53 protein-coding genes (2 of these 53 cut by a window edge) are annotated in these 56,611 nt (G+C 66.3%); 32 read left to right on the top strand and 21 right to left on the bottom strand.

Annotation, left to right across the window (positions count from 1 at the left end):
• Together AC1DH3_RS10605 and AC1DH3_RS10600 are read right to left on the bottom strand one after the other, a co-directional pair.
• A protein-coding gene (locus AC1DH3_RS10605) for an RNA polymerase sigma factor (RefSeq protein ID WP_476909275.1) crosses the window boundary here: on the bottom strand, positions 1–624 show its start. It extends 624 nt beyond the left edge of the window; the window shows 624 of its 1,248 coding nt (coding positions 1–624); the start codon lies at positions 622–624; the stop codon falls past the left edge of the window.
• A complete protein-coding gene (locus AC1DH3_RS10600; protein WP_476909274.1) occupies positions 621–944 on the bottom strand; it encodes a YciI family protein in 324 nt (107 codons plus the stop codon). Before AC1DH3_RS10600 ends, AC1DH3_RS10605 begins: the two co-directional genes overlap by 4 nt.
• Positions 945–1,138: 194 nt before the next feature.
• Between AC1DH3_RS10600 and AC1DH3_RS10595 the strand changes: the two genes are divergently transcribed.
• Positions 1,139–2,032, top strand: a complete 894-nt coding sequence (locus AC1DH3_RS10595; protein WP_476909273.1) for an alpha/beta fold hydrolase — start codon at positions 1,139–1,141, stop codon at positions 2,030–2,032.
• Here AC1DH3_RS10595 and AC1DH3_RS10590 read toward each other — a convergent pair.
• The 3 genes from AC1DH3_RS10590 to AC1DH3_RS10580 all read right to left on the bottom strand — a co-directional run bounded on the left by AC1DH3_RS10590 (position 2,029) and on the right by AC1DH3_RS10580 (position 6,091).
• Positions 2,029–2,556: a hypothetical protein gene (locus AC1DH3_RS10590; protein WP_476909272.1), complete on the bottom strand. Its 528-nt coding sequence runs from the start codon at positions 2,554–2,556 to the stop codon at positions 2,029–2,031. The two genes, AC1DH3_RS10595 and AC1DH3_RS10590, sit on opposite strands and share 4 nt — an antisense overlap.
• Positions 2,557–2,680: 124 nt before the next feature.
• Positions 2,681–4,684, bottom strand: a complete 2,004-nt coding sequence (locus AC1DH3_RS10585; RefSeq protein ID WP_476909271.1) for a vWA domain-containing protein — start codon at positions 4,682–4,684, stop codon at positions 2,681–2,683.
• Positions 4,685–4,702: 18 nt separating this feature from the next.
• The gene (locus tag AC1DH3_RS10580) at positions 4,703–6,091 is read right to left on the bottom strand and encodes a sigma 54-interacting transcriptional regulator (protein ID WP_476909270.1); all 1,389 of its coding nucleotides are present in this window, start codon (positions 6,089–6,091) and stop codon (positions 4,703–4,705) included.
• 92 nt (positions 6,092–6,183) lie between these two features.
• Between AC1DH3_RS10580 and AC1DH3_RS10575 the strand changes: the two genes are divergently transcribed.
• Together AC1DH3_RS10575 and AC1DH3_RS10570 are read left to right on the top strand one after the other, a co-directional pair.
• Complete coding sequence (locus AC1DH3_RS10575) at positions 6,184–6,849, top strand: MSMEG_4193 family putative phosphomutase (protein ID WP_476909269.1); 666 nt, start codon at positions 6,184–6,186, stop codon at positions 6,847–6,849.
• A gap of 13 nt (positions 6,850–6,862) precedes the next feature.
• Entirely contained in the window at positions 6,863–7,564 is a 702-nt protein-coding gene (locus AC1DH3_RS10570) for an SCO1664 family protein (RefSeq protein WP_476909268.1), read from the top strand.
• An 11-nt stretch (positions 7,565–7,575) separates the two neighbouring features.
• Here the strand turns inward: AC1DH3_RS10570 and AC1DH3_RS10565 are convergent, their stop codons facing one another.
• Complete coding sequence (locus AC1DH3_RS10565) at positions 7,576–7,746, bottom strand: hypothetical protein (protein WP_476909267.1); 171 nt, start codon at positions 7,744–7,746, stop codon at positions 7,576–7,578.
• A gap of 577 nt (positions 7,747–8,323) precedes the next feature.
• Here AC1DH3_RS10565 and AC1DH3_RS10560 point away from each other — a divergent pair.
• The 3 genes from AC1DH3_RS10560 (at position 8,324) to AC1DH3_RS10550 (ending at position 13,029) form a co-directional block, all read left to right on the top strand.
• Entirely contained in the window at positions 8,324–9,343 is a 1,020-nt protein-coding gene (locus tag AC1DH3_RS10560) for a HamA C-terminal domain-containing protein (RefSeq protein WP_476909266.1), read from the top strand.
• A gap of 105 nt (positions 9,344–9,448) precedes the next feature.
• Positions 9,449–11,395 carry a DEAD/DEAH box helicase gene (locus tag AC1DH3_RS10555; RefSeq protein WP_476909265.1) on the top strand — a complete coding sequence of 649 codons (1,947 nt, stop codon included), beginning with the start codon at positions 9,449–9,451 and terminating at the stop codon, positions 11,393–11,395.
• 308 nt (positions 11,396–11,703) lie between these two features.
• On the top strand, positions 11,704–13,029 hold the full coding sequence (locus tag AC1DH3_RS10550) for a hypothetical protein (RefSeq protein WP_476909264.1): 1,326 nt from the start codon (positions 11,704–11,706) through the stop codon (positions 13,027–13,029).
• Positions 13,030–13,605: 576 nt separating this feature from the next.
• On the opposite strand, the gene AC1DH3_RS10545 is transcribed toward AC1DH3_RS10550, so the two are convergent.
• From AC1DH3_RS10545 to AC1DH3_RS10535, 3 genes are all read right to left on the bottom strand, one after another.
• On the bottom strand, positions 13,606–15,660 hold the full coding sequence (locus AC1DH3_RS10545; RefSeq protein ID WP_476909263.1) for an ABC transporter ATP-binding protein: 2,055 nt from the start codon (positions 15,658–15,660) through the stop codon (positions 13,606–13,608).
• Positions 15,657–17,393 (bottom strand): ABC transporter ATP-binding protein, encoded by a 1,737-nt coding sequence (locus AC1DH3_RS10540; protein ID WP_476909262.1) that lies wholly within the window; start codon positions 17,391–17,393, stop codon positions 15,657–15,659. Before AC1DH3_RS10540 ends, AC1DH3_RS10545 begins: the two co-directional genes overlap by 4 nt.
• 116 nt (positions 17,394–17,509) lie before the next feature.
• Complete coding sequence (locus tag AC1DH3_RS10535; RefSeq protein ID WP_476909261.1) at positions 17,510–18,499, bottom strand: DUF808 domain-containing protein; 990 nt, start codon at positions 18,497–18,499, stop codon at positions 17,510–17,512.
• A 140-nt stretch (positions 18,500–18,639) separates the two neighbouring features.
• Here AC1DH3_RS10535 and AC1DH3_RS10530 point away from each other — a divergent pair, with 140 nt between their 5' ends.
• From AC1DH3_RS10530 to AC1DH3_RS10520, 3 genes are all read left to right on the top strand, one after another.
• The gene (locus AC1DH3_RS10530) at positions 18,640–19,077 is read left to right on the top strand and encodes a VOC family protein (protein ID WP_476909260.1); all 438 of its coding nucleotides are present in this window, start codon (positions 18,640–18,642) and stop codon (positions 19,075–19,077) included.
• A 53-nt stretch (positions 19,078–19,130) separates the two neighbouring features.
• On the top strand, positions 19,131–20,183 hold the full coding sequence (locus AC1DH3_RS10525) for a S66 family peptidase (protein ID WP_476909259.1): 1,053 nt from the start codon (positions 19,131–19,133) through the stop codon (positions 20,181–20,183).
• A gap of 187 nt (positions 20,184–20,370) precedes the next feature.
• The gene (locus AC1DH3_RS10520; RefSeq protein ID WP_476891947.1) at positions 20,371–21,186 is read left to right on the top strand and encodes an MBL fold metallo-hydrolase; all 816 of its coding nucleotides are present in this window, start codon (positions 20,371–20,373) and stop codon (positions 21,184–21,186) included.
• Positions 21,187–21,201: 15 nt separating this feature from the next.
• Here the strand turns inward: AC1DH3_RS10520 and AC1DH3_RS10515 are convergent, their stop codons facing one another.
• Together AC1DH3_RS10515 and AC1DH3_RS10510 are read right to left on the bottom strand one after the other, a co-directional pair.
• The gene (locus tag AC1DH3_RS10515) at positions 21,202–22,122 is read right to left on the bottom strand and encodes a 2-hydroxyacid dehydrogenase (RefSeq protein ID WP_476891946.1); all 921 of its coding nucleotides are present in this window, start codon (positions 22,120–22,122) and stop codon (positions 21,202–21,204) included.
• Positions 22,123–22,234: 112 nt separating this feature from the next.
• Positions 22,235–22,996 (bottom strand): FadR/GntR family transcriptional regulator, encoded by a 762-nt coding sequence (locus AC1DH3_RS10510; protein WP_476891945.1) that lies wholly within the window; start codon positions 22,994–22,996, stop codon positions 22,235–22,237.
• A 140-nt stretch (positions 22,997–23,136) separates the two neighbouring features.
• Here AC1DH3_RS10510 and AC1DH3_RS10505 point away from each other — a divergent pair, with 140 nt between their 5' ends.
• From AC1DH3_RS10505 to AC1DH3_RS10495, 3 genes are read left to right on the top strand one after another with little or no spacing between them, the layout of a single operon-like run.
• Complete coding sequence (locus AC1DH3_RS10505; RefSeq protein ID WP_476909258.1) at positions 23,137–23,997, top strand: proline iminopeptidase-family hydrolase; 861 nt, start codon at positions 23,137–23,139, stop codon at positions 23,995–23,997.
• Positions 23,998–24,033: 36 nt separating this feature from the next.
• Positions 24,034–25,467 (top strand): APC family permease, encoded by a 1,434-nt coding sequence (locus tag AC1DH3_RS10500; protein WP_476909257.1) that lies wholly within the window; start codon positions 24,034–24,036, stop codon positions 25,465–25,467.
• On the top strand, positions 25,464–26,408 hold the full coding sequence (locus tag AC1DH3_RS10495; RefSeq protein WP_476891942.1) for an acetamidase/formamidase family protein: 945 nt from the start codon (positions 25,464–25,466) through the stop codon (positions 26,406–26,408). Before AC1DH3_RS10500 ends, AC1DH3_RS10495 begins: the two co-directional genes overlap by 4 nt.
• Positions 26,409–26,531: 123 nt before the next feature.
• On the opposite strand, the gene AC1DH3_RS10490 is transcribed toward AC1DH3_RS10495, so the two are convergent.
• On the bottom strand, positions 26,532–26,693 hold the full coding sequence (locus tag AC1DH3_RS10490) for a hypothetical protein (RefSeq protein WP_175322402.1): 162 nt from the start codon (positions 26,691–26,693) through the stop codon (positions 26,532–26,534).
• A gap of 167 nt (positions 26,694–26,860) precedes the next feature.
• Here AC1DH3_RS10490 and AC1DH3_RS10485 point away from each other — a divergent pair, with 167 nt between their 5' ends.
• Both AC1DH3_RS10485 and AC1DH3_RS10480 read left to right on the top strand, forming a co-directional pair.
• Complete coding sequence (locus tag AC1DH3_RS10485; RefSeq protein WP_476909256.1) at positions 26,861–27,697, top strand: alpha/beta fold hydrolase; 837 nt, start codon at positions 26,861–26,863, stop codon at positions 27,695–27,697.
• A gap of 297 nt (positions 27,698–27,994) precedes the next feature.
• Positions 27,995–28,468 carry a hypothetical protein gene (locus tag AC1DH3_RS10480; RefSeq protein WP_476891940.1) on the top strand — a complete coding sequence of 158 codons (474 nt, stop codon included), beginning with the start codon at positions 27,995–27,997 and terminating at the stop codon, positions 28,466–28,468.
• Between the two features lie 75 nt (positions 28,469–28,543).
• Here AC1DH3_RS10480 and AC1DH3_RS10475 read toward each other — a convergent pair whose 3' ends face one another.
• Both AC1DH3_RS10475 and AC1DH3_RS10470 read right to left on the bottom strand, forming a co-directional pair.
• Entirely contained in the window at positions 28,544–28,864 is a 321-nt protein-coding gene (locus AC1DH3_RS10475; RefSeq protein WP_476909255.1) for a hypothetical protein, read from the bottom strand.
• Positions 28,865–28,914: 50 nt separating this feature from the next.
• On the bottom strand, positions 28,915–29,565 hold the full coding sequence (locus AC1DH3_RS10470) for a uracil-DNA glycosylase (protein ID WP_476909254.1): 651 nt from the start codon (positions 29,563–29,565) through the stop codon (positions 28,915–28,917).
• Positions 29,566–29,654: 89 nt separating this feature from the next.
• On the opposite strand from AC1DH3_RS10470, the gene AC1DH3_RS10465 reads away from it, so the two are divergent.
• Positions 29,655–30,179 carry a DUF488 domain-containing protein gene (locus AC1DH3_RS10465; protein ID WP_476909253.1) on the top strand — a complete coding sequence of 175 codons (525 nt, stop codon included), beginning with the start codon at positions 29,655–29,657 and terminating at the stop codon, positions 30,177–30,179.
• A 27-nt stretch (positions 30,180–30,206) separates the two neighbouring features.
• On the opposite strand, the gene AC1DH3_RS10460 is transcribed toward AC1DH3_RS10465, so the two are convergent.
• Positions 30,207–31,190: an aldo/keto reductase gene (locus AC1DH3_RS10460; protein ID WP_476891936.1), complete on the bottom strand. Its 984-nt coding sequence runs from the start codon at positions 31,188–31,190 to the stop codon at positions 30,207–30,209.
• A 38-nt stretch (positions 31,191–31,228) separates the two neighbouring features.
• Between AC1DH3_RS10460 and AC1DH3_RS10455 the strand changes: the two genes are divergently transcribed.
• Positions 31,229–31,390, top strand: coding sequence for a hypothetical protein (locus AC1DH3_RS10455; protein WP_441416662.1), 162 nt, complete (start codon positions 31,229–31,231; stop codon positions 31,388–31,390).
• A 28-nt stretch (positions 31,391–31,418) separates the two neighbouring features.
• On the top strand, positions 31,419–32,219 hold the full coding sequence (locus tag AC1DH3_RS10450; RefSeq protein WP_476909252.1) for a hydroxypyruvate isomerase family protein: 801 nt from the start codon (positions 31,419–31,421) through the stop codon (positions 32,217–32,219).
• Positions 32,220–32,263: 44 nt separating this feature from the next.
• Here the strand turns inward: AC1DH3_RS10450 and AC1DH3_RS10445 are convergent, their stop codons facing one another.
• The gene (locus AC1DH3_RS10445) at positions 32,264–34,585 is read right to left on the bottom strand and encodes a glycosyltransferase family 2 protein (protein WP_476909251.1); all 2,322 of its coding nucleotides are present in this window, start codon (positions 34,583–34,585) and stop codon (positions 32,264–32,266) included.
• Positions 34,586–34,879: 294 nt separating this feature from the next.
• Between AC1DH3_RS10445 and AC1DH3_RS10440 the strand changes: the two genes are divergently transcribed.
• From AC1DH3_RS10440 to AC1DH3_RS10430, 3 genes are all read left to right on the top strand, one after another.
• Complete coding sequence (locus AC1DH3_RS10440) at positions 34,880–36,340, top strand: chitinase (protein ID WP_476909250.1); 1,461 nt, start codon at positions 34,880–34,882, stop codon at positions 36,338–36,340.
• A gap of 117 nt (positions 36,341–36,457) precedes the next feature.
• Entirely contained in the window at positions 36,458–36,937 is a 480-nt protein-coding gene (bcp, locus tag AC1DH3_RS10435) for a thioredoxin-dependent thiol peroxidase (RefSeq protein WP_175322394.1), read from the top strand.
• Positions 36,938–37,105: 168 nt separating this feature from the next.
• Entirely contained in the window at positions 37,106–38,053 is a 948-nt protein-coding gene (locus tag AC1DH3_RS10430) for a hypothetical protein (protein WP_476891934.1), read from the top strand.
• A gap of 102 nt (positions 38,054–38,155) precedes the next feature.
• Here the strand turns inward: AC1DH3_RS10430 and AC1DH3_RS10425 are convergent, their stop codons facing one another.
• Positions 38,156–39,004, bottom strand: coding sequence for a class I SAM-dependent methyltransferase (locus AC1DH3_RS10425; protein ID WP_441416657.1), 849 nt, complete (start codon positions 39,002–39,004; stop codon positions 38,156–38,158).
• 196 nt (positions 39,005–39,200) lie between these two features.
• Here AC1DH3_RS10425 and AC1DH3_RS10420 point away from each other — a divergent pair, with 196 nt between their 5' ends.
• The 3 genes from AC1DH3_RS10420 to purM all read left to right on the top strand — a co-directional run bounded on the left by AC1DH3_RS10420 (position 39,201) and on the right by purM (position 42,491).
• The gene (locus tag AC1DH3_RS10420) at positions 39,201–39,527 is read left to right on the top strand and encodes a hypothetical protein (RefSeq protein WP_441416656.1); all 327 of its coding nucleotides are present in this window, start codon (positions 39,201–39,203) and stop codon (positions 39,525–39,527) included.
• A 76-nt stretch (positions 39,528–39,603) separates the two neighbouring features.
• Positions 39,604–41,325, top strand: coding sequence for an amidophosphoribosyltransferase (gene purF / locus AC1DH3_RS10415; RefSeq protein WP_441416655.1), 1,722 nt, complete (start codon positions 39,604–39,606; stop codon positions 41,323–41,325).
• A complete protein-coding gene (purM, locus tag AC1DH3_RS10410; protein ID WP_441416654.1) occupies positions 41,322–42,491 on the top strand; it encodes a phosphoribosylformylglycinamidine cyclo-ligase in 1,170 nt (389 codons plus the stop codon). Before purF ends, purM begins: the two co-directional genes overlap by 4 nt.
• Before the next feature lie 2 nt (positions 42,492–42,493).
• Here the strand turns inward: purM and map are convergent, their stop codons facing one another.
• Positions 42,494–43,270 (bottom strand): type I methionyl aminopeptidase, encoded by a 777-nt coding sequence (gene map, locus AC1DH3_RS10405; protein ID WP_441416653.1) that lies wholly within the window; start codon positions 43,268–43,270, stop codon positions 42,494–42,496.
• Positions 43,271–43,337: 67 nt separating this feature from the next.
• Between map and AC1DH3_RS10400 the strand changes: the two genes are divergently transcribed.
• Complete coding sequence (locus AC1DH3_RS10400; RefSeq protein WP_441416652.1) at positions 43,338–43,640, top strand: helix-turn-helix domain-containing protein; 303 nt, start codon at positions 43,338–43,340, stop codon at positions 43,638–43,640.
• A 28-nt stretch (positions 43,641–43,668) separates the two neighbouring features.
• Here the strand turns inward: AC1DH3_RS10400 and AC1DH3_RS10395 are convergent, their stop codons facing one another.
• Positions 43,669–44,445, bottom strand: coding sequence for a VOC family protein (locus AC1DH3_RS10395; protein ID WP_476909249.1), 777 nt, complete (start codon positions 44,443–44,445; stop codon positions 43,669–43,671).
• A 325-nt stretch (positions 44,446–44,770) separates the two neighbouring features.
• Positions 44,771–45,004, bottom strand: coding sequence for a DUF3073 domain-containing protein (locus AC1DH3_RS10390; RefSeq protein WP_082492711.1), 234 nt, complete (start codon positions 45,002–45,004; stop codon positions 44,771–44,773).
• Positions 45,005–45,253: 249 nt separating this feature from the next.
• On the opposite strand from AC1DH3_RS10390, the gene AC1DH3_RS10385 reads away from it, so the two are divergent.
• The 4 genes from AC1DH3_RS10385 (at position 45,254) to AC1DH3_RS10370 (ending at position 49,265) form a co-directional block, all read left to right on the top strand.
• On the top strand, positions 45,254–46,348 hold the full coding sequence (locus AC1DH3_RS10385; RefSeq protein WP_476909248.1) for a hypothetical protein: 1,095 nt from the start codon (positions 45,254–45,256) through the stop codon (positions 46,346–46,348).
• Positions 46,349–46,462: 114 nt separating this feature from the next.
• Positions 46,463–46,843: a DUF7793 family protein gene (locus tag AC1DH3_RS10380; RefSeq protein ID WP_476892281.1), complete on the top strand. Its 381-nt coding sequence runs from the start codon at positions 46,463–46,465 to the stop codon at positions 46,841–46,843.
• Positions 46,830–48,443 carry a putative bifunctional diguanylate cyclase/phosphodiesterase gene (locus AC1DH3_RS10375; RefSeq protein ID WP_476909247.1) on the top strand — a complete coding sequence of 538 codons (1,614 nt, stop codon included), beginning with the start codon at positions 46,830–46,832 and terminating at the stop codon, positions 48,441–48,443. The genes AC1DH3_RS10380 and AC1DH3_RS10375 overlap by 14 nt, the downstream gene beginning before the upstream one ends.
• Before the next feature lie 9 nt (positions 48,444–48,452).
• Positions 48,453–49,265 carry a class I SAM-dependent methyltransferase gene (locus tag AC1DH3_RS10370; protein WP_476909246.1) on the top strand — a complete coding sequence of 271 codons (813 nt, stop codon included), beginning with the start codon at positions 48,453–48,455 and terminating at the stop codon, positions 49,263–49,265.
• A gap of 73 nt (positions 49,266–49,338) precedes the next feature.
• On the opposite strand, the gene clpB is transcribed toward AC1DH3_RS10370, so the two are convergent.
• Entirely contained in the window at positions 49,339–51,996 is a 2,658-nt protein-coding gene (gene clpB, locus AC1DH3_RS10365) for an ATP-dependent chaperone ClpB (RefSeq protein WP_476909245.1), read from the bottom strand.
• A 575-nt stretch (positions 51,997–52,571) separates the two neighbouring features.
• Between clpB and AC1DH3_RS10360 the strand changes: the two genes are divergently transcribed.
• The 4 genes from AC1DH3_RS10360 to kce all read left to right on the top strand — a co-directional run.
• On the top strand, positions 52,572–53,630 hold the full coding sequence (locus AC1DH3_RS10360; RefSeq protein ID WP_476909244.1) for a LacI family DNA-binding transcriptional regulator: 1,059 nt from the start codon (positions 52,572–52,574) through the stop codon (positions 53,628–53,630).
• A 118-nt stretch (positions 53,631–53,748) separates the two neighbouring features.
• Positions 53,749–55,068: an MFS transporter gene (locus AC1DH3_RS10355; protein WP_441416644.1), complete on the top strand. Its 1,320-nt coding sequence runs from the start codon at positions 53,749–53,751 to the stop codon at positions 55,066–55,068.
• A gap of 104 nt (positions 55,069–55,172) precedes the next feature.
• Positions 55,173–55,937, top strand: a complete 765-nt coding sequence (locus AC1DH3_RS10350; protein WP_476909243.1) for an SDR family oxidoreductase — start codon at positions 55,173–55,175, stop codon at positions 55,935–55,937.
• 20 nt (positions 55,938–55,957) lie between these two features.
• Positions 55,958–56,611 carry the 5' portion of a 3,5-dioxohexanoate:acetyl-CoA acetone transferase gene (gene kce / locus AC1DH3_RS10345; RefSeq protein WP_476909242.1) on the top strand. 279 nt of this gene lie beyond the right edge of the window, so only the first 654 of its 933 coding nucleotides appear in the window; the start codon lies at positions 55,958–55,960; the stop codon falls past the right edge of the window.

The raw sequence follows: 56,611 nt of genomic DNA, 5'->3' as shown, positions 1-56,611 counted from the left end.
GTCGGTGTCGGGTCCCGTCGCCAGATAGCCCTCGTTGAAGACCAGGTAGAGCACGGCGAGCACGCCGGAGACACGCCCCGGCAGGTCCTCGGCGGCCGGCACGCGATACGGGATCCGTGCGGCCTTGATCTTGGCCTTCGCGCGGGTGATCCGCTGCCCCATGGTGGTCTCCTGCACCAGGAAGGCCCGGGCGATCTCCGGTACAGTCAGCCCGCCCACCATCCGCAGCGTCAGCGCCACGCGGGCCGGCAGCGCGAGGGCCGGATGGCAGCAGGTGAAGATCAGCCGGAGCCGGTCGTCGTCGATGGCGGCGTCGATGGCGGAGGGAGGTTCGGGAGGGTCGTCGTCGAACACCAACTGGGCCTCCTGGTGTTTGCCGTCGCGTTTGTTCTCGCGCCGGAGCCGGTCGATGGCCTTGCGCTTGGCCGTGGTGGTCAGCCAGGCGCCGGGGTTGGCGGGGACGCCGTCGGACGGCCACCGCTCAACGGCAGTGGCAAACGCCTCGGCCGCCGACTCCTCTGCGAGATCGAGGTCACCAAAGCGCCGGGTCAGGGCGGCTACCACCCGGGCCCAGTTCTCCCGGTAGGCCTGGCTGACGGCGCCGCCGACGTCGGATCCGTTCACAGGAACGGCCGCACCTCGATTTTCCGGTTGCAGGCTTTCGATCCCTCGGCGGCGAGCTTCAGGGCGACGTCGAGGTCCGGCGCCTCAATGATCCAGAACCCGGCGAGGTACTCCTTCGACTCCACGAAGGGCCCGTCGGTCATCACCGGAGCCCCGCCGCGGTTGTCTATGACGGTCGCCGTGTCCGGGAATCCGAGGCCGCCGGCGAAGACCCAGTGCCCGTCGGCCTGGAGGCGGTCGTTGAACTCGTCAATGGTCGCCATCTCGTCTGAGGGCGCGAGCTCAAGCTTGTCGTGGATCACGGACAGCAAATACTGCATTTCGAGTCATCTCCTGCGGTTTAGGGCGCCCCTCCTGGGCAGCCGCTCACCCTTACTACGAACAACTCTGCCGCTATTCGACAGGAAATGGCAGCAGCTCACCGCGATTTCGCCCCGATCTAAGCGGCCCTAAACCCCACGGCCCGGATGCCGTAGCCTAGGACCCACCCACTCGAAGTGGAAGGACCGGCATTATGAGCTTTACCTCCTCCGGCCGCGCCCAAACCCCCGTCCTGGACATCGGCTACGAGTCCACCGGCGATCCGCGCGGGACGCCGGTGGTCCTGCTGCACGGATTCCCGTACGACGTCCGGGCCTACGACGACGTCGCCGCGATCCTCGCCGGCGAGGGCGCCTATGTGCTGGCGCCGTACCTTCGCGGCTTCGGCCCGACCCGTTTCCTCGACCCCGCAACGATGCGCTCAGGACAGCAGGCGGCCCTGGCTCAGGACCTGCTCGATTTCCTGGATGCCCTCGATATCGAGAAGGCAGTCGTTGCCGGCTACGACTGGGGCGGCCGGGCGGCGTGCATCGTGGCGGGACTGGAGCCCGACCGTGTCGCCGGCCTGGTCACCGTCAACGGCTACAACATGCACAACCTTGCCCGGTCCGGTGAACCGGTGAACCCGGAGTGGGAGCGGAGCTACTGGTATCAGTACTACTTCCACTCCGAGCGCGGGCGCCGCGGGCTGGAACGGAACCGGGACGAACTGTGTGAGCTGCTGTGGCGCACTTGGTCGCCGTCCTGGGCCGGGGCACGCGGGGCGTTTCCCGCCAGCGCCCCGAGCCTGCACAACCCCGACTTCGTCGACGTCGTTATCCACTCCTACCGCCACCGTTACGGACTGGCCGATGGCGACCCTCGGTACCAGCGGTTCGAGGACTTAATCGCGCAGGAGCCGAGCATCACCGTTCCCACGGTGGTGCTTGAGAGCGGGGACGACGGCGTCGGCGGTCCGGCGGCGAGCGAGGACCGGGACCATTTCACCGGCCCCTACAGCGAAATCCTGCTGCCGCGCATTGGACACAACGTTCCGCAGGAGGACCCGGGCGCGTTCGCGCAGGCCGTGGTGAGCCTGCTCGATTAGGGCGTATTGACGGGATTCATCAACGAGACCTGCCGCTTGATCTGTTCGAGCTCATCCTCGAGCCGGTCGACGGTGGCGCGGTACTTTCCGAACTCGGCCGCCCGGCGCCTGGCCATCGCGAAACTGATGCCGGCAGCGAGAACTGCCAGCGGGAACGAGACCAGCAGGCCCCAGCCGGACACGGCAAGGAAGTCCAGGGCGATGGGAAGGGCGTGCTTGAAGGCCAGGAACTCATTCACCCCGCCGACCACGCCGTTCAGGGCGGAGTCCAGCGGGCCCAGGAACTGGCCCACCACGGGCGTCCCGGCGAACGACGGCGCGCTCAGCGGCTGCTCTCCCCCGGACCAGCGCGGATCACCGAAGTGGTTCAGGATGTAGATTCCGGCTCCCGCGTTGAGGGCCGCGAACAGCAGGACGGAGCCTAGCGCGGTCCATTGCAGCCGGCGCGGACGCCAGAGGCCCGCCGCGAGCGCGAAGACGGCAGCCGCAATCCAGGGGAAGATGCGCAGGTTGTCGAGGCTCATGCCGCCCAGTAAATCCAAGGAATTGTCCGCCGCTCAAAGTTTGGTTCGCTGCTTGTTCCGATCGCAAGCGAGCTTATCCCAGTCATTGGCCGGCCTCCGACGGCGGGTGTGACGGGCAGCTGACCTACGTCGCCCAGTCGTCGTCGCCGTAGGCCCGGCCGCGGAAGTGAGCGCGGAGGTACTCGCCGACGACGGCGGCACCCAGGTCGCCGGCGTCGGGCGCCACGACGCGGCCGTCGACCCGCCGGGCCATCCGGGCGACGAAGCGTTCCAGGCCCGGGTCATTGCCCAGCCGGAAGAACGTGGCCTGGACGCCGGCGCGGCCCAGCCGGTCCAGCTCGGCGACCGTGACCCGGATGGTCTCCGGGTCCGGCGGATACGAGAACCAGGACTCGCCGTCGGCCTCCAGGTGCGCGGTAGGTTCGCCGTCGGTCACCACCAGCAGGACCGGCTGCATCGACGGGTGCTGGCGGAAGAACCGGCCGGCCAGCAGCAGCCCGTGATGCAGGTTGGTGCCCTGTTCCCGCAGGGCCGGCAGGGCGGTGAGCTCGCCGATGTCCATGGTCTGCGCGTAGCGGCCGAAGCTGATCAGCTGGAGCCGGTCGCCGCGGAACTTGGTGGAAACAAGGTGGTGCAGTGCGAGCGCGGTGCGTTTCATCGGCACCCAGCGCCCTTCCGCGGCCATCGAGAAGGACACGTCCACCAGGAGGGCGACGGCGGCCTGCGTGCGCGCCTCGGTTTCGGTGACCTCGATGTCGTCCACGGCCAGGCGCAGCCCGTGCCGCGGGTCGCGGCCGTCGGCGATGGTGCGGCGGATCGCGTTGGTGATGGTGCGGGTGACGTCCCACGGTTCGGCGTCGCCGAACTCCCAGGGCCGGCTGGAGCCGGTCTGCTCCCCCGCCGCCCCGGCAACGCGGGTGTCCCGGCGGCCCTGACGGCCGGAGAGCTGCTTGGCGGTGTCGCGCAGCAGCGACCGGCCGAGCCGCCGCATGGCCTGCGGGGAGAGCTTCAGGTCGCCGTCGGCGCCGCGCTGGAGGAAGCCGCCGTCGTGCATGGCCCGCTCGATGTCCGCCAAAGTCCGGGCCGACACCGCCGCGTCCTGACCCAGCTGGCGGGCGAGGGCGTCCAGATCCAGGTCGTCCAGGCGGGAACCGTTGTAGGACTGCGAGAGCTGTTCTGCCAGCTCATCCAGTTCGGCGACGTCCTGCAGCACGCCGGTGCCGTCGCCGAGCCCGAGCCCCTCCTCGCCCTCGAAGCGTTCGGAGCCGGACCAGTCCTCGCCGGGGCGTAATGCCTGCAGGTTGGCATCGAGTTGGCCCAGCTGTGCCATAAGCTCCTGCGAGCCGAATGCCTGGGCGGAAAGCCGCATTAGTTCCTCGCGCTGCTCGGCGGACATGGACTGCATGAGCCGCTGCGCGGCGGCCGCGCGCTGGGCCAATGCGTCGATCAGTTCCTCGACCGACTGCGGGTTCTCCGGGAAGTGCTGCCCATGGTTGGCCATGAACTCCTGGAAGTCCGCGTCGGTGTCTTCGCCGCGGCGATGCTTGTCGAGCAGTTCGTTGAGGTCGGCCAGCATTTCGGCGACGGCCGCGCGGTCTTCCTCCGTGGCGCCCTCGAGCGCCTCCTTCATCCCGGCGAACCGCTGGTCCAGGATTTCGCGGCCCAGCAGGTCCTTGATCTGCTCGTAGGCCTCGCGGGCGGTGCTGGACTGCCAATCGTAGGAGGCGAGCTCGTTGACCGCCGCCGCCGTGGATTTGGGCAGGTTCTGCAGCTGCATCTCGCGGAAGGCGCGGTCCGTGTCGTCCATCCGCACGTCGCGGGCCAGCTGTTTGCGCTCCTCCAGCACCGCGGTCTCCAGCAGTTTCTGGACCTCGTTGAGGGTGCCGTCCAGCTTGTGCTGGCCCAGTAGGTCCCTGCGCCGTTGCTGGACGCGGCCGGCGAGCTCGTCGAGGCCTTCCCGGTTCCGACCGCCGCGGCGCAGGTACTCCTGCAGGGCGTGCCGGGGCGAGTAGCCGGCCATCACGTCCTCGGCGACGGCGTCCAGCGCCTCCGCGAGGTCCACCGGCGGGGCGAGCGGATCCGGCCCGCCCGCGTAGCGGCTGTAGCGGGATCGGTGGTGAGCGGTCATGGGCCCTCCTTCGCTGCGTTACCCGTAGACGGTCGCCTCGTCGTCGGAGTCCTTGGAGATCCGCCGGGCGAGGTAGAGACCTTCCAGTGCCAGTTCGACGGCGGCGGCGCGCTGCCCGTCGTTTTCCGCGCCGAGGCGCGCACCGATGTCGTCGTAGAGGCTGGATCCGTTCAGCGACGGGAGGTTGTCCAGGAACTCCCGCGCGGTGACCAGTTCCCCGGTGGTCACCGTGGTGTGGCCGTCCAGGGCGGCGACGAGGTCGCCCATGTCGAGGCCGTGGAAGTGCGCCCGGACGGCTTCGGCGGTGGCCATCCGCAGCAGGTGGTCCAGGATGTCCTGTTCCCGGCCTTCCTCCCCGGATTCGAATTCGATCTTCCCGGCGAGGACTTCCACGGCGGCGTCCAGGTCGATGATCCGGGCGACGGCCTGGTCCTCGCCGCGCACGCTGGCGCGGCGCAGGGCGGCCGCGGCGACGGTTTCGGCGCCGGCGATCGCGAACCGGGCGGACACGCCGGAGGTCTGGTTGATCGCCGGTGACTGCCGCAGCGCCCGGGTGTAGCGGGCCAGGATTTCGAGGATGACGGGCGGGACGCCGGCCACTAGGTGGCCCTCCTGGCGGATGACGGCCACCTCGTCGTCGAGCTCGATCGGGTAGTGGGTGCGGATTTCGGCGCCGAAGCGGTCCCGCAGCGGCGTGATGATCCGGCCCCGGTTCGTGTAGTCCTCCGGGTTGGCGGAGGCGACCACCAGGACGTCCAAGGGCAGCCGCAGCACGTAGCCGCGGATCTGGATGTCGCGTTCCTCCATCACGTTGAGCATGGAGACTTGGATCCGTTCGGCGAGGTCGGGGAGTTCGTTGATGGCGATGATGCCGCGGTTGGAGCGCGGGACCAGGCCGTAGTGGATGGTTTCCGGGTCGCCCAGGCGGCGGCCCTCGGCCACCCGCATCGGGTCAACGTCGCCGATCAGATCCGCGACGGAGGTGTCCGGCGTCGCGAGCTTCTCGACGTACCGTTCCGAGCGGTGCCGCCACGCCACCCGCAGCCGGTCCCCCTCGGTGAGGGCCAGGGCGCGCGAGTGCTCGGTGAGGGGTTCGTAGGGGTGTTCGTTCAGTTCCGAGTCCTCAATCACCGGCGACCACTCGTCCAGCAGCCCCGCCAGGGTGCGCAGCAGCCGGGTCTTGCCCTGCCCGCGTTCGCCGAGCAGGACGACGTCGTGCCCGGCCAACAGGGCGCGTTCGAGCTGGGGCAGGACGGTCCGGCTGAAGCCGTACATCCCGGGCCAGGGGTCGCGGCCGGCGGCGAGCGCGGCCAGCAGGTTGTCGCGGATTTCGCGGCGCAGGTCCTTGTGGACGTGCCCGGAGGCACGCAGTTCACCAACAGTGAAGATTTCGGGGCGATCACTCACTCCTCCACCGTAGACCTGCACCCGGCAGGGAATCGAGGGATTTCTTGAGATTCCTGCGCACTGGGCGCTGGTGCGGCTTACGCTGGATTCTGATGACTGCAGCCACGTCCGGACCTCCGGCGGAGCCCCCACGGCAGGGCACGCTCCTGCTTCTGGTGCGCCACGGGGAGACCCCGACGACGGGCATGGTGCTGCCGGGCAGGGCGCCGGGACTGCACCTGTCCGACCGCGGCCGGGCCCAGGCCGAGCGGGTGTCTGAACGGCTCTCCGGCCTGCCGGTGGACGCCCTCTATTCCTCGCCGCTGGAGCGGGCCTGCGAGACGGCGGAGCCGACGGCGGTGCGCACGGGTCTGGCGGTTAAGCACGACGACGGGTTGCTCGAGTGTGACTTCGGCGAGTGGACCGGCGCCGCAATCGCGGACCTGGCGGTCCTGCCGGAGTGGCAGACCGTGCAGCACAGCCCGTCTGCCTTCCGCTTCCCGAATGGTGAGAGCTTTCCGGAAATGCAGGCGCGGATTGTCGGCGCGATGGAAGCGCTGCGGGATGCCCATGCCGGGGGCGTGGTGGTGTGCTTTTCGCACGCCGATCCGATCAAGGCCGCCGTCGCCCACGCCTTGGGCACGCCGCTGGATCTGTTCCAGCGGATTGTGATCAGCCCGGGCTCGGTCTCGGCCATCACGTTTGTGGACGGCCAGGATCCCGCGGTGCACATGGTGAACTCGACGTCGGAACCGCTCAGCGGCCTGAGGGCGTCATGAATAGGGGCAGTCGGTGTCCGGCCGGGAGCTGAGACTGCTCACCGAGGGCAGCATCGAACTGCTGGGCCTCATCCCGCGCAGCAGCAACCAGACGTTCCTAGTCCAGGTCACCTGCGGCGAGGACATCGGGTACGCGGTCTACAAACCGGAAGCCGGAGAAAGGCCGTTGTCCGACTTCGAACCTGGCCTCTATAAGCGCGAACTTGCCGCCTACCTGCTCAGCGAATCGCTGGGCTGGGGCTTAGTGCCCTTCACCGTCATTCGGGAGGACGCACCCCTGGGCGTCGGGTCGCTGCAGTGGTTCATCGACTGCGACTTCCAGGAGCACTACTTCACCCTCTTCGAAGGCGCCCCCGAGACCCACCGCGAGCTGGCCCGGATCGCCCTGTTCGACTACGTCGCCAACAACACCGACCGCAAAAGCGGCCATGTGCTGCGCGGCGACGATGGCCGGATCTGGGGCATCGACCACGGGCTCTGCTTCTCGGCAGCGTTCAAGCTGCGCACCGTGATCTGGGACTTCGCCGGGGAACCCATACCGGACGCCCTGCTCGAGGACATCGCCCCGCTGGCAGAGGCCGCGCCTGCCGACTTGGCGGCGCTGCTCGACGACGACGAGGTCACCGCGCTGCAACGCCGCGTCCAGCGGATGCTGGTCGCCGGGGTGCTGCCGGTGGACCGGACGGGCATGCGGTATCCCTGGCCGCTTGTGTGAGGGCATCGAACCTACCTCCTGAGCAGCCCCTCGACCTGGTCGCAGATGAACGGGCCGTTCCGGTCCATCCAGTAGCGCCGCGTGACGTTGATGGCCACCCGGATGTCTATCGACTGGATGCCCGGAAGCGCGACGATCTCATTTGGTGATAAAGCGGCCGACTGCGGCTGATCGCCGAACACCCCGTGCTGGCCAGCCGGAGCTACGAATCCTTGGCACCGAAACGCGAGCGGGCCCGGGCCTATCTGGTGTCGGCCGGGGTCAGCGAGGACGTTTCGGGGTATCTATTCGCCGCGCTGATCGGCGCGACGTTCGAGGCCTGGATGCAGTGGGCCGCGGGAATACACCCGGACCCGGTGCCTTACTTGGTTGCGGCGGTTGGGGTATTGCGGGCGCCCGCTAGTCCGCCGGGCTAATCGCTTCGACGGGAGGAATCACGGAACGCCTGCCAGCGACATTACCCAGGCAGTGCGACCACACAGCTGGTAGTTCGCACAGGTCGCCCGGGGAGCCGTTGCTGATCCCGCGCGATACCCTGGCGCTCCCACTGCCTTCTGTCCGAGGAATCATATGCGGCGCCTCATGTGACCTGAAGTCCGGCGGGACGAGGAAGCCACATGTGAGGCGAGCTTGGTGCCAGAGACCCTCGTAACGGCGCTATTCGCTTAGATTGGGGTCCCGGGCCACACATACGACAAGTCATGATCTGAGAATGCACGTCCCCACCCATACAATGCATAGCAAGTACGTGCGTGATCGATGAACGCTGCACGGCAGGGGGATGCTGCGTTTGGCTGCGGAAGCTGCGCGTATACCCACTGCCTGCCGCAGGGAAGTGGGAGCAGTGGCCGGCAACAGCAACACCAGCTTGGAGTGGAGTATCGCAAATATCCTGCGTGGCACCGTCATCGGCGAGATGCGGGTCGCTCAGTGTCCAGCGTCCTGAAAGTCCGGTTCGAAGACGAATCAAGCCCTCTCCCCATACGGGTCATTTGCCCAGGCTTCGAACTCCGCGAATGGCGAGCTTCTGCCATGGTCCAAGACTTGTTCGATCGCCATCTCTTGTCATTTGCCTTGAACTATACAGAGCTTGAGGCAGTTAACGACGAAAGTGCCTCCTCGTCGCTGCGCAAGGCAGCGCAAAGCGTCTACGGTACGCAGAAGTACCAACGAAGGGGTGAGTTCGGAGAGCTCATCTTACACGCCATCCTGAGAGACTTCTTTGGAGCACAGCCCGCCGTCAGCAAGATTTACTTCAAGGACGGCCCCAACGACACGGTGAAAGGCTTCGACAGCGTCCACATAGTGGAAACTGAAGACAATACGGACGTTGAATTATGGCTAGGGGAAGTCAAATTCTATTCCAGTCTGTCGGCTGGAATACGGGATGTCACAGACGAGCTCAAAGCCCACCTTAGTCCCAGCTTCCTCAGAACGGAATTTGTCGCCGTAACTAACAAACTAGATGCAGGGTGGCCTCACTCCGCTCGTGTAAGAGAAATGCTCGACGAAAAGACCAGCTTGGACGAAATTGCCGGGTCGCTTGTAGTACCAATTCTCCTAACGTACGACAGCTCAACAGTATCTTTGCACGATGCCATCTCCGATGAGTATCTAACCGGCCTGAAAGAGGAAGCCTTGGCGGCTGTCGAAACAATGTCTGAAAAGCTTGAGATCGATCTACGCATTCGAGTTGAAGCTATCCTGATGCCCCTCAGAGACAAGAAGCGACTCGTAAATCTATTCCACCAGAAACTGCAGATCTGGAGGCATATCTAGGTGACACGCGTTAGGCAGATTGACTTCCAGGAGCTAAGGCTAATTGCAAAGTTGGCCCGTAACCCCAGAAGTCAATCCGAAGCCAGAGATCGTCTCATAAGATGCTTGGATGCTGATGACTTCGAGGCTCACAGGCCAGTTCTGACTGCGTTGTGCATGGCCGTTGGTCTTTATCCTTACGTAGAAGATGACGCATCGGTGACCGAAGACACTGCAGTAACACTCGAAATGAACAGGCACGCAATCGGGGGATCTCGCTTCCAAAGGCTCGTCAACGGAGAGAATCTTATACTATCTGCCCCGACATCATTCGGAAAGTCCACACTGATTGATGCTCTGCTGGCCACGGGAATGTGGGCCAACGTATTGATTATTGTGCCGACAATTGCCCTTATGGACGAGGCGCGTCGCCGCCTGTCAAAATTCAGGGACCATTATAAAATAGTCACACACAGCTCTCAGGTGTCGTCCGATAGAAACGTTTATATATTAACCCAAGAAAGGGTCCTCGGGTTTACGGACCTTCCTCCACTCGACCTATTTGTCATAGATGAGTTTTATAAACTCGCGCCGGATTCTGAGACGCATGATGAACGCATGGTTCAGCTGAATATCGCCTGGAGCCGCCTGCGACAAACTGGCGCGCAGTACTTTCTTGCCGGCCCTTTTATCGACGAACTTTCATTGCATAGGGATCACGATATGCACAGCGGCTTCGTGCAATCGTCATTCAGGACCGTTGCTGTAGACGTGGAAGACAGATCGGCCGTTCCCGAGCCTGAAACCGATTTGGAAGAGTTCCTGCAGACGGCGAACGAGGAGGGAACCTTAGTCTTCGTTCGAAGCCCAACTCAGGCGGCCAAGCTGTCACGCATAGTTTCGGGCCAAGCATCAGACTTTGCTAAAGACGTTGCTGTCTGGATCTCCCAGAATTATGAGGCTGATTGGTACCCCGCGAAAGCTCTTCGCCGTGGTGTCGGCATCCACGTAGGTCCACTGCCGCGGAGTCTTCAGAGAGCCATGATCCGGCTATTCGATTCGGGCGATATCTCGGCAATGCTGTGTACAAGCACTCTCTTGGAGGGGGTAAACACTTCCGCTAAAAACGTCGTAATCTTCGACAAGAAGCTTACTGGCGCACGCCTTAATTCATTTACGTTCCTCAATGCAGCGGGGCGAGCCGGCCGAATGATGAAGCACCGTGTCGGTCGAGTCATTACCTATGCTGCGATTCCCGAGCCCGATGGGCCGTTATTGGTAGATGTCCCGATCGAATCTCAATCTTCTGCTACCTCGGCGGCAACGTTGATCCACGTCAATGATCAGGCACTCACCGAGAATTCACGAGCCAAGATCGAACGTGCTCTCGATGGTGAAAGCCTTCCTTTGACAGTACTGCGACGCAACCCTGGGGTTAGGCCGGAGAAGCAAGTAGCGGCGGTCAAAGCTTTGTCTCGTCTCGGCGGGAGCGCCAAAAAGCCATTTGCATGGACTGGCTACCCCACGCGGGAAGAACTTCGGGCGACGGTCAGCTTCGCATTCCATAACCTGACAGAATCAGGCGATCGCCGCGGAATGAATGCCAACATTTTGATCGGCCGCTTGGGAACCGTCAGAGCTTCGGGTGGCGACCTTAGAGCGATCGTCGATGCACAGGAGCGTTATGCTCGCTCAGAGCAAACCCGAGACGACATCATTGACGGCGTGTTGGGTTTCGAAAGGAACTGGCTCCAGCACAAGCTACCCAAGCTGCTTCGGACCCTTCAGTCCATTCAGAACCACGACGCTGACAAAACGGGTGCACCTCGTGCAAGCTATGAACTCTTCACTAGAGAGATCGAGGCTGCCTTTCAGAGCGAGACGGTAGTCGACCTCGAAGAACTTGGGCTTCCTTCTCCTCTGACGCGAAGACTTCAGCTTGTGGGGCTGGTTGGAAGCTCCCGTGATGAGAGACTTGCAAAACTCAAGGCGATTGCCGCCACGGATTCAATTCGGAAGCGGTTTGGCACTGTCGACTTATGGTTCATCGACGACGTAGTAGCCGGAGTTTGAGATGGCGCAACACAATCAATGGCATTCGACGATGAGATTTTTCAGGACCTGTCGGTGCCGGGTTGTCCCGCGCTGAAGCTGTACGCTCCCCCCAGGGGTTCTCTACCGATGACTTTCCGCTGAGCACGTGCCCACCCCTCGGCTCGGCCTCGTTGGCTCGAGTGGCAAAATCCAATGCATTTGCAGGCACTGGATCCGTCGGCGACGATAGGGCCATGCCCTCAACAGCAATGCCTACGCCTTCGCATCGGACCGACCTAGTCAAAGCGATTGCCATCGACACAAATGCCGTCGGACGAGGAACGTTTGTGCTCAAGGACGTCGCCACATTAGTCGAACTGGCAGACAACCATGTCGGGGGCATGGAGATATGGATTGCGGAACCAGTGCTATGGGAATGGGCACAGCATCTTCAAGAGACCCACGAGATTGCCTTTGGCCGTGTCCAGGAACTCAGAAAGGCCGGGTATGACGTTCCCGAGATGGTGGCTTTGGATGTCAAAGGTGCAGTCGATCATGTTCGGTCAAAGCTGGAGGCGATGGGAGATGTCGTCAAAGTTCTGTCAATCCGTGGAGTGGCCGAAGATGCGCTAAGAGACCAGGTGCTAGTGCAGTCACCCGGCGAGCGGATCACCACGAACCCGGTTGCCGCCCGAGCGAAGCGAAAGAAGACTGGTGCCGCCGACAGCGCAATATATCGCGCCTACCACGAGAAAGCTGACGGCAACGGCGCCCATTATGTGCTGGCTTCCTCCGACTCTGACGTGACAAAGGCTTTCAAGGCATGGGGGGTCTGTGCCCCGCGTGTCTACGGCGGCGGTCTCGATCTCCTCCGTAAAGACATCTTCAGGTTGGAGCGAGGAAGCAGCGAAATCATATGGGCATGTGTTGCGCTGCTTCGGGAAAAGATCAATGAGCTTGACGCTACGGCGTTGTCTTCTAGTGCATCAATTGCGGAACTGGATTCACTGGGCGCACCGGTTGTTTTCGATGTAACAGGAGGCGTCCAAATCGTAGGACTCTCTGACGTGAGAGTCGACGCCAAATCTCGGTTTGCCAGCGCACATGCGTTCCTATTGGGAGATGTAGCGATCCGCCGAGGCATATTCCTTGATCCCTTTGATGAAGCCGTTGACCTCGCTGGAGAGGAATACGCGGGCTGCCATATAGGCGTGGATCTTGTCTTCACGCTGGACGACGGAAACCCCGTCGATGTTCGGGTTGAGGCGGCGAACAACCTCTACAGGGACAGCGGGCCCGGAGTCCTGCGCCAAGATGACGGACCCTACGCGCTTCTGGAAGGCCTCACTCTCGTTCCCGGGCTCGAAGAGTTCGAATGGTCTGGGTATTTGGAGGGCGAGCTAGAGACGGAAACTTTCGTTGACAGTGACCCTCTCCGTCTGGTCTTCAGTGGGGATCCAGCGTTTGACTGGACGCTGGAGGGAACCTATCGAGGGCAGAGCGTACATATTTTCGCTGAAGCCCTCAACGACGGCTTCGAACGGCATGGGTGGGGCGAGCCCAGCCACTCGCTCCTGACGACTGACAGTGCACAGACTGCCGTGAACGCCGAAATGAGCCTCAACCTCTTGCTGATGAATACGCCGTCGGTATGCCCAGGTCCACGGTCATAGCCCTAATCCGAGAGTCCCGTGCGGACGAGACTGGTCGCTGTAATTTCGGATAGTCTCGCCCCTTGACCTCCTTGGCGGGGACCCAGCGTGCAAGGCGGTTGCTGTTCCGTCCCATGCATCCTCGCCGATCCTGCCGGTAAAAAATTGCCGCTGTGATCCCAATGGCCGGGGTGGCTGGTTAGCCAGTCACTAATGTCAGTCGGGACGCGGCTGGAATGAGCTATACCGAGCCATTCACCTCCTTTTCCCAAGAGAGCGATCGGGGCCCCGACCCCTAAGGCCCGAAATGCAAATAATGCCTGCAAGGCCCATTAGCGGCCCAACAATCCGATAAGGGACCGTGGAAATCCTTTCTGCCAAGTTTGGTCGGCATTCGTGAGCCGATCGCCACCTGCGGAGACTAAGAGAGGATAGCGGGAATAGGGCCGTTGCTATGTACGAAGCGGGACAACAGGTAGGGGTGCTGACTCCGGCCCGATCACGGATATTGCCTAAATCTTCAGTCGCTGAAGCGGCCCGACCTGTCTCGCTGCCTCATGGGCTGCTGTCTGACGGCCAGGCAGGCCAGTAGGCAAGCTAAACCTCCGCCACCGGTGCCGCGAACTGCGCCGCATAGAGCGCCGCGTACGCCCTGCCTGCCTCCAGCAGCGAGACGTGCGTCCCCTGTTCCACGATCTGGCCGGCCTCCATCACCAGGATGAGGTCGGCGTCGCGGATGGTGGAGAGCCGGTGCGCGATGACAAACGACGTCCGGTCGGACCGCAAAGCACTCATGGCTTTCTGCACCAGCACCTCGGTCCGGGTGTCCACCGAAGAAGTGGCCTCATCCAGGATCAGCACCGACGGGCGCGCCAGGAACGCACGGGCAATCGTCAGCAGCTGCTTCTCCCCCGCGGACACATTCGAACCCTCGTCGTCGAGCACGGTGTCGTAGCCCTGCGGCAGGGACTTCACGAACCGGTCCACGTACGTCGCCTTCGCTGCCTCCAGGATCTCCGCCGCGGTTGCATCCGGCCGGCCGTAGGCGATGTTGTCCCGGATGGTGCCGCCGAACAGCCACGTATCCTGCAGCACCATGCCCATCCGCGAGCGCAGCTCGTGCCGGGACATCGCGGCAACGTCCACGCCGTCCAGCGTGATCCGCCCGGCGTCGAGTTCGTAGAAGCGCATCATTAGGTTCACCAGCGTGGTCTTGCCCGCCCCGGTCGGGCCCACAATCGCCACCGTCTGCCCCGGCTCCGCCACCAGGCTCAGGTTGGAAATCAGCGGCTTGTCCGGCGAGTAGGCAAAGGACACGTCCTCGAACACCAGCCGCCCCCGGCCCCCAGAAGGAGCCTCAGCCGGAGAAGGATCCGCCGACTGCTCCTCGGTGTCCAGCAGCTCGAACACCCGCTCGGCCGACGCCACGCCGGATTGCAGCAGGTTCGCCATCGAGCCGAGCTGGGCCAGCGGCTGGGTGAACTGCCGCGAGTACTGGATGAACGCCTGCACGTCGCCCAGCTGCATCGCCCCGGACGCCACCTGCAGCCCGCCCACCACGGCGATCCCCACATAGACCAGGTTCCCGATGAACGTCATGGCCGGCATGATCAGCCCGGAAATGAACTGCGCGCCGAAGCTCGCCTGGTACAGCTCCGCGTTCTTCTGCCGGAACGTCTCCTCCACCTCGCGCTGCCGACCGAACACTTTCACCAGGGCGTGCCCGGTGTAGGTTTCCTCGATCTGGCCGTTCAGTTCGCCGGTGTTCTTCCACTGCGCCACGAACAGCTTCTGCGAGCGCTTGGCGATCACCGTCGTCGTCACCAGGGTCAGCGGGATGGTCACCAGGGCGATGATGGCCAGCGTCGGCGACAGGATCACCATCATCACCAGCACCCCCGCCACGGTCAGCACCGAGGTCACCGCTTGGCTGATGGACTGTTGCAGGCTCTGGGAGATGTTGTCCACGTCGTTGGTGACCCGGCTGAGCAGCTCGCCGCGCTGCACGGTGTCGAAGTAGCGCAGCGGCAGGCGGTTAATTTTCGCCTCGATCCGCTCGCGCAGCCGGTATACGGTGCGCTGCACCACGCCGTTGAGAATATATGCCTGCATCCACATAAACGCCGACGCCAGCACATAGAGGACCAGCGCCCACAGCAACACCGAGGACAGCGCGGCGAAGTCGATCCCGGTACCGGGCGTCAGCGCCATGGCGCTGAGCATGTCCGCCTTTTGGTTCTCCCCCGCGGCCCGCAGCTGCGCGATCAGCTGGGCCTTGCTCACCCCGGCGGGCAGCTGCTTGGACACGACACCGGCGAAAATCAGGTTGGTGCCCTCGCCCAGGAGCCGCGGCCCGATCACGGACAGTGTCACGCTCACGACGGCGAGCAGGAGTACCAGCGTCAGCCAGATCCGCTCGGGGCGGAGTTCGCCCAGCAGCCGTTTCGCGGACGGGCCGAAGTTCATCGCCTTCTCCGCGGGGATGTTCATCCCCGCGAACGGGCCGCCGTGGCCGGGGCCGCCGCGCGGTCGCGGGATCCGCAGCGGGGCCTCCTGGCCGGAGCCGGCCGGCTTCCCGCCGGCACCGCCGGCACCGCCACCCGAGCCTCCGGCGCCGCCGGAAGCAGAAGCCCGGGACTCGACCTTGCTCATACCGCCTCCTCCGCCGCGAGCTGGGAATTCACGATCTCGTTGTACGTCGGCGAGGTCTCCAGCAGCTCCTCGTGCGTGCCGTGCGCGACGATCCGGCCGTCGTCGAGCACCAGAATCTGGTCCGCATCCACAATGCTGGAAACCCGCTGGGCGATGATCACCAGGGTCGCTCCGGCGGTGTGCTGCCGGAGTGCCTGCCGCAGCCGGGCGTCCGTCGCGGTGTCCAGCGAGGAGAACGAGTCGTCAAAGATGTAGAGCTCGGGCCGTTTCACCAGCGCCCGGGCAATCGCGATCCGCTGCCGCTGCCCGCCGGAGACGTTGGTGCCGCCCTGCGAGATCGGCGCGTCCAGCCCGCCCTCCATCTCCCGGACAAAATCCTCCGCCTGCGCGATGGACAGCGCCCGCCAGAGCTCGTCCTCGGTGGCGTCGGGCTTGCCGTAGAGCAGGTTGCTGCGGACCGTGCCGGAGAACAGGTAGGGCTTCTGCGGGACCAGGCCGATGTGGCCCCAGAGCAGGTCCGGGTGCAGTTCCCGCACGTCCACGCCGTCGATCCGCACCGAGCCGGACGTGGCGTCGAAGAGCCGCGGCATCAGGTTCACCAGGGTGGTCTTCCCGGACCCCGTGGACCCGATGATCGCCGTCGTCTGCCCCGCCCGGGCGGTGAAGTCCACGTCGGAGAGGACGGGCGCCTCGGCACCGGGGTAGGCGAATCCGACGTCGCGCATTTCCAGCTCGCCGCGGGCTGCACTGGCGAGGCTGACCGGGTGCTCCGGCGGCCGGACGCTGGATTCGGTGCCCAGCACCGCGCCGATCCGGTCCGCGGAGACGGCAGCGCGCGGGATCATGATCGCCATGAAGGTGGCCATCATGACGGACATCAGGATCTGCATCAGGTAGCTCAGGAACGCGATCATGGTGCCCACCTGCATGGAGCCGTCCTCGATCCGGAACGCGCCGAACCAGATCACGGCCACGGAGGAGACGTTGAGCACCAGCATTACGGTGGGGAAGGCAAGCGCCATTAGCCGGCCGGCGCGCAGTGCGGTGTCCGTGACGTCCTCGTTGGCGCGGCCGAAGCGGGCGGCCTCGATTTCCTCGCGGACGAAGGCGCGGACCACGCGGATGCCGGTGAGCTGTTCGCGCAGCACCCGGTTGACCGTGTCGATCCGGGTCTGCATGAGCCGGAACAGCGGCACCATCCGGGTCACGATCAGGCCCACGGCGATGAGCAGCACCGGCACGCTGACCGCAATCAGCCAGGACAGCTGCACGTCCTGCCGGACCGCCATGATGACGCCGCCGATGCTCAGCATGGGCGCGGTGACCATCAGTGTGGCGGACATCAGCACCAGCTGCTGGACCTGCTGGACGTCGTTGGTGGAGCGGGTGATCAGGCTGGGCGCGCCGAACCGGGTCACCTCCTGCTCGGAGAACTCCGCCACCCGGGTGAAGATCGCCCCGCGCACGTCCCGGCCCAGCGCCATCGCAGCCTTCGCGCCGAAGTAGACGGCAGCGATGGTGCAGGCGATCTGCAGCAGGGTGACCATCAGCATCACGCCGCCGACGCGCATGATGTAGTCCGTGTCCCCGCGCGCCACACCCTGGTCGATGATGTCCGCGTTCAGGGTGGGCAGGTACAGCGAGGCGATGGACGCCGCCAGCTGGAAAACGACGACGGCGAGCAGCAGCCGGCGCTGCGGCCTCAGGTATTCGACGAGCAGTTTCCAGAGCATCCGGTCTCCACGGTCCCTAGTTCGCGCACGGTTCACGCACGGTGATTCGAACGCCAGTTTACGTCCGGAGGCTGGGAGCGGAACCGGTTCCTCTCAGGGCGAATCCGGGGCGTGTCTCAGCCGTCAGCGGCGGCGCGGACGTCGCCGTCTTTGTGTCCGCTGTCCTTCTTGCCGAACGGCAGTGCTTTGAGCAGCGGCTGCAGGACGGCCATCACGACGAGGCCCCAGACGAGCCCCAGGACGGCCGAGCACAGGGTGTTCACGAGCCAGGCCAGGAAGCCGCCCGCCACCGGGATCCCGGCTACGGGGTGCTCGAGGGCGTGGACCAGATCGTAGGGCAGGTGCCAGCCGAGGTCGTGGGCGCCCTGCAGCATGATGTGCCCGCCCACCCACAGCATGGCGCCCGTCCCGACGACGGTAATCGTGGTCAGCACGGCGGGCATCCCCTTGACGAGCAGCTCGCCGAAGCGCTGGGAGCCCGCGGACTCCTTGGTGGTCAGGTGCAGGCCGATGTCGTCCATCTTGACGATGAGTGCGACGGCGCCGTACACGGCGGCCGTGATCGCGATCGCCACTGCGACCAGGATGGAGGCCCGAACCCACAGGGATTCGGCCGCCACCTCGTTCATCGCGATGACCATGATCTCGCAGGAAAGGATGAAGTCGGTGGTGATGGCGCCCTTGGTGACCTTGGCCTCCGCCTCCGGCCCCCGGTCGACCGCCGGGGTGTCTTCCTCGGCGTCGTGCTGTCCGCGGAGTTTGTGCCAGACCTTCTCGGCACCCTCGTAGCAGAGGTAGGTGCCGCCCGCCATGAGGATGAAGGGAATGACGCCCGGGATGAAGGCGCTGATGAGCAGCAGCGCCGGCAGGATGATCAGGAGTTTGTTCCGCAGCGAGCCCCAGAAGATCTTCTTGATCATCGGCAGCTCGCGGGACGGGTCCGCCCCGGACACGTACTGAGGGGTGACGGCGGCGTCGTCAATGACCACGCCCGCAGCTTTGGCCCCCGCTTTGGCTGCTCCGGCGGCGACGTCGTCCACCGAGGCGGCCGCGATCTTGGCCAGGGCTGCGATGTCGTCCAGCAGGGCGACCAGGCCGCCGCTCACAGCCCGCGTCCGTACTGTTTGGGGGCGGACGGCTGGACGGGGGTGCCCTGGTCGGGGTGCGTGATCGGCATGCTCAATTATATGAGGGACAGCCCGTCGGCTCTGGATCTCTGCCGGGGCGGCTCGGTAGCGTGATGAGCATGAACATCAGACTTGAGAACGTCGGCATCGCCGTGCGCAGCCTCGACGAGGCGATCGCGTTCTTCACCGACCTCGGTCTGGCGGTCGTTGGGCGGGACACCGTCAGCGGCGAATGGACCGACACCGCCGTCGGGCTTGACGGCAATCACGCCAACATTGCCATGCTCGAAACGCCGGACGGCCGCGGCCGCCTCGAGCTCTTTGAATACATCCACCCCGAGGCGATCGAGACGGCGCCCACCCGTCCCAACGAGATCGGCATGCACCGGGTGGCGTTCTCAGTCCCTGACATCGGCGAAGCCCTGGAGATCGCCGCGCGGCACGGCTGCCTTCCGCTCCGCGGTGTGGCGACCTACAAGGACGTCTACAAACTCACGTACCTCCGCGGTCCCAGCGGCATCCTCGTGATGCTCGCCGAGGAGCTGAAGAAAGCCTGAGGGGCCAGTGCGCCCGTTCGCCGGACGGGCGCGCAGTCTGGTTCGATGAGCGGATGGAACATTCGCAGTTGAACGTGCCCGCTCCCAAGCTCTCCGCGGGCGATCGGGTCGCGGTTCTCTCGCCGTCCTTTGCCGCGCCTGGATTCGCCCCTGCCGTGCATGAGCAGGCCATGCAGCGCCTCATTGCGGCCACGGGCCTGATACCGGTGGAGTTCCCAACGACCCGCAAACTCGGATCCCGTCCAGAGGAACGGGCGGCGGACATCAATGCGGCGTTCGCCGATCCCAGCATCCGTGCGATTCTCGCGACCATCGGCGGCGACGACCAGATCACGGTCGTGCCGCATCTGGACGCCGCGGCGGCGGAAGCGGATCCGAAGATCTTCATCGGCTACAGCGACAACACCAATCTGCTCAACTGGCTGTGGTCCCTTGGGATACCCGCATATTACGGCGGTTCCACCCAGGTTCACCTCGGCGCCGGGCCGGGTGCGGACGACGTCCACCTCGCTTCCCTGCGTGCGGCGCTGCTCACCGGAGGCGAACTTGAGGTCACCGATCCGGGGGAATCAGAGGACTTCGGGCCGGATTGGCTCGAGCCACGGGCGCTCGTCGAATACGGCGACCGCGAACCCACCGAACCCTGGACGTGGACGGGTCCGGCACGCACCGTCTCCGGTCCCACATGGGGCGGCTGTATCGAAGTCCTCGACCAGCTGGCCATCGCCGACAGGCTGCCCGCCCTCGACGCACTCCGGGGCAGCATCCTGCTCCTCGAAACCAGCGAACTGCTGGCTCCCGCCGACTGGGTTAAGCGGTGGATTCGAGCGCTCGGCGAGCGTGGCGTCTTGGAGGCAGTCGACGGCGTGATGGTCGCCAGGCCACCCGTCAGCAGCCACGGGCAGATCCCGCCCGCCGTCGAACGGGCTCAGTTGCGCTCGGCACAGCGGGATGTGGCCGCCGCCGAAATCGCACGATACAACCCGGACGCCGTCGTCTGCATCGGGGTCCCGTTCGGGCATACCCGGCCACAGTGGATCATCCCCTATGGCGGTCAGATCCAACTCAACGGCGAAGCAAAGACGATCACCGCGAACTATTCCTAAGCGTCGCGGAGCTCGAAAGTCAGCGACCAAGTTGGCTAAGCGGCGAAGCCCGCGATCCGGGCGTTGGATCGCGTTCATCCTCGCCGGAGCGCCGATCCTGACCGTTCTGCTCTGTAGTCCTTGCGCTCCACCCCCGCCCGGAATACCGTCTCGAGAAGCAGGAGCAACCACGAGCGGAAGGCATGCCGTGCTGAAGCAAGTCGCTGAAGGGGTTTGGGTTCACCAGAGCGAGTTCCTGCAGAGCAACGCCGTCATCGTTCAGGGCCGGGCCGGTGTGCTGCTCATCGACCCCGGGATAACGCGCGGCGAAATGGCGGACCTCGCGGACGACCTTCGCGCGTTGGACCAGCCCGTCGTGGCAGGCTTTTCGACGCATCCGCATTGGGACCACGTGCTCTGGCACCCGGACTTCGGCGACGTGCCACGGTACGCCACGGCCCGCTGCGCGGCACCGATCCAGGACCTGCTGTCGCAGCCGGACTGGAAGGACCGCGTAGCCGGCGTGCTGCCGGCGGACTTCGCCGGGGAGATCCCGCTGGAACTCCTGGGCCTCATCACCGGCCTGCCCGCCGGAACCGCACAGCTTCCCTGGGACGGCCCCAGAGTCCGGATCATCGAGCACCAGGCCCACGCCGCGGGCCACGCCGCGCTGCTGATTGAGGACGGCGGGGTCCTTGTCGCCGGGGACATGCTTTCGGACATCCTGATGCCGTTCCTCGATCTGAAGTCCGCGGATCCGATCGGGGACTACCTCGCCGCCGTGCAGCTCTTCGAGGGCATTACAGGCGACGTCGCCGCCGTCGTCCCCGGCCACGGCTCAGTCGGCGGAGCCGAGCAGCTGCGGGCGCGGCTCCGGCAGGATCGCGCGTATGTGGAGGCCTTGCGGGACGGCGCTGAGCCGAATGACCCGCGGCTGGGCCCCTCGGCTCCCTTGGAATGGCTGGCCGGCGTGCATCAAGGGCAGGTACAACAGCTCGCCCAAAGAAACGGGAAGCCCGAATAGCGGCCCCGCGCTGAGCTACCCGCCGATCACCACGTTCGCCGGCGGTTCGTCCGCGAGCATGAGCTCGATCTGGCGCTGCAGGAGCTTGCCCATCCGTGGGCGCATGGCCGAGGTGGCGCCGCCGATGTGCGGGCTGATGATGACGCCGGGCGTGCCCCACAGCGGGTGGTCCTGCGGCAGCGGTTCGGGGTCGGTAACGTCCAGGGCGGCGCGGATTCGGCCGGAGGCGGTGTGCTTCACCAGGGCACCGGTGTCAGCGACCGGCCCGCGGGCGACGTTGACCAGCAGCGCGCCGTCGGGCATGGCGGCGAGGAAGGCGTCGTCGATCAGGTGGCGGGTGGAGTCGCTGAGCGGGACCACCACCACCACGATGTCGTGCTCCGGCAGCAGGCTGTGCAGTTCGTCGATGCCGTGGATCTGGCCGTGCGCGTCGGACCGCGCCTTGCTGGCCACCCGGGTCACGGTGGTTTCGAAAGCCAGCAGCCGGTCCTCGATCGCCTTGCCGACGCCGCCGTAGCCGACAATTATCACGCGCCGGTCCGCAAGGCTTGCGGTGGGACGGCTCTCCCAGCGGCCCTCCTGCTGGTTCTTCAGCATCCGGGGGAATTCACGCTGGCTGGCCAGGATCAGGGCCAGGGTCAGTTCGGCGGTGGACGCCTCGTGGACGCCCGCGGCATTCGCGAAAACGCGGCCGGCGGGCAGCACCTCTTCGACGCCGTCGTAGCCGATCGACTGGCTCTGCACCAGCCCGGTCTCCACGCCCTCCAGCCCGCGCAGCGCGGACCAGCCGCCCATGTAGGGCGGAACGACGATGTCAATGCTCGGCTGCGGCGCTTCGCCGGACAGGTCCCACTCGAGGACGGTGACATCCGGGTGGGGCTGGAGATATTCACGCAGGGTTGCGTCCGGCAGGCTGACAGTAATTTTCTTCGGCATAGTTGCCAGCCTAGTAGGCCGGCGCGGACGACGGCGGATGACCGCGGCAGGTGACGGCCGCCGTCGTCGTCCGCGACCGTGGTGAGTCACGGGCGCTGAGTGTGGACAGCGCCTAGTTCGAGCCAGCTCTGTTCAGCGCCGCTTCCAGCAACTCGATGTCGATCCGGGCATGCGCTAACCCTATGGCTGCCGCCTCGGCTTGGCGCTGCGCGCAAATAGCCTCAACGAGCCGCTCATGATCGGCTAACGCGCGGAGCTCCATTTCGCGCATGCCCTCAGGGAAACCCCAGAGATGGGCTGGCGCCGCGAGCCCGATCTGCGCTTCGAGCTCTAGGAGAATGCGTTTGAGAGTCAGGTTGTGTGACGCTTCCGCGATAGCCGTGTGGAGCCTCGCGTCGGCCTTTTGGGAGGCGGTGCCCGATTCGGCCCCCCGGTAGGCTTCCAGCCGCTCCCTGAGCACAGCAGCGTCAGCGTCGGTCCGGTTCTCTGCCGCGGCCCGGGCGATCGTGCCGTGAAGGTGGACCATGGCCTCGCAGGTGTCGCGCAGCGATTCCCAGCGGGACGAGAGAGTCCTTTGCACTGACGCGTTGGACGCCGCTGTCCATTGTTCCCGGACGAACGAGCCACCTGCACGGCCCCGCTGTGTCGATAGCAAGCCTTGGTCGACTAGACGGCCAATGGCGGCTCGGACCGTCATCCGTCCCACATGCAAGGACTTTGCCAGGTCGCGTTCCGACGGCAAGCGGGCGCCCGGCAAATATTCGCCTACCGCAATCGCCGTGATTAGCCGGTCGGTGATTTCATCGGCCCGGGACATCGCGGCCAGAGGCATGTCCAGCGACCCTTCGGGCCCGTCATCTTTGCTCTTGCCCATGGCACCAACTTATACATATTTGTAAAAGGTCTTGGAATTGGACCATTAGTGCGCAAGGATGATGCTCACGCCCGACCAAAGGATTTTGCGTGACAACCCTCACAACACATAGAGTCCCCTTCCGCCAGTGGGAGACCTGGGTGGCGATCTTCACCCCGGATCTCCCCCTAGCTGGAGCTCTCCCGCTTATCGTGCTTCACGGCGGACCGGGCATGGCTCATAACTACCTGCAGAACCTGGCGGCCCTGACGGAAACCGGCCGCACTGTCATCCTTTACGACCAGTTGGGCTGTGGAAACAGCTCGCATTTACCCGATGCCCCGGCGGATTTCTGGGTTCCGCAGCTGTTTGTCGATGAGTTCCTCAGCCTCCTTGCGCACTTCCAGATCGAGGACTTCCATCTTCTCGGGCAGTCCTGGGGTGGCATGCTGGGCGCGGAAATCGCCGTGCGACAGCCGCCAGGTTTGGCGAGCCTATCCATCTGCAACTCCCCCGCTTCAATGGGGCTGTGGGCGGACGCCGCCACAGATCTCAGGGAGCGGCTGCCCCGAGGTGTCCAGGATGCGCTGACGTTCCACGAGAACGCGGGCACGGTAACTTCCCCTGCGTACGCTGCTGCCACCATGGCCTTCTACGAGCGCCATGTTTGCCGCACCACGCCTTTCCCAGCAGATTTCGAGGAGAGCGTGGCTCAGATGGAAGCCGAACCGACGGTCTACCACACAATGAACGGCCCCAACGAGTTCCACGTCATCGGAACACTGCGCAACTGGAGCATCGTCGACCGGTTGGAGCGGGTGACCGCCCCGACGCTGGTGGTAGCCGGTGAACATGACGAAGCAACCCCTGCAACCTGGGCACCTTTCATCGCCAATATTCCAGATGTCACCAGCCACGTCTTCGCCGGGGCAAGCCACTGCTCACACCTCGAACAACCCGAGGCTTTCCGGGCCGTCATCGCAGCCCACCTGGCCCGCCACGACCACCACACCCTTGTCTAGGACCACCACAACCACCTCACTCCCAGAAAGAACTCGATGGCAAACTCATCAAGCCCCCCTGAACTCAGCGCCCAACAGCAGCTCGAAGCCTTCGGCTACAAACAGGAACTCAAACGATCGGTTTCCACCACGGATCTACTGGTCTACGGACTCGTCTTCATGGTGCCGATCGCTCCGTGGGCGATCTTCGGCGTCGTCTACAACGCGGCGGGAGGGATGGTCCCGCTCGTATACGTGATCGGCCTTGTCGCTATGATCTTTACCGCCCTCGCTTATCAGCAAATGGCAAAGTCCATCCCGCTCGCCGGCTCTGTGTTCTCCTACGTGGGACGCGGAATCCATCCCACGGCCGGGTTCTTCGCGGGCTGGGCAATCCTGCTGGACTATCTTCTGGTCCCGACGCTGCTGTACGTATTCGCCGCCGAGTCGATGGTGGGGATCTTCCCCGATTCGCCGCGCTGGCTGTGGGCGCTGATCTTTGTGGCGGTCAACACCGTAGTCAACCTGCTTGGCATCAGCTCCATCAAGCGGATGAACCGCATCTTCCTTGCGATCGAACTCATCTTTGTCGTGATCTTCATCGTCATCGCGGTCAATGCCCTGGCCGGACACACCGTCCCCGGGGCCGAGCTGACAATGAACCCGATCTGGGACGCGAGTAAGGTCACGGGCCCGCTGATCGCCTCGGCACTGTCTATCGCAGTGTTGAGCTTCCTTGGATTTGACGGCATCTCGACCATGTCGGAGGAGGCTACCGGCGGCCGCAATGCGACTGGCCGCGCAATGGTTCTGGCACTGTTCCTCGTGGCATTCCTGTTCATCGTGCAGACTTGGCTGGCCAGCGCCCTGGCGGCAGGCCGCCCCTCATTCAACGACGACGAGGTGGGCAACGCCTTCTTCACCATCGTTGAGGCTGCCTCCAACAGCGGCTGGATGACGGCCTTCTTTGTCGTCAACGTGCTCGCGATCGGCGTCGCAAACGCCATGGCGGCGCAGGCCGCCACCTCGCGGCTTCTCTACTCAATGAGCCGAGACCGTCAGCTGCCCAAGTTCCTGTCCCGGATCGATTCCCGCCAGGTACCCCGGAACGCCATCATTATGGTGTCCGCCATCTCGGCGATCCTAGTCCTGTTCTTCGTAGGACAGATCGACGTCATTTCCGCTCTTGTGAACTTCGGGGCATTGTTTGGGTTCCTGCTTCTGCACCTCTCAGTCATCGTTCACTACGTCGTGCGCAAAAAGTCGAAGAACTACCTCCTGCATCTTGCGGTGCCCATCCTGGGCTTCCTGATCATTGGCTATGTCCTGCTCAACGCGGCTCCCGAGGCCAAAATCGGCGGCGCTATCTGGCTCGTGGTGGGCGCTGCTGTCTTCTCCTACTACAAATTCACCGGCCGGACGCCGGACTTGTCGGACGGCAGCAGCGATGATCCAGAGCTCGTCATGAGCGGAAAGGAATCCCAGCCGTGACCGTAACCGCTGATCATTTCCTCGACAAATCCAACGGGAAATTCTCTTTCTCCGCACACGAGGAGCCCGCGCTTCGGATCGCTCCAGGGACCGGCGAGCGGATCGCCTTCGAGACGAACGACGCCGTGTACGCGGAATTGCACGAGCATCACGACCTGGACCAACTTTCCGTGGGCATCAACCCGGTCACGGGACCGGTTTTCGTGGACGGAGCCGAGCCTGGCGATGCCCTGGTCGTCACGATTCACGAGATCCTGCTCAAAGAATTCGGCTGGTCCGTTAGCCTGCCGGGAACGGGAGCGCTGCGCCACGTGATGGGCGAGGAGATGTTCACCCGCCGGATCCCTATCGATGCAGACGGCGTGCACGTGACCGACCGCCACATCTTCGATGCCCAGCCCATGATCGGCTGTATCGGCACGGCACCGGCCGAGGGGGAGAATTCAACTGTCATGCCGAGCTTCGCGGGGGGCGGCAATATGGACCTGACTGGCTGCCGGCCGGGCTCGAAGGTCTACCTTCCCGTCATGGTGGAGGGCGCTTACCTCTCTATCGGAGATATTCATGCCCTGATGGCGGAGGGGGAGTCTTCCTTCGTGGCAATTGAGGCTGAGGGAACAGCCGTCGTGAGCATCGAACTCGCCAAGGCGATGAATCTTCGGGCGCCCAGAATTGAAACCGGCGAGCACTGGATCTTCGTTGGCCTAGGGGACCCTGTGCAGGAAAGCATCACCCGCGGCTACGAGGATATGTTCCACTTCCTCGTCCAAGACCATGGCTGGCAACGGGAAGACGCTTACGCCGTTCTGAGCGCCGTCGGGGACTCCCGGCTAGGCGGTCCGACCGGGTCCTCGACACCGGATCCGCTCCATCCTTTCAGTCCGGTGGGAGCAGTCACCGTCCACCGCCTGCCCAAGAGTGTGCTGAAAGCCCATTCCTGAGTCCAAACCCCGAGAGGCTGAGCCCGGCGCGATACCGCGGCGGGCTCAGCCTCTTAGTCGAAGGGCCGGCGCGGACGACGGCGGCAGGTGCCGGCCGCCGTCGTCGTCCGCGTCCCGGAGTGCCTAGCGGCCGAAGAGCTTGGCGAAGAAGCCGGTCTTGGGCTCGTCTGCGTGGCCCTTGCAGCGGTCGGCGCTCTTGACGCCGCGCATGACCTGGTCCACGTGCTGGCCGCAGCCGGCCCACGTGGTCTTGCCGCACTTCTTGCATGCAACCTGTCGGCACATCTGGTGTCTCCCTTTGTCGGTATGGGTCTACCCCTCCACTATACCCCGGGGGGTATGTTGCGCAAGTTCATGGAACACCATTCCGCCCAAGGGCGTTAGTTTCCTACAGTGGGACCCGTCGACGGGACGCACGCACTGACTTCAGACCGTACCGAGAGGATCGCTTCATGGCATACATCAAGGTTGGAACCGAGAACAGCACCGACGTCGAGCTCTACTACGAGGACCACGGGGCCGGGCAGCCGGTGGTCCTGATCCACGGCTACCCGCTGGACGGCTCGTCCTGGGAGAAGCAGACCGCCGCGCTCCTGGCCGCCGGCTACCGCGTGATCACCTACGACCGGCGCGGCTTCGGCCAGTCCAGCAAGCCCACCGACGGCTACGACTACGACACCTTCGCCGCCGACCTGAACACCCTGATGACCGGCCTGGACCTCAACGACGCCGTGCTGGTGGGCTTCTCGATGGGCACCGGCGAAGTGGGCCGCTACCTCGGCAGCCACGGCTCGGCGCGCGTGGCCAAGGCCGTCTTCCTCGGCTCACTGGAACCGTACGTGCTGCAGACCGAGGACAACCCCGACGGCGTCCCGCAGTCCGTGTTCGACGGCCTGATGGGAGCGGTCACGGCCGACCGCTACGCCTTCTTCACCGACTTCTTCAAGAACTTCTACAACAGCGACACCTTCCTGGGCACACCGCGGCTCAGCGAGGAAGTCATGCGGGCCGGCTGGAACCTCGCCACCGCTGGCGGCCCGACGGCGTCCGCGGCCGCGCAGCCCACCTGGCTCACCGACTTCCGCGGCGACATCCCCAAGATCGACGTCCCGGCCCTGATTGTCCACGGCACCGCGGACCGGATCCTGCCGATCGACGTCACCGGCCGCCGCTTCACCAAGGCCCTGCCGGACGCGGAGTACGTGGAGATCGACGGCGCCCCGCACGGGATGCTCTGGACCCACGCCGCCGAGGTCAACAAGGTGCTGCTGGGGTTCCTGGCCAAGTAGGCCGCAGCGGCGGTTTCCGCGCCGGTTCAGGACGGGCGCACCTCGGGTCCGGGGTGCGCCCGTCCGCGTCCGTAGCGGTTTTCCGGAAGCGTCGGAGGGGCTGGCGCATGCGGGTCCACAGGCGCACGATTAACGTACCGGGAATGCCCTGGCGCAGACGCCCGTTTTAGCACGGGCGAGCTAATCGAAACTGGACGGACGTGCCACCGCGACTGCGGTGCCACCGCGGCGTGATCGTGACAGGCACACGCCGTCCGACCCTCTTGAACCGCATCCTCCAGTAGGAGCACCAAAGAAATGTCCATCACCACATCACCAACCACGTCCCACCCCCGGGCGGCCAAGTTCACCTTGGTCTCGGCCATCACCCTGGGGCTCATCGGCGGCCCCGTCGCCTTGGCCGCACCGGCTGACGCGTCGACCCGCCAGGGTGGCTGCACCGTCGACCCGTTGAGGCCAACCGACCGCAGCCACTGGGTCGATTTCCGCATCAAGGTGGACTGCCGGGACAACAGGACCGTGCAGATAAGGCAGTTGCGCTATGAAGACGAGCGCGGCCGCAGGCACGACGATTTCCTGGGCGGCTCAACGTTCTGGGAGTCCTTCAACCGGCGCCACGAGTCGACGACCGTCCACAGCTACCGCTTCGTCCCTGACCGCCGCGGCGAGGAAAAGGTTTACCAGCTCGTCTCGTTCCGCGTCCGCGTGGGCAACCACTGGTCCAACTGGACCCGCTGGGAGAAGAGCGAGGTGGCAACGCTCCGGCACTGAACGTCTTCCACGAAAGTGCCAATACACCGGAAAGCCAAGGGGTTCCCTTGGCTTTCCGGTGTCCGGGGCTGTGCGCTAGACCTCGTCGTCCCACCCGCCGGCGCCGACGGCGTCTTCCGGCTTGTCGTCCGACGTCGGGTCGCCGGACCCGATGTACGCCGCGGGCACCGTTCCGGCGGCCTGGGTCTGCTGTTCCTCGCGGATGTTGCCGGCGCGGCCCGGCTCGGCGCGGCCCGGCTCGGCGCGGCCCGGCTCGGTGCGGCCCGGCTCGGCGTGCGGCTGGCGGGCCTCGACGTCGTCGGAGTCGCCCTGCTGCTGGCGCTCCTTCGCGGCCTCGGGGTCGCCGGGACCGCGCAGGCCGGCGGGGTCGTTGCTTGGCTCATTCGGATCACTCATTGCACTGCCTTTCATCCGCGGATGGACTTCTTCCACACTAACTTGGAGCCTTACCGGGCGGCGCCGGACGCGATCAGTTCTTCCAGCCCGCGCTTGAACCCGGACCTGCCGCCGTGGGCGGGATGCCTGATTTTCGGCACGTCCAGCCCGCTGCGCTGCAGGCTGCGGTGCGCCACGTTGCCCACGGCCACCACCGTCTCGATCGCAAATTCCTGCTTCAGCGCCTGCCAAAAGGGGGTTCCCAGCGCCGCTTCGGACGCCGTGGGGGTGCGGTTGGACAGGGGCCGCCCGGGCACGTGGGTGTGCCACGGGCAGGCGCTCCAGAGCAGCGGAAGGAACTCCAGCTCGGCCAGCACCTCCCACATCACCGTCGCGGTCGGCTCGGCGGCAATGCCCGCAGCGTCCGGCGGCAGAACGTAGCCCTTGCCCGGTCCGAACAGGCCAAAAGCGTTGGTGGGCCCCTCCAAAATGGGGCGGTTGGTGAACGGAACCCCGGTGATCCGCATGCCCCTGAACCCCGGGGCCTCCCCCACCAGCAGCACCTTGGGCGAACGGTCGCGCAGTTCCTGCAGGTAGATCGCCAGATTGCGCCGGCGCTGCTCATTCGCGGGCTCGCTGTGGGCGAAAAAGTTGGTGCACCCCGGCCCGGTTTCCACGGACGCGAGCCGGTGCACAAAGTCCTCGATGGAGGGTGCAATCATTCCGGGACTGCCCTCCTGGCGGCTCGCGGGTCACCCAGGCTATCCGCGGAACTTCCGCGCGGGCGCCGGTGCCGACCTAGCATGGGGACATGACGGACACGACCATCTTTACGGTGGGGCACTCCACTCACCCCATCGACGAATTCATCGGCATCCTCAAGGCCCACGGCATTAAGAAGCTGATCGACGTGCGCACCGTCCCGAAGTCGCGGCACAACTCGCAGTTCAACGCGGACGCACTCGCCGCGAGCGTGCGGGCCAACGGCATCACCTACCGGCGGATGGAATCCCTCGGCGGTTTGCGGCACACCACCAAGGACAGTGCCAATGGCGCCTGGCGCAACGCCTCGTTCCGGGGCTACGCGGACTACATGCAGACCGAGGAGTTTTCCGCCGCCGTCGGCCAGCTGCTGGCGCGCGGGCGGAGCAACGATGCGGCGATCATGTGCGCGGAAGCCGTCCCATGGCGCTGCCACCGTTCGCTGATCGGTGACGCGCTCCTGGTCCGCAATGCCGAAGTGCTGGACATCATGACGGCGAAGTCCGCCAAACCACATACCCTGACCTCGTTCGCCCGCGTCGACGGCCACCGGGTCTGGTACCCGGCGGAGTGACAGCCGGGGCGCCAACCGGACCGCCCCCTACCAGCGCGGGTGGACGGATTCGCGGAAGTAGCGGTCGTAGATTTCGTGGACGCCGACGTCGAAAGTTGAGTCAATGCCGCTGACCGACGCCGCCTCGGCGTTCGCGCGGGCCTGCTCGACGTTCCGGGCCCCCGGGATCACCGTGCTGACGCCCTCCTGCGCCGCGATCCAGGCGAGGGCCGCCTGGGCGGTGCTGACGCCGTCGGGCACCAGTTCCTGGAACTCGGCCACCGCCTTGAGTCCCTCCCCGAAGTCCACGCCGGAGAAGGTCTCCCCCACGTCGAACGCCGCGCCGGCGCGGTTGTAGTTCCGGTGGTCGTCCGCCGCGAAGGACGTGTCCGCCGTGTACTTGCCGGAAAGCAGCCCCGAGGCGAGCGGCACGCGGGCGATGATGCCGACGCCGGCGGCCACCGCCGCGGGCAGCACCTCGTCCAGCGGCTTGAGCCGGAAGGCGTTGAGGATGATCTGCACGGTGGCGGTGCCGTCGTGGCGCATGGCCTCGAGGGCTTCGTCAGCCCGTTCCACGCTGACGCCGTAGTTCCGGATGGCACCCTCGGCCACCAGGGTGTCCAGCGCGTCGTACACCTCGGCGTTGCTGTAGACGGCGGTGGGCGGGCAGTGCAGCTGGACCAGGTCGAGCTGCTCGACGCCGAGGTTCCGCCGGGACCGGTCCGTCCATTCGCGGAAGTTGGCGAGGTTGTAGTTTTCCGGCCGCTGCTCCATCCGGCGGCCCATTTTGGTGGCCACCGTGATGTCCAGGCCGGGGTTGTCCGCCAGGAAGGCGCCGATGGCCTGCTCGCTGCGGCCGTCGCCGTAGACGTCCGCGGTATCGAAGAACGTGACGCCGGCTTCCGCGGAGGCGGCCAGGATGGCCTGCGCCTGCGCCGGGTCCACGTTGCCCCAGTCCGCTCCGAGCTGCCAGGTGCCCAGCCCGATGATAGAGACGTTCCGACCGGTCTTGCCCAAGATTCTTTGTTCCATGATCCGACTATAGGGTGTTGCCTTGCTAGCCTGAGGCTGTGAAGTACGAGAGGCTGTGGATCGGAATGCTGGTTGGCGCCGCCCTCGGCTTTGCCATCGGCGTGGCCACGGCCGACAAGCCTTTTACCGGGCTCCTGATCGGGGTGGCCGTCGGGGCGCTGATCGGCCTGGCTGCCCGCAAGGACCCCACGAAGCGGTAGGGCCGCTCCTGCATCTGAAGGAACCCTCATGACCTTTTCGGTGAACTGCTCCATCATGCTCGCCGAGCTGCCGCTCCTGGAGCGCCCGGCCGCGGTGAAGGCTGCCGGTTTTGACGCCGTCGAGTTCTGGTGGCCGTTCGCCAGCTCCGTCCCGGGCGACGCCGAGCTCAGCCGCTTCGAGCACGCGATCACGGACGCGGGGGTCCAGCTGGTCGGCCTGAACTTCAACGCCGGCGACATGCCCGCCGGCGACCGCGGCCTGGTGTCCTGGCTTGGCCGGTCCGACGAGTTCCGGGACAACATCGATGTGGTGGCCGGCATCGGCGGACGGCTCGGCTGCACGTCCTTCAACGCTCTCTACGGCAACCGGCAGGCGGGGCACGCCCCCGAGGCCCAGGACGAACTGGCAGTCCGGAACCTGGCCGCGGCGGCCGCGGCGGTGGCCCGCATCGGCGGCACCGTGCTGCTTGAACCCGTCAGCGGCGCCCCGGACTACCCGCTCCGCACCGCCGACGACGCCCTCCGGGTCATCGCCAGGGTGAAGGAGGAAACCGGTGCCGGGAACATCAGGCTGCTCGCCGACTTCTATCACCTCTCGGTCAACGGTGACGACGTCGACGCCGTGATCGAAGCCCACGCCAAAGACTTTGGCCACATCCAGATCGCTGACGCCCCCGGCCGAGGAGCCCCCGGGACCGGTCAGTTGCCTCTGGCGGCATGGACCGCCCGCAGCCGCGAACTCGGTTACGCGGGCCGCATCGGCCTGGAATACCAGGCGCCCGCGGCCACGGCGTTCGACTGGGCCCGCCGGCAACCCGCGGCCCGCTGAGGGACCGACGTCGGGCAAGCCGGCACCGCGACGGCGCGCCGCCCTTAGCGCGTTCCGGCCCGCTTGCGCCGGTCCTTGCCGCCGCGGAGGTCGCGGTTGAGGCGGCGGTCGCCGTAATAGAGGATTCCCTCCCAGTTGACCTCTTCGGGCGTCTTGGGAACGATGCTGGGAGCCGCGGGGGCGGCCTGTTTTGGCTTGATGTAGAGCCAGTTGAGGACTCCGAGCCAGATGTCCACAACCGAGTTCCGCAGCCCGATGTAGGCGCGGATGGCGTACGCGGCCATAACGGCGTTGAAGGCAGCGAAGGCGGCATTGGTCCAGTTTTGCTGCATGGCATCGCGCCAGACCGTGAATAGGGAGAACGCGACAATGGCGTACGGCGCCAAAACGTAGATCGCCGGGGCGGCCGTCCGGTCCTTGACCTTGGGGGTCCGCGCAAACGGGATCTTGTCACCCGTCACGGCCTGCTGCAGTGATTTCATGACGCCGGCGAGGTTCACCGGCATCAGCACCAGATTGAACCCGTAGATCCGGAAGATGTCGCTGAAGCGGTGGCCGGATTCACGCAGGTCGCTGCCCATGGCCAGGAAGTATGGCAGGGCCGCCGCAAAGACCAGCGGGCTCAGTAGCCTGCTGTCGTAGGGGTAAGCCAGCAGGAACAGCAGCCCGAAGCTCGCCCAGGTGATCGACGCCATGTAGTTGACGCGGAGCATGATTTCCCGGCTACGCATGGCCTGGTCGGTGCCCCGGCGGTGCCGGATCGTGTCCCAGAGTTTCGGCAGGATCAGGAGGCCGCCGTTGGCCCACCGACGACGCTGGACCACGAGGGAACCAAAATCCGGGGGCGTTGCGCTGTAGCTCAACCGTTCCGGATAGTTGACGAGTTCCCAGCCCTCGCGGCCCAGGTCCACACTCGATTCGGTGTCTTCGATCACGGTCCGGTCCTGGATATAGGTCCGCACTTCGAACCCGCCTTCGGCGGAGACTTCCACGATGTCTTCCAGCGCGACCTTGCGGATGACGGCGTTGGCGCCGACCCAGAACGTGGACCCGTACCGCGTCATGCCCTGGTGCTGGACGTGCTGGAGGTCGGTGGTGGCGCCGGCGACACGTTCGATCCGGGTGGGCGCGCCCCTGAAGGACGAATATGGCGTCTGGGTCACGGCCACCCGCTCGTTTCCGGGCGACTCCAGGAAGTGGACCAGGCGCAGGCAGTAGTCCCGCAGCAGCAGCGAATCGGCGTCCAGGGTCAGGACGTAGGTGCTGTCCTCGACGATGAGGTCATCGCCAGCCGGCACGGTGGACGGCCGGAGCACGGTGCCGTCGGCGGTGTGTTCGCTCCGCCAGCGGTGTCCCATCAGGCTCAAGTAAGCGTTCAGGTTCATGGCCTTGTTCGCCTCGTGCGACAGGCTGGCGTACTTCTTGCGCTCGAACGTGGAGACGCGGGCGTTGAAGATCCAGGTCAGCCGGGCGTACAACTCCCGCATGCGGGGCACCTCCGGCTCCGTGCCCTGCGCCTGTGCCGCGTGGAGGGCCGTCAGGACGAGCCGCAGTTCACGGGCGAGGCCCATGAGGACGAGGTCCACGAAGAACTCATCGACGTGGTCATCCACCCGTTCCGTCTCGGCCATGCCCTCGATCCAGTCCGCGGCGTACTCGTACTCAGCGATGAGCGCCGGCAGCCCGCCCGCGGCCTTGCCCTTGCTGGCGCGGAGGTTGAACGCGTCGCTCGCGGCGTTTAGGCGGCCGGCCGGCTCGTGGAGGGCCCGGTTAATACCGGCGGCGAGCTCCCGTGTCGCCTGCAGCCGCTCCTGGTCCTGCGGGTCCGCGGGGAACGGCGGGTCGTCGAGCAAGAGGACGACGGACAGGTCCGGGAATTCCTGCAGCGCGGCGGACCACAGCGTGGCCCGGACAACCTGCGGCTCCTCGGCATACGAGGGCACAAGCACGGTGACGGCCTTGTCGTAATCGACGAAATGGCGGTCCAGCTCGCCGCGGGGAACCCTGCGGTGCTCACGGAACCGGTTCAGCGCACCCTGCCGGGCCAGGAGGTACATCAGGGCAGAAAACGTCAGGAATGTTACGACGACGACATACGACACCGCTTCTGCCCGGAATCTGAATCCCGCCGTCGGGTCATTGACCAGCGCCCTGAGCACTGTGGTCACCACATAGCCGACCCAGGCCAGCACCGTAACAAGAATGCCGACCCTGCCGAGAATAATTTTCCGGCGCGAGGGTTCGGGGTGCACGATTGCCAACGGCTCCGAGCGCCGTTCCGCACCCCATTGGCGCTTACGGCTCTTTGCACTCTCGTCATCGGCCGTAATTTCATCCGGCCGCGAATTGGCCAAAAGGTTAGACATGCATCCCCATCCACGTCATGCGTGCCCCCAGCGGACACACAGGAGGTCATCCTCCCGTCAAATCGGGTCCTGACCTGCCCTTATACTAAGCGCACGACCCCTAACTATTTACCAGTGATCATCAGATGGCTGGAAAGTACTTCGATGGGCCGCGATCCACGCGGCCGGGGCAGTAAAAACGTTGACAAGTAGTGGGGTATACCTGTGTCGAACCGCTTTCCCGGGCGCCGCCTTTCCAAATTGCGGCTCGGAATTCTGCTGCTTGTTGTCGCTGCCCTTACGGGTGGCTCTATTTTGGGACTTCGCTCATTCCAGGACGCAAACGCGGCCTCCTCAATTCCTTCGGTCTTCTCCGGCTATGTGGATGTGACGGCCACGCCGCGGTACTCGTTTGAGTCCGCGGCCACTCCCGAGGCCAAGAGCGTGGTCCTGTCGTTCATTGTTTCTGACAAGGGTGACCCCTGCGCGCCGTCGTGGGGCGCCGCCTACAGCCTTACTGCGGCCGAAGCAGAGCTGGATCTGGATCGGCGGATCGCCCGGCTTCGGCAGTCCGGCGGAGCCGTGTCCATTTCCTTCGGCGGCGCCATCAACACCGAGCTGGCCGTTGGGTGCACCGATCCGGCCCGTCTCACCGGCGCCTACCGCGATGTTGTGGAGCGCTACGACGTGAGCTCCATCGACCTCGACATCGAGGGCACCGCCCTTGCCGACACAGCCTCAGTCGACCGCCGGGCCCAGGCCGTGGCGGCGCTCCAGGCGGACCGGAAGAAGATGGGAAAGACTCTCGATGTGTGGCTGACCCTCCCGGCCGATCCGGCCGGGCTGACCCAGACAGGGCGCGACGTCGTCGCACGGACGCTTCGCGCCGGCGTCGACGTCACCGGCGTCAACATCATGACCATGGACTTTGGCGGCAGCAAGCCGGCCGGCCAGTCCATGTATGACGCGTCCGCGTCCGCAGCGGAGGCGGCGCACGCCCAGCTGCAGACCCTGTACCGCGCGAACGGCCAGGACATCGGATCGGACACGGCCTGGCGCCGGCTCGGGATCACCCCGATGATCGGACAAAACGATGTTGCGGGAGAAGTCTTTACGCTCGACGACGCGTCCGCGCTCAACGCCTATGCCAAGTCCAAGGGCGTGGGCCGGGTGTCCATGTGGTCGCTCAACCGCGACCGTACCTGCGGGAGCAACTACCCGAACGTGGCTAAAGTCTCCGACAGCTGCAGCGGCATCAACCAGGGCGACGCGCTGTTCTCCACCGTCCTGGGTGCGGACGTGATCCCCACGGGTTTCGCCGCCGCCCAGACCGCGCCGCCGTCCGCCAGCCCCAGCCCCACCGTCACGGATGACCCCTCCACCAGCCCGTATCCGGTCTGGAACGAGTCGGCCCGCTACGTTGGTGGCGACCGGATCGTGTGGCACGGCAATGTCTACGAGGCCAAGTGGTGGACCCAGGGCGACAGCCCGGACAACCCCGTGGACCAGGGCGCCACGGTTCCCTGGAAACTCATCGGCCCCGTGCTTCCCGGCGACCGCCCCAGCCCTCGGACCACTGTCGCCGCCGGCACGTTCCCGGAATGGTCCTCGACGACGGTCTACAAACGCGGCTCGCGGATCCTGTTCGACGGCTACGCCTTCGAAGCCAAGTGGTGGACACAGTCGGACAGCCCTCAGGCCATGCTCGAAGGCGCGCCAGACTCGCCCTGGATGAAGCTGACACCAGCCCAAATCCAGTCCCCCGCGGCAAAGTAGCCGGGGTGGTCGGCCGGCGCGCAATGTCCGCGGCGGCCCAGCGGAATACCGGATCCGCCCGGAATGTTGTGCATCACAGACCAACTTCCAGCCGCCCTCCAAGCGAAGGACTCTCCCATGAGCCAGAACCTCACCGTCAAGCTTCAGCCCGGAACCCCGGCCCCCGATTTCACGCTGCCCGACGCCGAGGGCAAGCCGGTTTCCCTGGCCGACTACCGCGGCAAGAACGTCATCGTGTACTTCTACCCGCAGGCCGCCACCCCGGGCTGCACCACCGAGGCCTGCGATTTCCGCGACAGCCTGGCCTCCCTGCAGGGCTCCGGCTATGAAGTCCTGGGCATCTCCCCGGACGCTCCCGAGGCACTGGCGCACTTCACCGGCGACTTCGCCCTGACCTTCCCGCTGCTGGCCGACGAGGACCACGCCGTGGCCCTCGCCTACGGCGCCTGGGGCGAGAAACTGGTCCGCGGCGAGATCACCGAGGGCATCGTCCGCTCCACCGTCGTCCTCGATCCCGAGGGCAAGGTGAAGCTGGCGCAGTACCAGGTCAAGGCCGAGGGCCACGTCGCCGCGCTCAAGGACGAACTCGGCGTCTAGGAATTCCGCCGCGGCCCAGGAAATCCGCACCGGTTTCGGACAGGCGCGCACCTAATCCGGCCTGCCTGCGTCCGAAAGCGCAGCGAAAATCCGCAGCCACAGCCGGACTTGTCCACATCCGCCGTCGTGCCCGTTGCCGACGACCGGGCGGCCGGAGAGCATCGGGGCATGGAACTTCCCCGACTCATTCTCAGCAGCGACTCGGCACGGCTCGGCCGGGACGCGCGCGAGCTGTGCCGCCGGGCCGCGGCGGGCGAGCTGCGCCGCATCAGGCGGGGCGTCTACGTTCAGTCGGTGGCATGGGACGCGCTGCCGAGCTGGAACCGGTACACGCTCCTCATCCAGGCGGCCGCGTCGACGCTGCAAAGCCGTACCGTGTTCTGCCGGAAGTCCTCGGCCGCGCTGTGGGACCTTCCGGTGCTGGGGCGCCCCACGCTGGTGCATGCCTGCACGTCCGACGACGGCGGCGGCCGCTCGCGGGCGGGTGTCCGGCGGCATTACACCGATCCGCTGACCCTGCAGGTCGAAGAGCGCCGGGGGCTGCTGGTCACGGGGCGGCTCCGGACCGTCCTGGATCTGGCGGCGTTCGAGTCATTTGAACAGGCCGCCGCTGCGCTGGACCACGTGCTGCGTCCGCAGCCGGGGCTGCCCGCTCTGAGCAAGGAGGAGCTCGACGGCGGCATCGGAGCCGATTACAGCGCGGCAGCGGTGCGCAGAATCCGGGCCGCGATCGACTTCGCAGACCCGGCATCGGGATCACCCGGCGAATCGGTGAGCCGTGCCCTAATGTATCGGCTGGGCTTCGAGCCCCCTCGGCTGCAAACCCCCATCCGCGATGCCCGCGGACTGGCCGCCTACACGGACTTCGAATGGCCGGAGCAGGGGCTGTGCGGGGAATTCGACGGCCTGGTCAAGTACCAGAAAGCCGAATACCTGCAGGGACGGACCACCTCCGAAGTCGTCATCGACGAGAAGGCCCGCGAGGACCGGATACGCGCCACCGGCCGGCGGGTTATCCGTTGGACCTGGACCGAGATCTCCGGGCCGGCGAAATTCGCCGCGTTTCTCACTTCCCACGGGGTCCCGAGGCTGACCAAGCCGGCCTGCCGCCGGTGATGGCGCGCCGGCATCGGAAATCCGCGCCGGTTCCGGTCAGCCGCTCCCCGGATCCGGGGCGCACCAGTCCGAAACCGGCGCGGAAACGCCGCGGCCCAGGGCCTACGCCTTGGTGCCCCCCACGATCGTCGCCGCTGACCGGAGCCTGAGCGCGCCCTGGTGCTCGTAGCGTCCCAGCAGCTGGAAGACATCGGAGCGGATCAGCGCCCGCGCTTCCTTGTCCGCCTTCGCCAGGCCCGTGGCCACCGTGGCCGCGATATCAGTGATGAATTCCCAGTAGCTGTCCGGGGAGTCGTGCACCAGGTCCGTGCTGACCTTGTGCTCGGCCACGTCCACCAAGCCGGCATCCCGGAACAGCCGGGTCATGAAGCCGGGCGCGGAGCAACGGAACAGCCCCGGCATGACATCGGGCCGCCGCGGCAGCTCCGCATGCTGAGCGAGTGAGCCAAGGACGAGGGCGGCCCAGGGGTTTTCCGCGGTCCGGCCCCAGACGGCCGCGCTGATCCTCGCCCCGGGCTTGGCCGCCCGCACCATTTCCCGCACGGCGCCCCGCATGTCGGGAAAGTAGTTGAAGCCGAAACGGCACAGGACGGCGTCGAACGTCGCGTCCTCGAAGGGCAGCTCCGCGGCATCACATACGTTGAAGCTCACATTGGCCAGCCCTTGGGCGGAGGCCTTCTCCTCGGCCACGTGCAGCATGCCGGCCGAGATGTCGGTGAGCACCACCTCGCCGTCGGGCACCAGGGCGGCCGCCGTGAGCCCGGGCTCGCCGGTGCCCGACGCAACATCGAGCACAATCGAGTCCGGTCGGAGCCGTGCGTCCTTGATCACGGCGTCGCCGAAAGGGCGTTGCCAGCCGAGCAGTTCCGCGTCCCACTTTTTCCAGCCTGCCGCGAACTGGTCCCAGATGATGCGCTGCCGGTCCCGGATACTGTCCGCTGCAACTGCCATGGTAGGTCCTTAAAAGTCCGGACCGCACCCTCCCCCACCCCCTAGTGTGCTCCGCCGCCCGAGTTCCCGCTAGGGTCCCGGATTTCCGCCACGGAATCGGTCCTCCGCGCCGCGGATCCCCACAGCGGCGGTCCGCAAACGGCGCGAAAATGCCCGGCGAAAAAGCAGCGCCCGCGCGGGCAGTAGGCTTAACGGCATGGCTCCTGAAGACACCCCCGTTGCGCCCGAACGCCGCTCCGTCACCGTCCGCCGCGCTCCGAGATACGTCCCGTTCCTGATCCTGGGCGGCCTGCTGGGCGTCGTAGTGGCCGCCGTTATCGCTTACGGCCTGCCGGCCGACGAGGGCTACGACGCCAACTCCGTCTTCGGCTTCTTCCTGACCTTCTGCATCGCGGGCGGGGCCATCCTGGGCGCCGCCGTCGCACTGGTGCTGGACCGGCTGAGCGTCCGCCGCGCCGAGCGCGCCGTCGTCGAGTCCGTCCCGGACTCTGTTCCGGACACCGACGGCGAGGACCGCGCCTAAGCAGGCGAAGGCCGGCCGGCAGGTCATAAACCGGCCTCCGGAAAAGTCCTAGCGCACAACGTGAGATAATCGACCAGTGGCACGCGGCGATGGAAAACTTTCTCATGACCTTCTCTCTGGCGAAAAAGGCCCGCAGGACGCATGTGGCGTCTTCGGGGTCTGGGCTCCCGGCGAAGAGGTAGCAAAACTCACCTATTACGGGCTGTACGCGCTGCAGCACCGCGGTCAGGAGTCGGCTGGTATTGCCACCAGCGACGGCAAGCGGATCAACGTCTACAAGGACATGGGGCTCGTGTCCCAGGTCTTCGACGAGACCACGCTGAACACCCTGACCGGGCACCTGGCCGTCGGCCACTGCCGCTACTCCACCACCGGCGCCAGCCACTGGGCCAACGCCCAGCCCACCCTCGGCGCCACCGCCACCGGCACGGTCGCCCTGGCGCACAACGGCAACCTCACCAACACCGCCGAGCTCAAGGCCATGATCGTGGACCGCAACGGCGGCCAGCTCACCGGCGAAATGAAGCAGGGCAACACCTCGGACACCGCCTTGGTCACGGCCCTGTTGGAGGGCGAGGAGGGCAAGTCCCTCGAACAGACCTCGCTGGAACTGCTGCCCAAGATCAAGGGCGGCTTCTGCTTCGTCTACATGGACGAAGGCACCCTCTACGCTGCCCGCGACACCTACGGCATCCGCCCGCTGGTCCTGGGCCGGCTGGAGCGCGGCTGGGTGGTGGCGTCCGAGCAGTCCGCCCTCGCCACGGTCGGCGCGAGCTTCATCCGCGAGATCGAACCGGGCGAATTCATCGCCATCGACGAACAGGGCGTCCGCTCCCAGCGCTTCGCCGAGCCGACGCCGGCCGGCTGCGTCTTCGAGTACGTCTACCTCGCCCGCCCGGACGCCGCGATTGCCGGCCGCTCGGTGTACGAATCCCGCGTGGAAATGGGCCGCCAACTGGCCCGCGAGAACACCCAGGAAGCGGACATCGTCATCCCCGTGCCGGAATCCGGCACCCCGGCCGCCGTCGGCTACGCCGAGGAATCCGGCATCCCGTTCGCGCACGGCTTCGTCAAGAACGCCTACGTGGGCCGCACCTTCATCCAGCCCTCGCAGACGCTCCGCCAGCTCGGCATCCGGCTCAAGCTCAACGCCCTGGAGTCTGTAATCCGCGGCAAGCGCGTGGTGGTGGTGGACGACTCGATCGTCCGCGGCAACACCCAGCGCGCCATCGTGCGGATGCTCCGGGAAGCCGGCGCCGCGGCCGTGCACATCAAAATTTCCTCCCCGCCGGTGAAGTGGCCCTGCTTCTACGGCATCGACTTCGCCTCCCGCGCTGAGCTGATCGCCAACGGCGCCACGATCGACGAGATCTCCCAGGCCATCGGCGCGGACTCGCTCGCGTACATCTCCGAGGACGGCATGATCGGCGCCACCCGGCAGCCGCGCGAACGCCTGTGCACGGCCTGCTTCACCGGGCAGTACCCGATCGAGCTGCCCGGCGCCGACAAGCTCGGCAAGAACCTGCTGGAGCGCCCCGACTCTGTCGGACAGCCTGTCGGACTGCCCGCCACGGCGGCCCCCGCAGCGCCCGGGAGCGCGGCCGCCGGGATTCCCGCGGCCGACGCTGCCGCCAACGCGGCGTCCGACGCCGCCATCCCGGCCGACGAGGATCCGGCTGAGAAGGCCGGCGCCACGGGTTGCGATCCGGGGCCCGACGCCGAGTTCGAAGAACTGCTCACCGACGCCGACCGCGTACCCGCCGACAAGCTTGATGCCGACAAGAAAGAGCCAGTATGACTTCCGCCTCCACGGCCGCTGACATGAACGACGCCCAGAACACCGGCATCACCTACGCCTCCGCCGGCGTCGACGTCGAAGCGGGCGACCGCGCCGTCGAACTCATGAAGGACGCCGTCAAGGCGACCCACAACTCCTCGGTGATCGGCGGTGTTGGCGGCTTCGCCGGCCTGTACGACGTCTCCAAGCTGCTCACCTACAAGCGGCCGCTGCTGGCCACCTCCACCGACGGCGTCGGCACCAAAGTCGCCATCGCCCAGGCCATGGACATCCACGACACCATCGGTTTCGACCTCGTGGGCATGGTGGTGGACGACATCGTGGTGGTGGGCGCCGAGCCGCTCTACATGACCGACTACATCGCCTGCGGCAAGGTGGTCCCGGAGCGGATCGCCGACATTGTCCGCGGCATCGCGGCCGCCTGCTCGGTCGCCGGTACCGCCCTGGTGGGCGGCGAAACCGCCGAGCACCCGGGCCTGCTCGGTGAGCACGAGTACGACGTCGCCGGTGCCGCCACCGGCGTGGTCGAGGCCGACTCGCTGCTGGGTCCGGAGCGCGTACGCGCCGGCGACGTGGTGATCGGCATGGCCTCCTCCGGCCTGCACTCCAACGGCTACTCGCTGGTCCGGCGCGTCGTCAACCACGCCGGCTGGGCCTTGGACCGCCACGTCTCCGAATTCGAGCGCACCCTGGGCGAGGAGCTCCTGGAGCCCACCCGGGTGTACGCCGCGGACTGCCTGGATCTGGCCCGCACGTTCCCGGTGGACGGCTCCGCTGCCGGCCGGGCCGTGCACGGCTTCAGCCACGTCACCGGCGGCGGACTGGCCGCCAACCTGGCCCGTGTCCTGCCGCAGGGCCTGCTGGCCACAGTGGACCGCGCCACCTGGGAGCTGCCGCCCATCTTCAAGCTGGTCTCCGAGCTGGGCAACGTCCCACTGGCCGACCTCGAGCGCACCCTCAACGTGGGCGTCGGCATGGTCGCGATCGTCTCCCCCGAGGCCGCCGACGCCGCCGTGAACCACCTGAATGCCCGCGGCTTGCCGTCGTGGATCATGGGCACCGTCGGGGAAAACTCCGACTCGGTTCTCAAGTCCGGCCCGGACTACGTCCAGGGCGCCAAGGGCGTCGACGGCGGCGCCGTCCGGATGGTCAACGCCTACGCCTAGCCTTACTGCTGCGTCGGCAGCGTAAGGATTTCGGCGCCGTCGTCGGTAATCGCGATGGTGTGTTCGCTGTGCGCGGTCCGGCAGCCGGTCGCGCTTCGGAGGGTCCACCCGTCGGCGTCGGTGACGAGCTTGGCGGTGTCCGCCATGACCCACGGTTCCAGCGCGAGCAGCAGCCCGGGGCGCAGGGTGTAACCCCGGCCTGGCCGGCCGGTGTTGGGAACATGCGGGTCCTGGTGCATCGTCGATCCGATGCCGTGCCCGCCGAACTCCGTGTTGATCGGATACCCGGCCTCGCTGAGGACCGCGCCGATGGCATGGGAGATGTCCCCGATGCGGGCTCCCGGTCCGGCCGCGGCTATCCCGGCGCTCAGTGCGCGTTCGGTGGCGTCGATCATGGCGACACTCCCGGCCGGCCGCGTCCCACCCACGATGAAGCTGATGGCGGAGTCCGAGGCCACCCCGTCCTTGGCGACGGCGAGGTCCAGAGTCAGCAGGTCCCCGTCGGCCAACGCGTAGTCGTGGGGGCGTCCGTGGAGGACGGCGTCGTTGACGCCCGTGCAGATGTAGTGGCCGAACGGCCCGCGCCCGAACGACGGCGCGTAATCGACGTAGCAGGACTCCGCCGCGGCGTCGGCGATCAATTCCGACGTCCACCGGTCGATGTCCAGCAGGTTGGTGCCGATGGAGCTCCGCGATTTCAGCGTCTGCAGGATGTCTGCGACCAGGCGGCCCGTCACTTTCGCACGCGCCAACTCGGTGTGGTTCAGGAACTCGATCATGTGACGCCCTTTCGTCTAAAACCAATAACTATACCGGTCATATTATCCCGGTATTAGAATTGGATCCATGGTCAGATTGCCGCTCACATCCGCTGAAGTCGAGCGCGGACAGCGCCTCGGTGTCCTGCTGCGCCGCGCGAGGGGTGACCGCTCCATGCTTGAAGTTGCCCTCGATGCGCGCGTCTCGCCCGAAACCCTTCGAAAGATCGAGTCTGGCCGCGTGGCCACGCCGGCCTTTCCGACCATCGCCGCGATCGCCGGCGTCCTGGGCCTCTCCCTCGATGCCGTGTGGGCCGAGGTGAGCCCGCCCGGGTCCGGCGATGAAGCTGCGGGCCCTGGCAGCACCGCACGCGCGCGGCTTGCCTCGTAGGCGTTCCGGCTCTCTTTCGGGGGCCCGGCTAAACCTCCAGCACGCTGAACACGCCGCCCTGCGGGTCCCGGAGCGTCGCAATGGCACCGGCTTCATCGTCCGCCGGTTCAATGAGGACGACGCCGCCCGCAGCGCGCGCCGTCGCCACGGCTTCGGCGACGCTGGGAACCCCGAAATACACCTGCCAGCCCGGCTCAAGGTTGCGCTCGGCCGCGGGCACGGTGGCGATCCCGGCGACCTCTGTGCCGTCCACCATCAGGGTCGTGTACGTTCCTCCGTCGTCCTGCGGGTACTCGGTCACCTCGTGGCGGAATAGCTGCTGGAAGAACCCGACGGCGGCCTCCGGCTCGGGCGTGAGCAACTCGACCCAGGCCAGGGCGCCCGCTTCCTCGCTCCGCGCCGTGCCGAAGTGCGTGCCGGCCTGCCAGGCGCCCGTGGTCCCTCCGCCGGGCGGGGCGAAGAAGACCATCACGCCGGTTCCGTCCACAGCTTCCGGCCCAAACTCGAGCACCCCGCCGGTGTGCGGCAGTTCGGCGGCGAGCCCGGCGGCGTCGTCGACGGCGAAGTAGACGTTCCACTGTCCCGGGGCCGCCGCCCGCTGCTGCTGCGGGTTCTGCGGCGCGATGACGGTAACCAGTTCCTGGCCCAGAAACGCCTGGGCGAAGCTGCGTCCGTCGGGGGTGGGCTGGTCCTCGTACCGCCAGCCGAAGATGGCGGCGTAAAACTCCTTGGCCGCAGCCACATCGGACGTCTGGAGATCGGCCCAGCAGACCTCGCCTTCGGCATACCCCGAACGAATCGCCATGGAAAGTCCTTCCCAGAGAAATGCCGGACAGCCCGGCAAGTCCAAACTAGCCCGGGGCGCGTGGCCCAGCAACCGATCCTCGCCCGCCGTTTCGATGGTTCCCTGCCTACAAGTCGTTTAGAAGCATCGACTGGGCGCGGAACCGTCTAAACGGCGGTTCAGCGGCGGGGGCAGCGGGGCCGGCACCGGAGGGAGGGCGGCAGGGGCGGGTGGTTGCCGGACGCAAAAAACCCGCCGGGCACGCCCCGAAGAGGGTGTGGCCGGCGGGCCTGTAAAACTTGGTCGGCACCCTCGCTTGGCAAGGGGTGACCGGAAGAAGTGTCGACTAACCTATCCGACGGGAATCTACCTCGTCGTCGTCCTCTTCCACATCGTCCGCGTACTTATCCACATAAGCCGAATAATCCGGCTCAACGGGCTCACTCGAGAAGCGGCTCGGCGCACGACCCTCCGAGCTCTTGAGCTCACGCTGAAGCGCAGAGTAGTCAGTGTTCGGGGAATAGTACTTAATATCCCGAGCCTGCTTGGTAGCTTTTGCCTTTTGACGGCCGCGCCCCATGGCGTGACCCCCTTTTGTACTCGGACCGGAGGTGGTCACCATTGGCGTTCGGTGAGGCCCCGGAATGTTTGGTCAATTTGTCGTACACCTAGATTACATGCTTTCGGCGGTCACTGCTCGCCGCCCGAGCGCCTCCGCATGCGGCCCGGCAGCCTTCTTCGATAGAGTCTCTTGATGGGCTCCCGGAAACGCGGCCCGGAGCCGGGCATCCAGCCCCGGCAAAGACGCACGGAAGAGGTGAATTCCCGAGTGACCGAAAAGCCTGCGAGCGACGAGAACGCCAGGCGCGGCGATGCCGGAATGCCTGACGTTCCCCCTGCGGACGCCCCCGGAGAGCGGCCGGTCCCGGCCCCGCCGGCACGCATGCCCTCTTCCGTCCGCATCCCGCCCCGGCCTTCCGCGCCGCCGACGTCCGCCGTCCCGATTGTCCCGCGCAGCATCGCCTCAAGCACCCCTCCCTCAAGCACCACGCCCCTAAGCAGCACCGCGCCGGGCGCCACTGCCCCTGCACCCGCCGCGCCGTCCTCCCGGCGGGCCGCTGCCCGGTCCGAAGCCCGGGCGGGAGCCGAAACCTTGGCGGGGGCCGAAACCCGGTCCACGACGCCGGCCGCGGACGGCGGACGCGCCGGCGTCGAGGCCCCGAAGCGGAAGGCCGACAACCGGAAGACCACCTCCGGAGCCTCCCAATTCGGCAAGCTGCTCTCCGCCCAGGTGGCGCAACTCAGGACCTCAGACCTGGGGCCCCGCGCCCGGCAGCTGGGCGGCAGGCTGGGCGCGAGCGCCCGACGGGCGGGCCGGACCCTCTGGGCCGCCGCCCAACGGCTGGGCCTGGCGAAGGTCGGCGCCGCCCTGGCCGCCGTCGTCGTGCTGGGGCTGGTGATCTGGTGGCTGACCTCGCTGGGTGCCGCCACCCAGCAACCCACGGCCGGCACTTCGCCCGCTCCGGCCGGGTCCTCGTCCGCGGCCCCCGCGGCCCGGGGCCCGCTGCCGCTGGAAGGCGTCAACCCGATGGACTTCCGGCTCGGCGACTGCTTCAAGGACTTCGACGCAAACGCCCCCACCTCCACTGTCGTGGCCTGTGACACCGGACATTCGGCCCAGTTGGTGGCAGTGGACAGTTACGCCGCCGCCGACGCCTACCCGGGCCGTGACCCGCTGAAGCAGAAGGCGCTGGACACCTGCAAGGCGGCCCAGCTCACCGACAAGTCCGGGAACTACCAGTTCAGCTACAAACTGGCCTATCCGAGCTCCTCCAGCTGGGGCACCGGCGACCGGCGGGTGGACTGCTACTTCGTGGCCGACGGCGGAAACGTCATCAAGGAATCCCTTATCCCGCGGCTCTAGGGCTCCGTCAGCGTATTCTTCACGCCCGGCGGCGGGTTTTTCATGGACACCAGCGGAACCAACGGTACCTTTGAGGTGTTGCTGAATCTCTCGGCTGCCCATTCAGGAGGAGACATGGTCGTGGCACCGGATTCTGTCGACGGTGGAAAGGGGAGCGTCAAACTCCTCGCTGACGGCTACATCCACCTGCAGTGGCTACCCGGGATCAGCATTGAGGTCGCGGATGCCCGGGCGGCGATGGCGAAAGTGAACGAGGCCTGCCAGGGCGTCCCCCATCCGATGCTTGTCGACATGGCGGCGGTGGCTTCCGTCAGCCGTGAAGCCCGAAGCATCTGGTCCATCCCGTGCAGCGCCTCCCGCATCGCCCTGCTGGGACGGTCGCCCGTGGACCGGGTCCTGGCGAACTTCTTCCTGGGGGTTCATATACCGCCTTGCCCAACACGGTTTTTCACCTCGCGCAACGACGCCATGGAATGGCTCAGTGCCGACCGGTGAAAGGGGTCGGCAACGACAAGACAGCATCGCAACTGTCGACGTTCCTGAGACTCTTCCCTACACGGCTCCGGCCGACGGGGCTGTAGACGGCCGCCTGCAACTGCTGGTCGACGGCATCGTCCGGCTTGCTGCCGGCGAGCTGAGTGCGCGGATCGAACCCTCGGACCAACGCGATGAGATTGATGCCGTCATTACCGGCGTCAATCTCCTCGCCGAAGAACTCGGCCATATCCATTCGGACCTGGAAGAACGGGTGGCTGCCCGCACCGCCATGTTGCGGCGCACCCAGGTCGAGCTGGAGCAGATGGCCAAAACCGATGCTTTGACGGGCCTGGCCAATCGGACCCTGCTCAGCGAGCGAATCCAGGACGCGATCGGCGCCAGCGCACAGGGCGGCAGCGCCGCGGCCGTTCTCGTGTTGGATCTGGATTCCTTCAAAGCAATCAACGACACCATGGGGCACAGCGCCGGAGATGCCGTGCTTGTGGAGGTCTCCAGCCGTCTGCGCTCCGTGGTCCGGACCTCGGACACCGTGGCGCGCCTCGGCGGGGATGAATTCGCCGTCCTCATTGCAGGGGCGACCGAAGAGGAAGTCGTCCACATTGCGCAGCGGGCGCGGGAAGCCCTGCAGGAGTGCATACACGTGGGATCCGAAACGGTCTGGACCACGGCGAGCATCGGGATCTGCCTTCGCAATCCCGGACATAGCTCGGAGGAACTCATGCGCGATGCCGACATCGCCATGTATCAAGCCAAGGCCCAGGGCCGGAACAGAATCGAGCGCTTCCACCCGGATATGCTCGACGCCGTCAGGGAGCGATCGCGGATAACAGCCGAGTTGCGCACGGCGGCTTCCGAGGGACAGCTGGCACTTCTCTACCAGCCGGTCATTGAACTCGCCTCCGGGCGAGTCGCCGGCGTGGAGGCCCTCGTCCGGTGGCACCACCCGGTCCACGGAACCATCATGCCGGACAACTTCATCGGCATCGCGGAAGAAACCGGCCTCATCGTCGAGCTGGGTCGATGGATCCTGCACGAAGGAATCTCTCAGCTGAGCCGGTGGAAAAGGGAGGCACCGGATCTCACCGATTTCCGGCTGCACATCAATCTCTCGGCCGCCGAGCTCCTCAGAGGCGACCTGCTGCAGGACATCCGGGACACGTTGGAAAAGAACGACGTGCAACCGGGCCGGCTGGTGCTTGAGATCACCGAAACCGTCCTGATGTCCCCCGGAGCGGGAGAGGAACAGGTGCTGAGAGCCCTCCGCGCCATGGGTGTGGGACTGCAGATTGACGACTTCGGCACCGGGTACTCGTCCATCAGCTACCTCCGGACGCTTCCCGCAGACACAGTCAAGGTGGACCACTCCCTCATCAAGGACCTTGAGTCCGACCCCCGGCAGCAGAAATTCGTTTCTGCCATCCTCCAGCTGATCTCAGCGGCCGAGCTCGAGGCGATTGTGGAGGGCATCGAAACGGCCGGGCAGGCCGCAGAACTCAGGGCTATGGGTTGTCTCTACGGGCAGGGCTACTACTTCGGACGTCCGGAGCCCGCTGTAGACGCACTTAATCGGCTCCGCGCTGCCGGACAGCAAAGGTAAAGTGACGGCATGGCAAAGCTCTGGGACCGCATGCGGCTTATCCCGACAGTGGTTCGTCTCGCATCCCGGGCACCGAGGGATCCGCATGCCGCCTGGGACAAGTACTGGAAGGGCATCGACACGACGGGCAGGGCCGGAGACGTTCTCTGGGACGCCGATTCCGCTACGGAGCGCGGGCAGTACGCCGATCTGATCCGCGCCCACTTTGATCCGGCTCTTCCGGTCGTTGACGTGGGTTGCGGCAATGGGACGTACACCCGGTGGCTGGCCGGGCTTTTTCCACGGGTGATCGGAATCGATGTGTCCGCCGGCGCAATCGACAGAGCGGCTGCGGAAGCAGAAGATGTCCCCAATGCTGAGTTTATGGTCCTGGATGCTGCGGATACAGGCACGGGAGGACTTAGCTTGGAGCGGCTGGGCCCCGTCAACGTCTTCGTCCGCGGAGTCTTTCACGTCCTGAAACCCGACAAGCAAGCCGCCATGGTGGAAAACCTGCGGACGGCAGTTGGGGACAAGGGCCGGATCTTTTTGGCGGAAACCAATTTCCCCGGCAACAGCCTGGACTATTTGGCGGAGCTCGGGGCCACCCGAGAGAACGTACCGCGCCAGCTGCGCCGGGCGCTGGAAAACCTGCCACGGCCGGGCCGCTTCGGTGCCCGCGAACGCCACGCCTTGTTCCCGGACGCGGACTGGCAGCTCATCGAGGACGGCCCGATCAGCATCGAGGTGGTCCCCATGAGGTCCGAGAATGCCCGCCAAAGCGTTCCGGGATATTTCGCCCTTATGGCGGGAACCGGCAAAGCCCCGGGCCAGCAGAGCTGACATTCAACGAAAAGGCCGCCCACAGGTGGAATCCGGCGGGCGGCCCTTGCCGTTCGCGGCGTGACTCCTTGCGTTACTCCTTGCGGCGGACCGAGAGCCCGCTGCCGGTGGACGCTCCGCCGTCGGGCCGCGCGGACACGTCCGCGCCGCCCATGGTGAGCTCCATCAGATCCGGGGCGGTGTCCACCAGGACCGTGTCGCCGTCGGCGATCTCGCCGGCCAGGATGGACTTGGCCAGCCGGTCTCCGATCTCCCGCTGCACCAAGCGGCGCAGCGGCCGGGCGCCGTAGGCAGGGTCGAAGCCGGTGACGGCCAGCCAGGCCCGCGCGCCTTCCGATACTTCGAGAGTCAGGCGGCGGCCCTTGAGCCGTTCGCCCAGCTCCTTGACCTGCAGCTCGACGATCTCGGCGAGTTCCTCGACGCTCAGCGGGTCGAAAAGCACCACCTCGTCGAGCCGGTTCAGGAATTCGGGCTTGAAGGAGGCGTGCACCGTGGCCATGACCGCATCCCGCTTGGCGGCGGCGTCGAGGTTCGGGTCCACGAGGAACTGGCTGCCCAGGTTGGAGGTCAGGACCAGGATCACGTTCCGGAAGTCCACGGTGCGGCCCTGGCCGTCGGTGAGGCGGCCGTCGTCGAGCACCTGCAGGAGGATGTCGAAGACCTCCGGGTGGGCCTTCTCCACCTCGTCGAGCAACAGGACGGAGTACGGACGACGGCGGACAGCCTCGGTCAGCTGGCCGCCCTCCTCGTAGCCCACGTAGCCCGGAGGCGCCCCGACCAGCCGCGCCACGGAGTGCTTCTCCGAGTACTCGGACATGTCGATCCGCACCATGGCCCGCTCGTCGTCGAAGAGGAAGTCCGCGAGCGCCTTGGCCAGCTCGGTCTTGCCGACGCCGGTCGGGCCCAGGAAGAGGAAGGATCCGGTGGGCCGGTTGGGGTCGCTGATACCGGCGCGGGCCCGGCGCACGGCGTCGGAGACGGCGGTGACCGCCTTGGTCTGGCCGATCAGCCGTTCGCCCAGGACGTGCTCCATCTCCAGCAGCTTCTGGCTCTCGCCCTGCAGCATGCGCCCGGCCGGGATGCCGGTCCACGCGGAGATCACCTCGGCGATGTCATCCGCGGTCACCTCGTCGGCCACCATCTGTCCGGACTTGTCGGTCACGGCCGCTTCGGCCTCGGCCGCGGCCTTGAGTTCGCGCTCCAGGGCCGGGATCTCGCCGTAGAGGATCCGGGACGCCGTCTCGAAGTCGCCCTCGCGCTCAGCTTTTTCCTCCGCGGACCGCAGCTCATCCAGCTTGGCGCGCAGGTCGCCGGCACGGTTCAGGCCCGCCTTCTCGGTCTCCCAGCGGGCGTTCAGGGCCGCGAGCTCCTCCTTCTTGTCCGCCATGTCGGCGCGCAGAGCGGCAAGGCGTTCCACCGAGGCCGGGTCGGTCTCGCCGGCCAGGGCCAGTTCCTCCATGGTCAGCCGGTCCACCTGGCGGCGCAGCTGGTCGATCTCCTCCGGGGCGGAGTCGATCTCCATCCGCAGCCGGGACGCGGCCTCATCGACGAGGTCGATCGCCTTGTCCGGCAGCTGCCGGCCGGAGATGTACCGGTTGGACAGGGTCGCCGCGGCCACGAGGGCGGAGTCGGAGATGGAAACCTTGTGGTGCGCCTCGTAGCGTTCCTTCAGTCCGCGCAGGATGCCGATCGTGTCATCCACGCTCGGTTCGCCGACGAAGACCTGCTGGAAGCGGCGTTCCAGCGCCGGGTCCTTTTCGATGTTCTCGCGGTATTCGTCGAGCGTGGTGGCGCCGATCAGCCGGAGTTCACCGCGGGCGAGCATGGGCTTGAGCATGTTGCCGGCGTCCATCGAGCTGTCCCCGGAGGCGCCCGCGCCGACCACGGTGTGGAGCTCGTCGATGAAGGTGACGATCTGGCCCTCGGAGCTCTTGATCTCCTCCAGCACCGCCTTGAGCCGCTCCTCGAATTCGCCGCGGTACTTGGCGCCCGCCACCATCGAGGCCAGGTCCAGGGCAACCAGGGTCTTGCCGCGCAGGCTCTCGGGCACGTCGCCGGCCACGATCCGCTGGGCCAGGCCTTCGACGACGGCGGTCTTGCCGACGCCGGGTTCGCCGATGATCACCGGGTTGTTCTTGGTGCGGCGGCTGAGGACCTGGATGATGCGGCGGATCTCGGCGTCGCGCCCGATCACCGGGTCCAGCTTGCCGGAGCGCGCGATCGCGGTCAGGTCGGTGCCGAACTTCTCCAGCGCTTGGAAGGTGTTTTCGGGGTCGGCGTTGTCCACCTTGCGGTCGCCGCGGACCCCGGGCAGCGCTGCGAGCAGCGCCTCGTGGGAGGCGCCGGCATCGCGGAGCAGCCGCCCGACGTCGTCGCTGCCGGAGGCGAGGCCCAGCAGCAGGTGCTCGGTGGAGACGAAGGTGTCGCCGAGCCGTTCCGCCTCGTTCTGCGCGTTCTTGATGGCCTGCATCGCGGCGCGGGAAAGCTGGGCCTGCTGCACGGAGCCGCCCGAGGTGGAGGGGAGGGCCTTGATGGCGGAGCTGGCCTGGACGCTGACGGCATCCGGATCGGTTCCGGTGGCGCGGAGGAGCGCGACGGCGACCCCCTCGCGCTGGTCCATGAGCGCCTTAAGCAGATGGGCCGGTTCCAGCTGCGGGTTTCCGGCCGTCGAGGCGTTCATGGCTGCTGCCGAAAGAGCCTCCTGGCTCTTGGTAGTGAATTTCGCGTCCAAAGAGAGCTCCTTCCGGGATAAAACTGTCGTCAAAGTTGAGTCTAGCCCGCTCAACTTTGGAATTGGCTCCTTTAGCTCCATGTTTGCCCACGGCGAAACTGCTGTCTAGGGCCGGAGTCCTCCGGCGCGGCCGGGCGTCCTTACGGACATGCCCATCCTTCGCGCGGGGCGCTGGGCATGCCCGGCCTCAGCCCTTCGAGCGTCCGGACATGCCCATCCTTCGCGCGGGGCGCTGGGCATGCTCAGCCGCCACCCTTCGAGCTTCCGGACATGCCCATCCTTGGCTCGGGGCGCTGGGCATGCCCGGCCTCAGCCCTTGGAGCGTCCGGACATGCCCATTCCTCGCGCCTACGAATGGACATAGTCCGGATATGTCTACTGGCCGAGTCCAAGGATGGGCATGTCCGTTGGGCTGGCTGCGGAAACCGAGCGAACCCAGGCCAGAGCATGTCCGTCGGACCGGATGCCACACCCGGACATCCCACCCCACATCACTTAACGTTGCTTAACGTTGTGCGGGTTACTTACTGTAACTGAGGTCACAGGGACCGAAACCGATGCGAAGGAGGGTCAGAATGCAGGAACAAGCCACCACCGTTGCCACCGATGGCCCCGTTGCGCCGGTTTCCGCGGCAGCCGTGGCCCGCGCGGCCGGCGTCTCCTCGGCCGCGGTGTCCTACGTCCTCAACGGCAAGGGCGGTGTCTCGCCGGAGACCCGGCGCCACATCATCCACGTGGCGAACGAGCTGGGCTTCAGGCCCCGTAAGTCCTCCCAGTCCACCGATCTGCAGCGCACCCGCGTGATCGGCCTGATCCTGCCCAACATCATCAACCCGATGTTCCCGCGCTGGGCGCAGGGCGTCATTTCCGCGGCAGCCGATTCCGGCTACGAGGTCTTTGTCGCCACCACCCAGGACGATCCGGAGGTCCTCGCCCAGGTCACGTCCACGCTCGCGAACCGCAACGTGGACGGCGTCATCCTCGCCGCCTCGCTCCGGGACGATGCGCGCGCCCTCCGCACGCTGAGGTCCGCCCGGATCCCCTACGTCTGCCTGTCCCGCCGGGCGGACTTCCTCGATTCAGACTTTGTCGGGATCGACGACGACGCCGCCGCGACGCTGCTGATGCAGCACATGCTCGCCCACGGCTACACCGAGATCGCCACCGTGATCGGCCCCCGCTTTTCCACCGCTTCACTGGCCCGGGAACAGGCCTTCGTGCGGACGGCGGCCGCCGCCGGCGTCGTCATCAGCGGGGACCGCAAGATCAGCACCCGGGTGAACAACGAAGGCGGCCGGCTGGCCGCGGAACGTCTCTTCGCCTCCGGAACCCCGCCGCAGGCAGTGGTCTGCGGCAGCGACGAGCTCGCCATCGGCGTGATGGAGTACGCCCTGGCGCGGGGCCTGCGGATCCCGGAGGACGTGGCCGTGGCCGGCTGCGACGGGCTGCCGCACAGCCGCTCCGGACTGATCAACCTGACCAGCATTGTCCAGCCGCAGCAGGAGATGGCCCATGAGGCCTTCGCCATGCTACTCAAACGCATCGAAGCCCCGTCCCGGAACTACACCTCGCTGGTGTGCCGGCACCGCCTCCACATCGGCCGCACCTGCGGCTGTACCCCCGCCCTCACCTAGTCACCACACCAACCGCAACTCCCCAAACGCACCACCTCGCAGCGTCGGCTGCCGATTGAACGCTGCCCGCTGTCCGCCCTGACCATCAATCCTGACCCCAATTCAAGGACGAAGACCCATGTCAGTTGTATCCGCACCAACGAAGATGCGCACACCGCAGGAAATTAACGGCGTGATCCTGCGCCGAGTCATGCCGCTGCTGATCGGCGCCTACATCATGGCGTTCCTGGACCGCACCAACATCGGTATGGCCAAGGACCGCCTGGAGATTGACCTCGGCATCTCCGCCACCGCCTACGGCATCGGCGCCGGCCTGTTCTTCCTGACCTACGCCCTCTCCGAAATCCCCTCCAACCTGATCATGCACAAGGTGGGCGCCCGCTTCTGGATCATGCGGATCATGATCACCTGGGGCATCATCTCGGCCGGCATGGCCTTCGTGCAGGGAGAGTGGTCCTTCTACATCATGCGGATGCTGCTCGGCGTCGCCGAGGCCGGGCTCTTCCCAGGCGTTATGTACTTTCTGACCCAGTGGTTCGTGGTCAAGGACCGCGCCAAGGCCAACGGCATGTTCCTGCTGGGCGTCTCGATCGCCAACATCGTCGGCGCCCCGCTCGGCGGGCTGCTGCTGACCCTGGACGGCCTCGGCGGCCTGCACGGCTGGCAGTGGATGTTCCTCGTCGAGGGCCTGCCGGCCTGCGTCCTGGCCTACGTCGTCTGGAAGAAGCTCCCGGACCGGCCCAGCAAAGCCACGTTCCTCAGCCCCGAGGAGGCCGCCGACCTTGAGGCCCGGATCGCCGCCGAAGAGAAGGCCGGCGCGGAAGCCTCCGGCAACCACCGCCTCCGCGACGTCCTGAAAGACAAGCAGATCCTCCTGGTCGTGGGCGTCTATTTCACCCACCAGATTGCCGTCTACGCCCTGTCCTACTTCCTGCCCTCCATCATCGGCACCTACGGCAAGCTCAACCCGCTGCAGATCGGCCTGCTGACCGCCATCCCGTGGATCTTCTCCGCGGCCGGCGCGCTGCTGGTTCCCCGCTTCGCCACCGACGGCAAACGCTCCCGCCTCCTGGTCACCGGCACCATGATCGGCATCATCGCCGGCTTCGCGCTCGGCGCCGTCGGCGGCCCGCTGCTCGGCATGATCGGCTTCTGCCTGGCCGCCTTCAACTTCTTCGCCCTGCAGCCGATCCTCTTCACCTACCCGGCCACCCGCCTCAGCGGCGCCGCCCTCGCCGGCGGCATCGCGTTCGTCAACACCATCGGCCTGCTCGGCGGCTTCCTCGGCCCCTACGTCATGGGCTTCATGCAGGATGCCACCGGCTCCAAGCTCTCCGGCCTGTGGTTCATCGTGGGCATGTGCATCATCGGTGCACTGCTGTCCCTGATGCTCAAGCGCGGCACCGAGAAGCCCGACGTCGTCCCCGCTGCCCACTAAGCGCCCGACGCCGGCCGCCACCGAACGCTCCACCGCCAACGCTCTGCCGGCGCCCCTGCGCGCCGGCGGAGCGGCTCACCGAACCACCACCGCAAGGAATACCCATGGATTTCACCGCAAAACGCGTTCTGGTCACCGCCGGCGCCAACGGCATCGGCCTGGCCATCGCGAGCAAGTTCCAGCAACTCGGCGCCGCCGTCTTCGTCACCGACATTGACCCCGACGCCGTCGAGAAGGCCCGCGTCAACGGCCTCGCCGCTGCGGTCAGCGATGTCTCCGACGAAGCCCAGGTGCGCGCCCTCATGACCACCGTGGCCGACGAACTAGGAGGGCTGGACGTGCTGGTCAACAACGCCGGCATCGCCGGCCCCACCGGCCCGCTCGAAACCCTCGACGCCGCCGCCTGGAAGGCCACCTTCGACGTCAACATCCACGGCCAGTTCTACTGCATCAAGCACGCGCTGCCCCTGCTCCGGCAGGGCACCGGCGCCTCGATCGTGAACCTCTCCTCCGCGGCGGGACGGCTCGGCATGGCCGGGCGCAGCGCCTACTCCGCGTCCAAGTGGGCCGTCGTCGGGCTGACCAAGACGCTCGCAATCGAACTGGGACCGGACCGGATCCGGGTCAACGCGATCTGCCCCGGCGCCGTCAACGGGCCCCGGATCGACGCCGTCATCGCGGCCAAGGCGCAGATGCTGGACCTCCCGGCGGACCAGGTTTCCGAGCTCTATCACAACCAGTCCTCCCTCGGCCGGCTGATCGAGGCGGAGGACATCGCGAACATGGCCGCCTTCGCCGCGAGCGACCTGGCCCGCAACGTCAACGGCCAGGCCCTCGCCGTCGACGGCAACACCGAAAAGCTTTACTGAGCCCCGAAGGAGCGACCCCCATGGCTGCTGCACGCAAAGTCATCATCACCAGCGCCGTCACCGGCGCCATCCACACCCCGTCCATGTCCCCGCACCTGCCGGTGTCGCCGGATGAAATCGCCGACGCCGCGATCGGTGCCGCCGAGGCCGGCGCCGCGATCGTGCACATGCACGCCCGCGACCCGAAGGACGGCCGGCCCTCGCAGGACCCGGAGCACTTCGCCCCGATCCTGGACAAGCTCAAGCGCAATACCGACGCCGTCATCAACATCACGACCGGCGGCTCCCCCCACATGACCGTGGAGGAGCGCATGCAGCCTGCCGCGCTGTTCAAGCCCGAACTGGCCTCGCTGAACATGGGGTCGATGAACTTCGGCCTCTACCCGATGCTGGACCGTTTCACGGACTTCGGCCACGAGTGGGAGCGCGAAGGACTCGATAAGAGCCGCGACCTGGTCTTCAAGAACACCTTCCAGGACATTGAAACCATCTTAGGGCTCGGCAACGAGAACGGCACCCGGTTCGAATTCGAGTGCTACGACATCTCCCACCTGAACAACCTGGCCCACTTCCACGCCCGCGGCCTGGCCCGCGGCCCCCTGTTCGTCCAGTCCGTTTTCGGCCTGCTCGGCGGGATCGGCGCCCACCCGGAAGACCTCATGCACATGCGCCGC

It is taken from the genome of Arthrobacter sp. 05L428, from assembly GCF_056397665.1.
The sequence above is the reverse complement of the archived record's forward strand: the minus strand, read 5'-3'. Positions and strand labels throughout refer to the sequence as shown.

Bases quoted from the DNA above. Each gene is read 5' to 3' on its own strand.
- AC1DH3_RS10600 (WP_476909274.1), bottom strand. From the start codon at position 944: ATGCAGTATTTGCTGTCCGTGATCCACGACAAGCTTGAGCTCGCGCCC.
- AC1DH3_RS10595 (WP_476909273.1), top strand. From the start codon at position 1,139: ATGAGCTTTACCTCCTCCGGCCGCGCCCAAACCCCCGTCCTGGACATC.
- AC1DH3_RS10590 (WP_476909272.1), bottom strand. From the start codon at position 2,556: ATGAGCCTCGACAACCTGCGCATCTTCCCCTGGATTGCGGCTGCCGTC.
- AC1DH3_RS10585 (WP_476909271.1), bottom strand. From the start codon at position 4,684: ATGACCGCTCACCACCGATCCCGCTACAGCCGCTACGCGGGCGGGCCG.
- AC1DH3_RS10575 (WP_476909269.1), top strand. From the start codon at position 6,184: ATGACTGCAGCCACGTCCGGACCTCCGGCGGAGCCCCCACGGCAGGGC.
- AC1DH3_RS10560 (WP_476909266.1), top strand. From the start codon at position 8,324: ATGAACGCTGCACGGCAGGGGGATGCTGCGTTTGGCTGCGGAAGCTGC.
- AC1DH3_RS10545 (WP_476909263.1), bottom strand. From the start codon at position 15,660: ATGAGCAAGGTCGAGTCCCGGGCTTCTGCTTCCGGCGGCGCCGGAGGC.
- AC1DH3_RS10540 (WP_476909262.1), bottom strand. From the start codon at position 17,393: ATGCTCTGGAAACTGCTCGTCGAATACCTGAGGCCGCAGCGCCGGCTG.
- AC1DH3_RS10530 (WP_476909260.1), top strand. From the start codon at position 18,640: ATGAACATCAGACTTGAGAACGTCGGCATCGCCGTGCGCAGCCTCGAC.
- AC1DH3_RS10525 (WP_476909259.1), top strand. From the start codon at position 19,131: ATGGAACATTCGCAGTTGAACGTGCCCGCTCCCAAGCTCTCCGCGGGC.
- AC1DH3_RS10515 (WP_476891946.1), bottom strand. From the start codon at position 22,122: ATGCCGAAGAAAATTACTGTCAGCCTGCCGGACGCAACCCTGCGTGAA.
- AC1DH3_RS10510 (WP_476891945.1), bottom strand. From the start codon at position 22,996: ATGGGCAAGAGCAAAGATGACGGGCCCGAAGGGTCGCTGGACATGCCT.
- AC1DH3_RS10500 (WP_476909257.1), top strand. From the start codon at position 24,034: ATGGCAAACTCATCAAGCCCCCCTGAACTCAGCGCCCAACAGCAGCTC.
- AC1DH3_RS10490 (WP_175322402.1), bottom strand. From the start codon at position 26,693: ATGTGCCGACAGGTTGCATGCAAGAAGTGCGGCAAGACCACGTGGGCC.
- AC1DH3_RS10485 (WP_476909256.1), top strand. From the start codon at position 26,861: ATGGCATACATCAAGGTTGGAACCGAGAACAGCACCGACGTCGAGCTC.
- AC1DH3_RS10480 (WP_476891940.1), top strand. From the start codon at position 27,995: ATGTCCATCACCACATCACCAACCACGTCCCACCCCCGGGCGGCCAAG.
- AC1DH3_RS10475 (WP_476909255.1), bottom strand. From the start codon at position 28,864: ATGAGTGATCCGAATGAGCCAAGCAACGACCCCGCCGGCCTGCGCGGT.
- AC1DH3_RS10470 (WP_476909254.1), bottom strand. From the start codon at position 29,565: ATGATTGCACCCTCCATCGAGGACTTTGTGCACCGGCTCGCGTCCGTG.
- AC1DH3_RS10465 (WP_476909253.1), top strand. From the start codon at position 29,655: ATGACGGACACGACCATCTTTACGGTGGGGCACTCCACTCACCCCATC.
- AC1DH3_RS10460 (WP_476891936.1), bottom strand. From the start codon at position 31,190: ATGGAACAAAGAATCTTGGGCAAGACCGGTCGGAACGTCTCTATCATC.
- AC1DH3_RS10450 (WP_476909252.1), top strand. From the start codon at position 31,419: ATGACCTTTTCGGTGAACTGCTCCATCATGCTCGCCGAGCTGCCGCTC.
- AC1DH3_RS10445 (WP_476909251.1), bottom strand. From the start codon at position 34,585: ATGTCTAACCTTTTGGCCAATTCGCGGCCGGATGAAATTACGGCCGAT.
- bcp (WP_175322394.1), top strand. From the start codon at position 36,458: ATGAGCCAGAACCTCACCGTCAAGCTTCAGCCCGGAACCCCGGCCCCC.
- AC1DH3_RS10430 (WP_476891934.1), top strand. From the start codon at position 37,106: ATGGAACTTCCCCGACTCATTCTCAGCAGCGACTCGGCACGGCTCGGC.
- AC1DH3_RS10425 (WP_441416657.1), bottom strand. From the start codon at position 39,004: ATGGCAGTTGCAGCGGACAGTATCCGGGACCGGCAGCGCATCATCTGG.
- AC1DH3_RS10420 (WP_441416656.1), top strand. From the start codon at position 39,201: ATGGCTCCTGAAGACACCCCCGTTGCGCCCGAACGCCGCTCCGTCACC.
- purM (WP_441416654.1), top strand. From the start codon at position 41,322: ATGACTTCCGCCTCCACGGCCGCTGACATGAACGACGCCCAGAACACC.
- map (WP_441416653.1), bottom strand. From the start codon at position 43,270: ATGATCGAGTTCCTGAACCACACCGAGTTGGCGCGTGCGAAAGTGACG.
- AC1DH3_RS10400 (WP_441416652.1), top strand. From the start codon at position 43,338: ATGGTCAGATTGCCGCTCACATCCGCTGAAGTCGAGCGCGGACAGCGC.
- AC1DH3_RS10395 (WP_476909249.1), bottom strand. From the start codon at position 44,445: ATGGCGATTCGTTCGGGGTATGCCGAAGGCGAGGTCTGCTGGGCCGAT.
- AC1DH3_RS10390 (WP_082492711.1), bottom strand. From the start codon at position 45,004: ATGGGGCGCGGCCGTCAAAAGGCAAAAGCTACCAAGCAGGCTCGGGAT.
- AC1DH3_RS10380 (WP_476892281.1), top strand. From the start codon at position 46,463: ATGGTCGTGGCACCGGATTCTGTCGACGGTGGAAAGGGGAGCGTCAAA.
- AC1DH3_RS10370 (WP_476909246.1), top strand. From the start codon at position 48,453: ATGGCAAAGCTCTGGGACCGCATGCGGCTTATCCCGACAGTGGTTCGT.
- AC1DH3_RS10360 (WP_476909244.1), top strand. From the start codon at position 52,572: ATGCAGGAACAAGCCACCACCGTTGCCACCGATGGCCCCGTTGCGCCG.
- AC1DH3_RS10355 (WP_441416644.1), top strand. From the start codon at position 53,749: ATGTCAGTTGTATCCGCACCAACGAAGATGCGCACACCGCAGGAAATT.
- AC1DH3_RS10350 (WP_476909243.1), top strand. From the start codon at position 55,173: ATGGATTTCACCGCAAAACGCGTTCTGGTCACCGCCGGCGCCAACGGC.